Raw genomic sequence first — 57671 nt, 5'->3', positions numbered from 1 at the left:
CCGCAAACACCGGAACTGAAGCAGTTTATCGCCTCGGTAAGATTGTGAGGAGTAGGACGCCTGACCCGGTGCGCCGGTAAGCGCAGCAATCGCGTGTTCCCGCCGGAGGGACGGCGTGTCGGCTATTTCGGGGTCGGCGTCGGGCTATTCCTGTTCTCATTGAACATTCCCCAACGTCGTTGGGAATCTATTTCAGGAGTTAATTTCATGCATAACGAACTGCTGGCGCAAATCAATCCGCCGCACCGCCTGTTGATGGGGCCGGGCCCGATCAACGCCGATCCGCGCGTACTGCGCGCCATGTCCAGCCAATTGATCGGCCAGTACGATCCGGCGATGACCGGCTACATGAATCAGGTGATGGCGCTGTATCGCCAGCTGTTCCGTACCGACAACCGCTGGACCATGCTGGTGGACGGCACTTCCCGCGCCGGGATCGAGGCGATTCTGGTATCGGCGATCCGCCCCGGCGATCGGGTGCTGGTGCCGGTATTCGGCCGCTTCGGCCATCTGTTGTGCGAGATTGCCCGCCGCTGCCGCGCCGATGTGCACACTATCGAAGCGCCGTGGGGCGAGGTGTTCACGCCGGATCAGATCGAAGACGCCATTAAGCGAGTGAAGCCGCGCCTGCTGCTCACCGTGCAGGGCGATACCTCCACCACCATGCTGCAACCGCTGGCGGAGCTGGGGGATATCTGTCGTCGTCATGACGTCCTTTTTTACACCGACGCCACCGCGTCGTTCGGCGGCAACCCGCTGGAAACCGATGCCTGGGGACTGGATGCGGTGTCCGCCGGGTTGCAGAAATGCCTGGGCGGGCCGTCCGGCAGTTCGCCGATCACGCTCAGCCCGCGCATGGAGGCGGTGATTCGTCAGCGTAAGTGCGTGGAGCAGGGCATTCGTACCGCCGACCATCAGGACGGCGACGACGAAATGATTTATTCCAACTATTTCGACCTCGGCATGGTGATGGACTATTGGGGGCCGGAGCGTCTCAACCACCATACCGAGGCCACCAGCATGCTGTTCGCCGCACGGGAATGCGCCTGCGTTATTCTGGAAGAGGGGCTGGACGCCAGTATTGCCCGTCACCAGTTGCACGGTAATGCGCTGCTGGCCGGTATCGAAGGCATGGGGTTGCAAGCTTACGGCGATATCGCCAACAAGATGAACAACGTGCTGGGGGTGGTGATCCCGCAAGGCGTCCACGGCGAACAGGTGCGCAAACTGCTGCTGGAGGATTTCGCCATCGAGATCGGCACCTCGTTCGGGCCGTTGCAGGGCAAGATCTGGCGCATCGGCACCATGGGTTATAACGCCCGAAAAGATTGCGTGATGCAGACGCTGAGTGCATTAGACGCGGTGCTGAATCATCTGGGGTTCGCGACGGTTCAGGGCGCGGCGATGCAAGCGGCGTGGGATGTTTACCGCAACCGCAAGGAGCCGGCATGAGCGACGTGCTGACGGCGGCTGAGGCGCTGAGCGCCGCACGTCGCGTAATGCAGCGTTGCGATGAACTGGCGGCCATCAGCGAGACTGCCGGTCAACTGACGCGAGTTTACCTGTCGCCGGAGCATCTGCTCGCCAATCGGCGAGTCGGCGAATGGATGCAGGAAGCTGGCATGCGCGTCTGGCAGGATAGCGTCGGCAATATCTGCGGGCGTTATGATGGGCACACGCCCGACGCACCAGCACTGCTGCTGGGTTCTCATTTGGATACGGTGCGCAACGCCGGGCGCTACGACGGCATGCTTGGCGTGCTGACCGCCATTGAAACCGTCGCCAGCTTGCATCGTCAGGGGATCCGGCTGCCGCTGGCGGTGGAAATTGTTGGTTTTGGCGACGAAGAAGGCACCCGTTTCGGCATTACCCTGCTGGGAAGCCGGGGGCTGACCGGCAGCTGGCCGTCCGACTGGTTATCGCGCACGGATGCGGACGGTGTCACCGTCGCCAGCGCGTTGCACACCGCCGGGCTGAACGTCGACGCCATTGGCGACGCCGAACGGGCGGCGCGGGAGATTACCGCGTATCTGGAATTGCATATCGAGCAGGGGCCTTGTCTGGAGCAAGCGGAACTGGCGCTGGGGGTGGTGACAGCCATTAACGGCGCGCGGCGGCTGAACTGCGCCTTTACCGGCCATGCCGGTCATGCGGGGACGGTGCCGATGTCGCAGCGGCAGGACGCGCTGGCTGCCGCCGCCGCCTGGATGACGCAGGCAGAGCAGCTTACTCTGGCGAGCGACCCGCATCTGGTGGCGACGTTCGGTACCCTGCAATGTTTGCCGGGGGCGGCGAATGTGATCCCAGGGGAAGTGCGGCTGACGTTGGATATTCGCGGGCCGGCCGATAAACCGCTGGATGCGTTGCTGCAACAGTTGCTGGATCTGGCCCAGACCATAGCGACCACGCGCGGTTGTGCGTTTAACGCCGAAGAGTATTACCGCATCGCCGCAACGCCGTGCGACAGCGCGCTGCAACAGCGGCTTTCCGATGCGGTGATGGCGGTGCAGGGCCGCAATATGCAACTGCCGAGCGGTGCGGGCCATGACGCTATCGCCATCGCTGAGCGCTGGCCTGTGGGGATGCTGTTTGTTCGTTGCAAGGGCGGCGTTAGCCACCATCCGGATGAATCGGTATTGACCGACGATGTGGCGCTGGCATTGCAGGCGCTGCTGCTCACGGTATTGGGATACCGTTGAAATATACCGTGGGCACCGGGTGACAGGCATGTGCTGCTATCGTATATCGGTATTTCAATAACGTGGAATTGATCACCGAGCTAAGGTTTGGCATTAGCGTGCGTTTTTTTCTAAAAATATATTTCCGGGAGCGGTGATATCGGGAGCGGTAATCGCTCCCGTTTTACTTCCTCTGTTGTCATCAGTTACCGTCATAACTTGAATTTTTCATCAGCCCTGTTCTGTGATGAAGGTATGTCGTCATCGCAATACCATCATAATAAGTAATGATGTGTAACATGTAATACCCGCCAGATACTGGCAAAAAAATACCTGAATGAAACGGTAGTCATGGTTGAGTTATTGTCTGTGTGGTTTGGCATTAATATTTCTTCGCTAACAGATGGCGCATCATAAAAAGCGAACGTTGGCCTGATTACCCGACTATGCTCGTGGCTGGCGGATAAAATCAGAAAGTAAGCTGGCATAATCAGGTTTCTTGGCTAAACACGCGGTGTTAATCAGCGACAGTACGCTAGCAAAAGGGGAACATTGCAGGAAATCGACCACATTTTTATTGTCCACCTCATTAAATAATGCACCATGACGAAACTGGACATATTCTAACGCCGCATGGGAATACAATGTGGCAAGGTTTGGCGTCAGGCGGGTATTGACCCCTTCGTCACCTATCTCTTTATTGAGCTGTTTTAGCGCTGCCATCATACCGGCCTGCCCTCTCTGAATAAGCGCGTTATCATTTTCGGTATAGCGTGCTAATACTGCGGTTCGAAATGCAATTTCCATCAGCGTTTTGGCTACCCCTAAGTGTTTAATTTCATGGGCCTGTGCCGAGTCTACCTGACGTAATGCCTGGGGTTGATAGGTTGCAATTAAATACTGGCAAATGCATAAACTTTCGGTAAGGGCCACTCCGTTATCAAGTTCTAACGCGGGGATCAAGCAAAATGGATTGACGCTTTTAAGATTAATGGGGGAGTTCCAGGGGTCAACCCAAATAAATGTGAGTGGTGAGCAGTGTGATAAAAGCGCTGTTGCGACGACCACACGTGAGAAAGGAGATGTTTCATTAAGATACAGTTGCATGAAGAGTCCTTTACTAAACTAAATAGATTGGGAAAAAGGTTTTGAAATTGGGTGCGATGATGTCAACATAATGCACGTCACAGAAAGTAATAGCGCACTGGTACTGATAGCGAACAATAAGTTATATGAGTCCAATTGACTTAAAGAATACGCCATGAAAAAACCAACCACCCCTTGTGATATTGCAAAAGAGAGTGTCATGCCACTCCATGCTTTTGTATGCAGATCATATCCCACACATTCCAATGTATAAGTCGATACCAGCGTCACGGTTCCTGGAGTAAAAATACCAACCAACAATGAAGACAGGAATAATGCGGCGGGATGTGAACTGGCTAGCGGTAATGCGACGCCTAGCGCTTTCAGACTAAATGCGATGCAAAGTGAACGTTTTAGCCCAAATCTATCACCTAGATTACCCGTAATCAGTGGGCCAATAACGGCACCGACACCAAACGTCGCCCAGAAAAAACCACCACTGGAGAATGACATACCTAATTCTCGTACGATGTAATCAACCCAGAATAACGTATGTGGCAGATATCCAATCGCGTTGCAGGTATAAGCCAATAAAATAAGTGCTACGCTCCTTATTTGAAATTTAGAAAGCTGAAAAAAAGAGACGTTAACCCCAATAGGTTGTGAGGATGTGTCAGTAGTTTTCCATGCACGCCATGTCAGAACTGTTGTCACGAATGCTATCGCGCCCATGCCTAGCCAGGCAGACATAATGCTGAAATAAATAAGTAATGGGATTAGCGTGCCTGAGAGCATTGCACCTAGCCCGATACCAGAGAAAACAACTCCACTGACTCTGGCTTTTACACTGGGTTTATATTTACGAACAATGACCGGGGGAGCCACAACCATTAACAACGCACCTGCTATACCGGCCAATGTGCGACAAACATAAAACCAGTTCAGTGGCGCTTCTTTTAGTGCACACCCAAAATAACTAAAACTGCTAATCAACATAGCTGCACGGATTAATTTCCCGGCACTAAAGTAACGTAATAAAATATTGGCTGCTGGCGCGCCTAATATATAGCCCAGAAGTGTTGCCACCCCTAAATATGAGGCTTCACTTTTGCTAAACCAGTCACTTTGGATTAATGCGGGCATCAAGGCAATATAGGCAAATCGACCTATGCCATTGCCTATCAGCGTCGCCCCCATACCCGCTAAACTGTCTCGATTAATGATTTGATTATTCAACATAAGAGGATGCCTTTTCTGTCTCCGCCAGACATGCCAATAATTGACTGACCGCCTTCCCCGCATCAATAATCGCTGTTGAATTGACGCCAGGTCTGGGGACAATAAAGGTGTAGAATTTGTTTCCTTCGGTAGGTAATCCAAGTGCCCACATATTTTTGTGTATTTCACCATTTTTATTCAGCACTTGCATTGTCGTCGTCACATCAATGCCGCCAGGGTGGTAATCGCCGTTGTAGCAAAGTCGAGCATACCCTTTCGCAAGTAGCTGCTTCCACAAGGCGGAGGCATCATCTTTTGGTCTGTGCATAGAGATTTTTGCATTGATAATCAGATCTGCTCGCATAAAATAATCAGGCCATATCGAAGATTTTAATAATATTGCGCCTTGTTGATTTTCCTTCTCCAGCTTGAAATACATACTCGTTCAATACATACCGAGCGTGGATGTTATAATAATGTTAACAAAGAGAGCGAGCATAAATTTTGCTCACTTATTAAGAAGTAATTGTTTTTTGACCTCCGTCACTCTCTCGTTATTCCGACACACCATTTTCAACACACCCTATGTATGACTGGCCTCGTGCCTCCCCGTATGAGGAGACTCACACTATCAGTTAATCGTTTTTGACTAAGAGGAATGTGGCTGGCTACGGCAGTCTCACTGTAATTTAAGGAGTAACCTTTTGTTTATATTATTGATGTTTGCTGAATTCCGATCATCGGAGCGGATGGGGGCAGACCCAACAATAGGCTCGTGTACTTAAGCGAGTGGTATTAAGGGAGATAACAGCGTGGAGGAAGGGGAGTCAGAAAGGCGCTAGTCGCATCTACTATGATGAAAACTGCCGACAGGACATGTGCTGCGCGGTTGCATCGCTGGCAGCGCATGATCCTGTCGGGCGGAGTAATTTACAAACTAAACTTATCGGCGTCGCGCCAGGCGGGGAAGGTTTCGCGGTAGCTTTGCAATGCTTCCAGCGACAGTTCGGCGTCGATGCGCGCCGCCTGATTGTCCGGCGCGCTGGCCAGCAGGTTGCCCTGCGCGTCGATGACTCGGCTGTCGCCCTGATAGCTATGGCCGTTGCCGTCGGTGCCGACGCGGTTACAACCGGCGACGTAAGCCTGATTTTCAATCGCGCGGGCAGTCAGCAACGCTTTCCAGTGTGGCGCCCGCGGCGTCGGCCAGTTGGCGACGTACAGCGCCAGATCGTAATCCTGACGGTTGCGCGACCATACTGGAAAGCGCAAGTCGTAGCAGATCAGCGGCAGAATGCGCCAGCCGCGCCATTCCACAACCTGCCGGCTTTCGCCGGATTGATAATATTCATGTTCGTCCGCCATGCGGAACAGGTGGCGTTTGTCGTACTGGTAGACGTTACCCTGCGGATCCGCTAGCAAGAAACGGTTCGCCGCGCCGTGGTTGGTCTGTACCGCCACGCTACCGCCGACCAGCGCGTTGTTGCGCTGCGCCCACTGACGCAACCAGCTTTCCACCACGCTTTGCTCCAGGCTGCTTTTCGCTGCCTCCATGGCAAAACCGGTGGTGAACATTTCCGGCAATACGATCAGATCGCGGCCGGTGATGTCACCCAGTAGGGTGTCGAAATGGTTGAGGTTAGCCGGGCCGTCCATCCAGGCCAGCGGCTGTTGCAACAGCGTGATTTTTAAAGTCGACATAAGCGCTCCGCAGCGGCGTCAAGTGTGGATTCCTGTTTGGCAAAGCATAACCGAATCAGCGTATGAGGGAAGGGCGCGTCACAGAAAACCGACAGCGGAATGGCGGCGACGCCGACCTGTTCGGTCAGCCAGCGGCAGAAGCTGACGTCGTCCTGCGTCGAGATGGCTCGGTAATCCGCCAGCAGAAAGTAGGTGCCTTCGCAGGGCAGGATTTCCAGCCGGCTGCCGGACAGCGCGTTGACGAAGCGGTCACGTTTAGCGCGGTAGACGTCGGGCAGATCGCGCCAGTGCTGCGGCTGCTGTCGCAGCATATCGGCGATGGCTAACTGGGCCGGCGTATTGACGGAAAACGTCAGATACTGATGAACCTTACGTACTTCGGCGCTCAGCGGCGCCGGCGCCACGCAGTAGCCCACTTTCCAGCCGGTCATATGAAAGGTTTTACCGAACGAAGACACGGCAATTGCGCGCTGTCGCAGTTCCGGGTGCGCCAGCACGCTGGCATGGCCCTCGGCGGCAAAGCAGATGTGTTCGTATACTTCATCGCTCAGCACGTAGATCTCCCGTGCGGCAATCGCCTGCCACAGTTGTTGGAAATCCTCCTGTTGCCAGACCGTGGCGGACGGATTGTGCGGCGTATTGACGATAACCAGCCGGGTACGGTCGCTGAGCAGTGTGTCGAAGGTTGCCCAGTCGACACGGAAGGCAGGCGGTTGCAGCGCCAGCCGTTTCAGCACGCCGCCCGCTAGCTGCACCGCCGGCGCATAGCTGTCGTAACTGGGGTCGAAGCAGATGACTTCATCGCCGGGGCGCACCAGTGCACTGATGGCAGCGAATAATGCCTCGGTGGCACCGGCCGTGACGGTGATTTCAGTCTCCGCATCCGGTTGCCAGCCGTAGAGTTCCGCCGTCTTTTCCGCTATCGCCTGGCGCAACGGGGCGACGCCGGTCATGGGGGCGTACTGGTTGGCGCCCTGGATGACATGGTGGTTCAGCCGTTCTTTCAGGTATGACGGGCCGTCGAAATCCGGGAACCCCTGCGACAGATTGATGGCCTGATGTTGCTGCGCCAAGGCGCTCATCTGCGTGAAGATCGTGGTGCCGAGGGAAGGTAACTTACTGTCGGGAATTAGTGCGGCGCTCATGACGGAAGAAGGACTCCTGCAAGCCTGTATTGCTGCCAATATAACACGATGCTAGTATTTGGCAATCAAGACGCTTGGACGTTTAAACGGCTAAATTCCATAATTCACTAAGCCATAACTAAATAGACTAAGCAGCCTCATTATTTGTGACTGACGCGCTGCCTCTTCACCTGTACAGGATGATTTATGAGTAACAACCCGCAATTGAGCGAGCTGGTGGCCGCCTGCCGCTGGATCGGTCAGAAAGGCTGGTGCCCAGCGACCGGCGGCAACATGTCGGTTCGGCTCGACGAACAATGGTGTCTGATCAGCGAGTCCGGTAAGGATAAAGGCAACGTGCAGGCGCAGGATTTTCTGCAAGTGGATATTGCTTCCAATCATATTCCCAGCGGGCGTACCCCTTCGGCGGAGACCGGCCTGCACACCCTGCTGTATCGTCTGTTGCCGCAGCAGGCCGGCGCGGTGCTGCATACGCATTCGGTGAACGCGACCGTGTTGTCGCGGGTAGAGAAACGTGCGGTGTTGGTGCTGGAAGGCTATGAAATGCAGAAATCCCTGAGCGGCCAGCGGACGCATCTCGATCGGGTGACGATCCCCATTTTCGACAATGATCAGGACATTCCAGCGCTGGCGGCCCGCGTTGCGGCTCTGCACGAGACTGCGCCTTTGCGCTACGGTTTTCTGGTGCGTGGCCATGGCTTGTATTGCTGGGGGCGGGATGTGGGGGAAGCCCGCCGCCACCTCGAAGGACTGGAGTTTCTGTTCCAGTGCGAATTGCAACGGCGTCTGCTGGAGGTTCAATGATCAAGGCGATTGTCACCGATATCGAAGGCACAACCAGCGATATCCGTTTTGTGCATCATGTTCTGTTTCCCTATGCCCGCGAACGGCTAGCGGCAACGCTGGCGCAGGCGGATGAGGTGCCGGAAATCGCCGGAGCGCTGGATGTGTTGCGTCAGGAGATTGGCGAGCCGCAGGCAGACGCCGCGCGACTGCTGGTCGTGCTGAACCAGTTTATGGATCAGGATCGCAAGTCGCCGGCGTTGAAACTGTTGCAGGGCATTATCTGGCGTACCGGCTATCGTAACGGCGATTTTCGCGGCCATGTGTATGACGATGTGGCGCCGCAATTGCGTGCCTGGCACGCACAAGGGCTGGCGCTGTATGTCTATTCTTCCGGTTCGGTGGAAGCGCAGCATCTGCTGTTCGGCCATAGCGAGGCGGGCGACCTGCGTCCATGGTTCAGCGATTACTTTGATACCCGCGTCGGTGCTAAGCGCGACGTGGCATCCTATCAGCATATCGCCCGGTCGATAGGGGTGTCGCCCGATGCATTGCTGTTCCTGTCCGATATTCGGCAGGAGCTGGATGCCGCCGCCGCCGCCGGCTGGCACACTTGCCAACTGATCCGCGACGAGGCGGATACGCACAGCCGCCATCCGCAAGTCAGCCGTTTTGATCACATCGATCTGAGCCGTTTTTCGGTTCCCCAACAACCGCAGGAGAATCGCCCATGAGCGCTTTAACCATTTTCAGTGACGCCGATGCCCACCAGCCGCTGTGGCAGAGCAACGACGCCGCGGCGATCCAAGCGCAACTCGCCGCCATCGGCGTGCATTTCGAGCGCTGGCAGGCGGATCGCCCACTCAGCGATGCCCCCTCCGCCGACGAGGTGCTGGCGGCGTATCAACACGAGATCGACAAACTGGTGGCGGAGAAGGGCTATCAGAGTTGGGATGTGATCAGCATGCGGGCGGATAATCCGCAGAAAGAGGCGCTGCGCGCCAAGTTCCTGTCCGAGCATACTCACGCGGAAGACGAAGTGCGTTTTTTCGTGGCGGGCACCGGGCTGTTCTGTCTGCATGTGGACGGCCGGATTTTCCAGATCCTGTGCGAGAAGAACGATTTGCTGTCGGTGCCTGCCGGCACTCCACACTGGTTCGATATGGGATCGGCGCCGCATTTCACCGCCATCCGCCTGTTCAATAATCCCGACGGCTGGATCGCCCACTTCACCGGCGATGCTATCGCCGATACTTATCCGAAGTTGGCGTAATCCGCTGGCGGTTGCGTGCCCGTGGGCGGGCACGCACTCTCTTGCTTATCCCTGTGTGCGTTGAAATATGCCGTCGTGTACCTGTTGCGGCGTCACCACGCCGTTATCAAGCACCCAACCGCTGATGAGTGCCGCCGGTGTGACGTCGAACGCCGGGTTGTATACCGCGGCATCCGTTGGGGCCCATTGGCACTGACCGAAACTGCCGGCGACGCCGGTGACTTCATTGGCGGCGCGTTGCTCGATGGGGATAGCCTGCCCATTAGGGCAATGCGGGTCATGCGTGGTGTGCGGCGCGGCGACATAAAACGGAATACCGTGATAGTGCGCCAGCACCGCCAGGTTGTAGGTGCCTATCTTGTTGGCGACGTCACCGTTGGCGGCAATGCGGTCGGCGCCTACCCACACCGCGTCGACCAGGCCCTGCGCCATCAGGCTGGCGGCCATAGAATCGCATATCAGGCGATAAGGAATGCCCAACTCACCCAGCTCCCAGGCGGTGAGCCTGCCGCCTTGCAGCAATGGGCGAGTTTCATCCACCCACACGCTTTCCACCCGGCCTTGTTGGTGGGCGCGCAGGATCACCCCGATGGCAGTGCCGACGCCCGCAGTCGCCAATCCGCCGGTATTGCAGTGGGTCAGCAGCCGACTGCCGGGTTTGACCAACCCGGCGCCGTGCCCAGCGATGCGATCGCACAAGGTTTTGTCTTCATCAATCAGCCGCAATGCTTCCTGTGTCATGGTGCCGGTGAAATCCGCTGCGGCCAGCGCCTGTTTCATGCGATCGAGGTTGTTCATCAGGTTGACGGCGGTCGGGCGCGATGCCCGCAGCGTTTCCAGCGCCTGTGATAATGCATCCGGCGGCATCCCTTGTTCCGCCAACAACGCCAGCAGCAGGCTGGCGGACAGCCCGATCAAGGGAGCGCCTCGCACCCGCAGTGTGCGGATGTGGTCGACCAGCGTGGCGACATCGGGGCAGGGGCACCAGATTTTTTGCTGCGGCAGCGCCTGTTGGTCGAGGATCCACAGTTGGTTATCAACGACTTTCAGACTGGTCGTGTTAAAGGTCTGCATGAGTGGTTAAATCCATGTTGCGTTATTGCGTCGGGGAACCTATTCTGCCAATATGCCTTTCGGAAGTATAGACGTCTGAATGTTTTTATGTCTATCCCCTTCATACTTCAAGTTGCGGGTGTGTTGGCTGCGTTACAAGGCTCTAACGAGCCTTGCCCTAAAGGGCCAACGTATGGCGTTGTTCAACACGCGAGCGTGTTGTCCTGCAACTCGAATTATTTTGGGTATAAAGCTCGGTGTTGGTAACAAGCAAACACTACGTAGATAAACGAGGTTGGTTATGTCGCTTTACCGTACCTTTACTGCACAGGATGCCGTGCAGTACGCCCGCCAGTTCGGCGGTGTGGCGGATCCGCAGTCGTTGATTGACGCCGAGGAAGTCGGCGATGGCAATCTGAACCTGGTTTTTAAGATCCGTGATGCTCAGGGCATCAGTCGGGTGATCGTCAAACAAGCGTTGCCTTATGTGCGCTGCGTCGGTGAGTCCTGGCCGTTGACGTTGGATCGCGCCCGCATCGAAGCGGAAACCCTGCTGTTGCACGCGCGTTACTGCCCGCAACATACCGTGACAGTGTTGCACCATGATCCGCAACTGGCGGTGATGGTGCAGGAAGATTTGTCCGACCATGAGATCTGGCGTCGCGGTTTGGTGCAGGGGCGTGATTATCCGCTGGCGGCGGCACAGCTGGGTGAATATCTGGCCCAGACGTTATTTCACTATTCCGATTTCTATCAGCATCCTCATGAGAAGAAAGCGGCGGTGAGCCGTTTCACCAATCCTGAGTTATGTCAGATTACGGAAGATCTGTTTTTTACCGATCCTTATACCGACCATGAGCGTAATCAGTTCGATCCGGCTTTGCGTTCCGAGGTTGAAGCGCTGTGGCGAGATTCGGCGCTGAAATGTGCGGTAGCCGGACTGAAACAGGCATTTCTGACCCGGGCGGAAGCGCTGCTGCACGGCGACGTTCACAGCGGTTCCATCTTCGTGAAGGAAGAGAGCCTCAAAGTGATCGATGCGGAGTTCGGTTTCTATGGTCCGATGGGCTTTGATATCGGCTCGGCGCTGGGCAATCTGTTGCTCAATTATTGCGGCTTGCCGGGGTTGCAGGCGCCGCGTGAAGCGGCTGCGGCGCGGGAACGACGGCTGGAGGATATCGTGATGTTATGGCATACCTTTGCCCGCCGTTTTACGGTGCTCGCCCGGGAAAACAGCCGGGATTCGGCGTTGGCCGTCGAAGGGTATGCGGAGCAATTCCTGCAGCAGGTCTGGCGGGATACCGTCGGCTACTGCGGTACTGAACTGATTCGTCGTACCGTCGGCATGGCGCATGTGGCGGATCTGGAGACGATTGCGGATGTGGACGCCCGCCTGGCCTGCCAGCGCCACGCAATCATATTAGGAAAAACACTGGTGTTGGCCGCACCGCATATTGACAGCCCGGAAGCGTTGCTGGCGCGGGTACGCCAGAGCGGCGCCTGAGAGTACAACGTGACATCTGAGTAACACGTTGAAGCCGGCTGCAACCGGCTTCGCAGGGCGTTTACGCTGTTTCGTTTTGCGTCTGACGTTGCGTCGGTTTACGGCTGGCCAGCCTGTCCGGCGAAAAATCATCCACATTGATGGTTCTTAGCCGACTGGATTCCGCTTTTTGAAGGATGTCGGCTTCTTCCAGAGTGATTGTTCCCTCCGCCAGGCCGTGCTCCGCTAATCGATCCAACTGCATAAACGGCAAGCTGCGGCCAGCAGCCTGACACAGCCGGTGGTGGATGGGCTCTGCGGCCAGTACATCCTGTAACGCATGTTCGATCTGCGCTGCCGCGTGGCGGGCGCCGGATTTCAGATACAGACCTCTCCCCAGACGGCTACGGGATACGGACGGCGTTTGCAGCAACCGCGCCAGTTGGTGATCCAGCGCATCGGACGGCGGCGGGTTGACGGCGCCGAAGGGGAAGACCAGCACGCGCAGCACGCGAGCAAGCAGCCGGTTGGGGTAGTTGGCCAGCAGTGCGTCGATGGCCTGGTCGGCCTGATGCAGCGCATCCTGCACGCCCCAACGCACCAGCGGTAAATCCGCACTCTGGCGGCCTTCTTCGTCGTAGCGTTTGAGCGTAGCGGAGGCCAGGTACAGTTGGCTGAGAATATCGCCGAGCCGCGCCGACAGGCGTTCGCGGCGTTTCAGTCCGCCGCCGAGTACAGCCATGGAGACATCCGCCAGCAGCGCCAGATTGGCGCTGAGCCGGTTCAGCCGTTGGTAATAACGGCGGGTGGCGTCGTTGACCGGGGACGCGCTGGTTCTGCCGTTGGTGACGCCAAGCCACAGGCTGCGAAGCAAGCGGCTGGCGACATGGCCGAGATGCCCGAACAGTGCCTGGTCGAAATCCTTCAGGTTGTTTTCCTGCGCCGCCTGCATCTCCTTCAGAATATAAGGATGGCAGCGGATGGCGCCCTGCCCGAAGATAATCATGCTGCGAGTAAGAATATTGGCGCCCTCCACCGTAATCGCGATGGGGGCCCCCTGATAATTACGAGCAATGAAATTCGAGGGGCCAAGGCAGATGCCTTTGCCACCGGCGATGTCCATGGCGTCGATGATGGCGCGCTGACCCCGATGGGTGCAGTGGTATTTCACGATGGCGGACAGCACAGCGGGACGTGCGCCTTGCATGATCCCGGTGGTGATGAGCGTCGCGGCGGCGTCCATGACGTAGGCATTGCCCGCCATGCGAGCCAGCGGTTCCTCGATCCCTTCCATCTGACCGATAGGCAGCCGGAACTGGCGGCGAATGCGGGCGTAGGCCCCGGTCGCCAGCGCGATGCCTTTCAGGCTGCCGGTCGAATTTGACGGCAGGGTGATCCCGCGCCCGACCGACAGGCATTCCATCAACATGCGCCAGCCATGGCCTGCCATCGACGGCCCGCCGATGATGCAATCCAGCGGGACAAACAGGTTGTTGCCCTGAGTCGGGCCGTTCTGGAACGGCACGTTGAGCGGAAAGTGACGGCGACCGATGCTGACACCTTCCATGTGCGCTGGAATCAGCGCGCAGGTGATGCCGATATCATCTTTGTCCCCCAGCAGGTGGTCGGGATCGTACAGACGGAACGCCAGCCCCAGTACGGTGGCGACCGGCGCCAGCGTGATGTAACGTTTGTTCCAGGTTAGCCGCATTCCCAGCACTTGCTGGCCTTGCCACTGCCCATAACCGACTACGCCGAAATCCGGGATCGCGCCGGCATCGGAGCCGGCTTCCGGGCTGGTGAGTGCGAAACAGGGAATTTCATCGCCGCGCGCCAGCCGGGGAAGGTAGTGATCTTTCTGTTGCTCGGTCCCGTAGTGTTGCAACAGTTCGCCCGGCCCGAGCGAATTCGGCACGCCGACGGTGATGGCAAGAATGCTGGATACGCTCGCCAGTTTTTGCAGCACCATCGCCTGGGCGTAGGCGGAAAATTCAAGACCGCCATACTCTTTGCGGATAATCAGCGCGAAGAAGCGGTGCTGTTTCAGGAAATTCCAGAGCTCCGGCGGCAGGTCTGCCTGTTCATGGGTGATTTCAAAATCGTCGGCCATACGGCAGGCCTCTTCCACCGGCCCTTCCAGGAACGCTTGCTCCTCCAGCGTCAGCGTCGGGCGCGGGTAGGCATGCAACTGACGCCAGTCCGGTGCACCGCGAAACAGTTCGCCTTCCCACCAGGTGGTGCCTGCGTCGATGGCTTCTTTCTCGGTGCTGGACATTGCGGGCATCGCGCGTCGGAACAGTTTCAGCGCCGCGGCGGAAAACAGCCGCTTGCGCAATGGCGGTAGGGTGAGCGGCAACAACAGAAGGATTAACGGCGCCAGCAACCAGTAAGACCAAACGCTAAGCCATGCCAAACCGCCGAACCAGGCAACCAGCAATATCCCGCTGAGCCACAAAGGCACCTGATGGTAGAACAGAACAGCCGTAATGATGAGCAGAAGTAGAATACTGACCGTAACCATATGCGCATTCTCCCGTATCTATGGGTCAGCCTGGCAAAGAGGTCCGACTTGCCGCTATAGTGTCGTTGTAGTCCAGGGTCTGCTTTCGATCAATTCATTTACATCGTAATTACAACTCAACTCACAAAGCGATCGCGGGGCATTCCCGCTGTGTACAATGCTATCGTTTGACGATTGTTTGCTTCTCGCAGTATGGGTGATCCGCTACACTTCTGGTCGAAAAATTCATGATTTCACTGAATAAGAGGGTTTCCATGTATCAGGACTTAATCCGTAATGAGTTGAATGAAGCGGCTGCCACGCTGAACGCATTTTTAAGTGACGACGCCAATATTCAATCTATACAGAATGCTGCGGTATTGCTGGCCGATGCGTTCAAAGCCGGCGGTAAGGTTATTTCTTGTGGCAATGGCGGCTCCCACTGTGACGCCATGCATTTTGCCGAGGAGCTGACCGGCCGCTACCGCGAGAATCGCCCAGGGTATCCGGCCATTGCGATTTCCGATCCGAGCCATCTCTCTTGCGTCAGCAATGACTTCGGTTATGACTTCGTCTTTTCCCGCTATGTGGAGTCTCTCGGGCGTGAAGGCGATGTTTTACTGGGTATTTCTACGTCAGGTAATTCCGGCAACATCATTAAAGCGATCAACGCCGCTCGCGCTAAACGCATGAAAGTGATTACCCTGACCGGCAAGGACGGCGGCAAGATGGCGGGAATGGCGGATGTCGAGATTCGCGTTCCGCATTTTGGCTATGCCGACCGTATTCAGGAAGTGCATATCAAGGCAATTCACATTCTGATTCAACTGGTTGAGAAAGAAATGGCGGGCCACTGATCGCCGCCGGAGAGGGGGCAAGGAATTAACGATGTGTGAACTGCTGGGGATGAGCGCCAATGTTCCAACGGATATCTGTTTCAGCTTTACCGGGTTGATGCAGCGAGGCGGTCGTACCGGGCCGCACCGTGACGGCTGGGGGATTACGTTTTATGAGGGGAACGGCTGCCGAACGTTCAAGGATCCTCTGCCGGGTTGCGACTCTCCTATCGCCCAATTGGTGCAGAATTATCCTATCAAGTCCCGCGCGGTGGTTTCTCATATCCGGCAGGCGAATCGCGGCGAAGTCGCGCTGGAGAATACCCATCCGTTTACCCGTGAACTGTGGGGACGTAACTGGACATTCGCCCACAACGGCCAGTTGAAGGGCTACCGTAGTCTGAAAACCGGCAATTTCCGGCCGGTAGGTCAAACGGACAGCGAATATGCCTTCTGCTGGCTGCTGCATCAATTGTCTCAGCGTTATCCCCGTAAGCCGACGTACTGGCCGTCAGTTTTCCGTTACATTGCTTCGCTGGCGGATCAGCTCAGGGAGAAAGGGGTATTCAACATGCTGCTGTCGGACGGTGATTTCGTGATGGGATACTGTTCGACCCGTTTGCACTGGATTACCCGACGGGCGCCGTTCGGCAAGGCAACGCTGCTTGATGACGATGTGGAAATCGACTTTCAGCAACAAACCACGCCTGACGATGTGGTCACTGTGCTGGCGACATTACCGCTCACCGGCAATGAAACCTGGCATGCGCTCATGCCAGGTGAGTTTGTCTTATTTCGCTTGGGCGAACGCATAGTGTGATGCGGGCGGACTGGCCGGTATGGTTTTGTTGTTGATCACATACTGGCCGTTCGCCACCGATACTGCGGGCGGTTGATGGGTTAGGTTGAAAAAGGCATAACCCGGCTGTAACTGCGACCAGAATTTGTAATCCACCGAACGACTGTGACGCTTCATGTTTTGCTCCGTCATTCGGAACGGATAAATAGCGATATCCACTTTCTGTTGGCCGTTGCGCAGCGCCTTTTCGACATAGGTATAGATTTCGTCGATAGACTTGTTGGTCATTGCGTAGCAACCGATGGACACGCATTCGCCGTGGATCATCAGGTAACGACCGGAATACCCCTGGGCGCGATCGTATTCGTTGGGAAAGCCGACATTGATGGCGCGATAGTAGCGGCTGTCGGGTTTCAACTGACGTAAATCCACCTGATAAAACCCTTCCGGGCTTTTGAAATCGCCTTCGGTTTTCTTCGGCCCCAACCCACCGGAAAATTTGCAGATGGGGTAACTCTGCACCAGACGATAGTCATTCCCTGATTTGCTATACAGTTCCAGTACCCGCTCTTCCTTGAAAATCTGGATATACACGGGTGAACCGATGGCGGACTGCTGCGGCTGTTGCAGGGGCTGTTGTGTCGTATTGGTCGTTGCCGGCGCGGTTTGAGCGGCATGGCTGTTGATGGCAACGGAAGGCAAAAAAAACAACATCGCAAGCGATAGTGCGACTTTTTGCATTATAAATCCTGGATGGCTGGAGCTGTTGTTATATACGGTATGGTCCGTATTTCCCTTACCTACCCGAAAGAGCCGTATTTTCAGTGGAAACTGTGTCGGTTTTATCCGGCGGACGCCGCTCCGGGTGTGTGGCGTTGTCACATTAACATCGCCTCTTGTCTGATTCAAAGCGTAAAAAGCATAAAAAGTCGGTCTGCTTAGCCATCGACGAAGCGGGAGGCGATGCGTGCTGTTTTCCCGACGGTATGTACCGGTTTAGGGCGGTTTTCCGGTACGACTTACCTACGAGTAATAGCGTCTTTCCGACGTTGGTTGTGCCTTGCCGCCTTACTAATAAGGCTGTATATTTATACAGTTTCGGGAGGGGCGATGCGCAAAATCATTCATATCGATATGGATTGCTTTTATGCGGCAATAGAGATGCGGGACAACCCGTGTCTGCGTCATGTTCCTCTGGCGATTGGCGGTCGGGCCGATCGGCGCGGCGTGATTAGCACCGCCAACTATCCGGCACGCCGTTACGGCGTTCACAGCGCGATGGCGACGGCTACCGCGCTGCGGTTGTGCCCTCATCTGATGCTGTTGCCCGGTCGGATGGAAGTGTATAAAGCCGTTTCGTATCAAATTCGTCAGATCTTCGCTCGTTATACCTCGCTGATCGAACCTCTGTCGCTGGACGAAGCCTATCTGGATGTGACCGACAGTACGCAATGCAGTGGTTCCGCTACGTTGATCGCCGAAGAAATCCGTCAAACGATAGCCAATGAATTGCAGTTGACCGCGTCCGCAGGTGTTGCGCCCATCAAGTTCCTGGCCAAAGTGGCGTCGGAGAAAAATAAGCCCGACGGGCTGTTCGTGATAACACCGGCGCAAATGGAGCCGTTTTTGCTGTCGTTGCCGTTAGCGAACATTCCTGGCGTGGGTAAAGTGACCGCAGGGCGTTTGGCCGAGCGGGGGCTGCACAATTGCGCTGATGTGCGGGGTTATGCGTTGGCGGAGTTGCTGAAGGAGTTTGGCAAGTTTGGCCGGATACTGTGGGAACGTTGCCACGGGATTGATGAACGCCGGGTTTCCCCTGATCGCTTACGTAAGTCGGTCGGCGTGGAAACCACGCTGGCCCAGGATATTCATGACTGGCCGGCCTGTGAGGCGTTGATCGAGCGGTTGTACGCTGAACTTGAGGCCCGTCTGCGGCGTGTCCGGCCGGATCTGCATATCGCCCGACAGGGGGTAAAGCTGAAATTCGATGATTTTCGGCAGACGACGCAGGAGCACGCCTGGCCAGAGCTGAACAAATCTGATCTGATCCAGCTGGCGCATCAAACCTGGCAACAGCGTCGGGAATCGCGCGGTGTTCGATTGGTGGGGTTGCACGTTTCGTTACTTGATCCCCAGTTGGAACGCCAGTTGGTTTTTCAATGGGAATAGTGCGAAGGGGAGAGACATCGTGCCTATCAGCCAGGCACGATGTTGCGTTGAGGTGAACGCCGCGTTGATTAACGCCGTTCCGGGATGGCTTTCAACAGTGCGGTGAGCAATTGCCAGTACAGCGCCACACTAGCAATGTTGACCTTTTCATCGGGCGAATGCGGGCCGGTAATCGTCGGGCCGATCGAAACCATATCCATCTCTGGGTACGGCTTCTTGAACAGACCGCATTCCAGCCCGGCATGAATCACCATGATATTCGGGGTGTTGCCGAACAGCGTCTGATATGTTTCGCGTACCAGTTGCATGGCCGGGGAGGCCGCGTCCGGTTTCCAGCCCGGATAACCGCCTTTGGTGGCGGTTTCCGCACCCGCCAGACGGCCCAGCGACGTCAGGATGCCGACGACATACTCTTTGCCGCTGTCGATCAGTGAGCGGATCAGACAGTGAATCTCCGCATGGGTATCATTTAGCGTAACGACACCCACATTCAGCGAAGTTTCGACGACGCCTTTGAAATCATCACTCATACGAATAACGCCGTTCGGCATGCTGTTGAGCAGCGCGATTAATCGGTCACGGCTGTCGATATTCAGCACGGCCGCGCCGTTTTCCGTCGGCTCCAGTTTAATGTCGATATTTTTCTCTACGGCGCCCAGCTCCAGTTTCAGCGTGCTCAGATAATGCTGAACTGCCGCTTGCAGCGCCGCGACGTTGTCGGCCGCAACCGCCAGTGTTGCGGCACCTTCGCGTGGAATGGCGTTGCGCAGGGTTCCGCCGTGCAGATCGACAATGCGCAGATCCAACGCAATGGCTTGTTCGGCGAGAAAACGCGCCAGCAGTTTGTTGACGTTGCCGAGCCCAAGGTGAATATCACAGCCGGAATGGCCGCCTTTTAGCCCCTTAATGGTTAATTTCAGTGTTTGATAACCGGCCGGGAGCGCTTCGCGCGTCAGCGGCAAGCGGGTCTTGAAATCGATACCGCCCGCACAGCCAACATAAACTTCGCCCTCTTCTTCGGAATCGGTATTGATCAGCATTTCACCCTGTAGCCAACCCGGTTGCAGGCCGAAAGCGCCGTCCATACCCGCTTCTTCCGTCATGGTCAACAGCACTTCCAATGGGCCGTGTTCGACGCTGTCGTCAAACAGAACGGCCAGTGCCGATGCCATACCGATACCGTTGTCCGCGCCCAGCGTCGTGCCGCGGGCTTTGACCCATTCACCGTCGATCCAGGGGGTAATGGGGTCAGTGGTAAAATCGTGGACAGTATCGTTATTTTTCTGCGGCACCATATCCAAGTGTGCCTGCAGAACAACCGGTTTGCGGTTCTCCATTCCGGCGGTGGCCGGTTTTCTCAGCAGGATATTACCCACTTGATCACGCTCGGCATGGATACTGCGTTCCTGGGCCTGAGCGAGGATATAGGCGGCGATCTGCTCTTCATGATAGGACGGATGCGGAATCGCGCAGATGCTGGCAAAAATGTCCCACAGTGGCTGTGGGGAGAGTTGGGATAATGCAGACACGAGTTAATCTCTCCAGTTTGGCTACCGCCATATGGCGGGTGCCAGGAAATACGGAACGGCCTGAATGTTCAGGCGAGGTGTCAGAGGATAACACTTTCCAACAGAGGGAGAGAGTGGCGTGACTATATGGATTATCAATTATGTGCGGATTGAAATAAAACCGGGGAGGGGTATCCCCGGGTATGAGGTTCAGCGTGGCGGGGTTTGTTCTGGTGTCTGGGCTGGCGTCCGTTGCTGTATTCGAATGGGGACGAGCCGTCGATAGGCAAGAATGCGGAAACTGATTATCAATTCGGCGCAGAGCAAGATGGCCAGCGCAATGCATAATAAAGGGGCTAACACGTCCAGTTGTGCGAGGAGCATCTGATCGAATGTATTCATAGGTGTTCTCCTGGCTGTTTTTTATTCAGTTGTTTTTTAACCTGACCGTAACATTTGGTCTAATAATTTTTTTACATACATGATGGGGGTTTCATTACCAATTCGCTCTGGTTGCCGGGAAACTCGCATAAGCTCTGGTTTTTGTCCGATCAGGTATCTATAATGCCGCGCAACTTTATTTCCCCCCTCCGACTTCTAGTTAAGTCCAACGTCAGCGTTGGCCGGGATAGATTTTATGAGCGAAAAATACGTCGTCACCTGGGATATGTTGCAAATTCATGCCCGTAAACTGGCTCAGCGTCTGCTGCCGGCCGAACAATGGAAAGGCATTATCGCCGTCAGCCGCGGTGGTTTAGTGCCGGGGTCGTTGTTGGCTCGTGAATTGAGTATTCGTCATGTCGATACCGTGTGTATTTCCAGTTACGATCATGACAATCAGCGAGAACTGAAAGTATTGAAACGCGCTGAAGGTGATGGTGAAGGTTTTATCGTGATTGACGATCTGGTGGATACCGGTGGAACCGCTAAAGCCATTCGCGAGATGTACCCCAAAGCTCATTTTGTAACGATTTTCGCCAAACCGGCCGGTCGGCCGTTAGTCGATGATTACGTTGTTGATATTCCGCAGGATACCTGGATTGAACAGCCGTGGGACATGGGTGTGGTATTTGTACCGCCGTTGTCTGGTCGTTGATTTCCCAATTCTTTTCTGCATTTCCTGTTTACGCCCGGCATTTGCCGGGCGTGTGCGTTTTGTGGCGTTTGTTGCGGCGTCATTTGTCTTCTTCCCAGGCTGTTAGGTAAACTCCCCAGCATATTCTTTTGCGCTATCCACGGAGGCTGTTGTGCAGGCCAACTTGTCCGAAACGCTGTTTAAACCCAGGGTAAAACATCAGGAAACCTCCACGCTTATCCATCGGACTCGTAATGAGGCGGCCTCGGATAAGCAGATACTGTCTGCGCTGGAAGGCCGGCATAATCGCAACTGGTACCGTATGCTTAACCGGCTGATGTGGATTTGGCGCGGCGTGGGGCCTTGGGAGATCGAAGAAGTTCTGTCCCGTATCGCCGCCAGCCCGGCCGAGCGCAGCCACCAACAGCTGCTGGACACAGTGATCGGCTACCGTAGCGGAAACTGGATTTATGAATGGGTGGCTCAGGGAATGCGTCAGCAGCAACAGGCGACCCATGATCAAAATCCGAACGTGGCGGGTCAGCACTGGTTGAATGCCGCCAATTTGTACAGTATCGCTGCGTATCCCCATCTTAAGGGCGATGAGTTAGCGGAGCAGGCCCAGACGTTGTCTAACCGTGCTTATGAAGAAGCCGCTGGGCTGTTGAGCTATGAGCTGAAAAACCTGACTTTCCCGGTGGAAGGGGGCGGCAGTTTGACCGCGTTTTTGCATCTACCGGCACAGGGGCGCGCACCTTATCCCACTGTGCTGATGTGCGGCAGTCTGGACATGCTGCAAAGTGATTATCATCGCCTGTTCTTGGATTATCTGGCGCCGGCGGGGATGGCGATGCTGACGGTGGATATCCCTTCTGTTGGGTTTTCCTCCCGCTGGAAGCTTGATCAGGATTCAAGTTTTCTGCATCAGCAAGTGCTTAAAGCCCTGCCGGACGTGCCTTGGGTCGATCATTCCCGGGTGACGGCATTCGGTTTCCGTTTTGGCGCTAATATCGCTGTTCGACTGGCTTATCTTGAGGCAGGTCGTCTGAAGGGGGTGGCCTGTCTGGGGCCCATCGTTCACCATTTGCTGGCGGACGCCCAACGGCAGAGTCAGGTTCCCGATATGTACATGGATGTAATGGCCAGCCGATTGGGTATGCCGTTTTCAACCGATTCGGCGTTGCTGACGGAAATGGGGCGTTATTCGCTGAAAACTCAGGGATTGCTTGGCCGACGTTGCCCGACGCCGATGCTATCGGCATTCTGGCGAGGCGATGTCATCAGCCCGAAGGAAGAGTCCCTGTTGATAACCGATTCGTCAGCGAATGGGAAACTGCTGTCGCTGGATTTCTCCCCGGTGTATAGAAATTTCGACTCCGCTTTGCAACAAGTCACTGCCTGGTTGCATGAGCGTTCTTAGTAAGAATGTCATGGCATATGATGGCGCTACGCGGTTGTCCTTCCTCATCGCTAATGCTTACTTGTTCTGATAACGGCCTGATACCGACATGATCAAAAAGAGGACGCTCTTTGTTGCACTTATCACGGCGTTAACCCTGAATTTTTCATGGGCGCATACTCCAGACTTGCAAGATGACTTGGCACAGGTGGCCGCGTCGGATGTCCGACGGACGGTATCGGGCATCATCAGCTATTCCCGATGGCCGATATTCCATAATAAAAAACCGTTACTGTGTGTATTTGCCTCCTCCCATTTTTTATCGGCGTTGATCACGCCGCCTTATATGCAGGAAAAAGCGGTATTCGAAGCGATAAAAGTGGAAAATAGCGAGGAGTTTTTATCGTCTGGGTGCGATGTTGTCTACTTTGGCGAAGAGAACGAAGCCCAGCAGATGGCGATTATCAACCGCGTCCAGGGCCAGCCGCTACTGACGATCTCCGAACAATCCCCCAGGTGTCTTGGCGGGAGCTCTTTTTGCCTGATTTTTGCTGATAAACGTGTGAGTTTTTCCATCAATATGGATGCGTTGGTTCGGACTGGAGTTCGTGTAAATCCTGATGTTTTGATTCTCGCTAAGACTCGGGATGAACATTGTGAATAGTTCAGAACCTAACACGCCTCATTGCGCCGGGAATGCAACATTCAGGCAGGCATTGACCCGCATTAATATGCTGGTGGTGATTATCACCATGGTGGTTTCGTGGATGCTGATTACCGCCGCTTCGTTGTTTTCCTTTAAACAGTATGCGGACAAAAATCTGCAACTGCTGGCCTATACCCTGAGCCGTAATGTTGAAGCGGCAGTCGTTTTTCGCGATGGTACTGCGGCGAACGAAATGCTGGCGAGTTTGGGCCAGCAGGAGCAATTCCGTCGCGCTGTGCTGAGCGATGCCAAGGGGAATGTGTTGACTAATTGGCGTGCCGCAGAACAAGAGGAGCCCGGTTGGTTTTCCTTGTTCACCTCGCGCTGGCTGTTTCGCGGTTCGGTAAAACAGCCCATCTATCATCGCGGACAACTGGTGGGGTATCTGGAGATTGCCGGTACTGATACGACGATAAGACAGTTCGTCTCGTTCTCGTTGTTGTCGCTGACGCTGTGCATTTTATTGGCGTCAATATTGGCTATTTTTATTTCCCACCGTCTGCACCGCGGTCTGATCCAGGCTCTACACAATATTGCCGAAGTCGTGCACGACATTCGTAATAATCGTCATTTTTCCCGACGTATACCCAAGGTAAAAATCGCCGAGCTCGACAGTTTTGGGCATGATCTCAATAGTTTGCTGGATGAAATCGAAAGCTGGCAGCAGCAGATGCGCAAGGAGAATGACTCTCTGCTCGAACGTTCGTTGCGCGATCCCTTGACCGGGTTGGCGAATCGCACGGCATTTTTGGGGGCGCTGGGAAACATTCTGGCGGATCGGCACCATCAGACGAGTGCGGCATTGTTGTTTATGGACGGCAACAGTTTTAAGCATATCAACGATACTTATGGACATGCCGCAGGCGATCAGGTGCTGATCGCGGTAGCGAATCGGCTGGCGCGTTATTCCCGCAAGCAGGATTTAGCGGCCCGGCTGGGAGGCGACGAATTCGCCCTGATTCTGGCGGATATCCATGACGTCAGTGACGTAGAACGGGTCGCGGACAGCATCCGTCAAGCCATGCAGGAGCCGATTCCGCTAGATGAATCGCTGAATGTAAGCATATCGCTGAGTATCGGCATTGCGATGACGGAGCCGGAGATGACGCCGGAGGCGTTGATGGCGCAGGCCGATAAAGCGATGTATCTGGACAAGCAGTGTTTTCGATTGGCGACGACGCGGATGCGCCGGTTATCGGAATCTGTACTCTAAAACCCCTTCGTCTGCTGCGACATTTTGTCGTGCTACTCGGGGGATAACGGCAATGTGGGTTGATAAATCATTGATCTTCTACTAATCATTAAGGCGCAATCTGAGGAGATGAGCATATGGGATTAAAAAGCAGACTCATAAAGCGCTTTGCCTCTCTGGGGCCTTATCTGCGCGAAGATCAGTGTGGCGATAACCGGTTTTTCTTTGACTGCCTGGCGGTCTGTGTCAGTATCAAATCAGCGCCGGAAACGCGCGAATTTTGGGGATGGTGGCTGGAACTGGACGCTCAGGAGCAGACCCTGTTTTATTCATACCGTTTTGGCTTGTTTGACAAGGCGGGCAACTGGCTCGATGAGCCTATTAAGGAGCCTGAAGTGCAAACAAAAGTACGTACAACCCAGCAGGATTTCCACATCCGGCTGAAAAATCTGGTACAGGAACTCGAACCTCCCTTTTCCCTTTCAGAACGACCGTGATGCTTGCCGATTAGCGGCCTGATCGTGGTGTTTCGCGTTATGCCTGTTGGCATAGCGCGTCTCTCCTGTTACAACATCCGTTTATCTTATTTTCATACATCAACAACGCAACGGTAGAAAGACTATGAGTGGCAGCCAGACTTTGGTTGTAAAACTGGGCACCAGCGTGCTGACAGGGGGGTCGCGTCGCCTGAACCGTGCCCATATCGTTGAACTGGTGCGTCAGTGCGCCCAGCAGCATGCAGCAGGGCATCGTATTGTCATCGTGACGTCTGGCGCGATTGCGGCTGGGCGTGAACATCTGGGGTATCCGGAGTTGCCGCCTACTATCGCCACCAAACAGTTGCTGGCGGCGGTAGGGCAGAGCCGACTGATTCAATTGTGGGAACAACTGTTTTCCATCTACGGCATTCATGTCGGGCAGATGCTGTTGACGCGCGCAGACCTGGAGGATCGTGAGCGTTTCCTCAATGCCCGCGATACCATGCGTGCTCTGCTTGATAACCATATTGTTCCCATTATTAACGAAAATGACGCGGTCGCTACGGCCGAAATCAAAGTCGGCGATAACGATAATTTGTCCGCATTGGCTGCGATGTTGGCGGATGCCGACAAGCTGCTATTGTTGACGGATCAGGCCGGGTTGTTTACTGCCGATCCGCGATCCAACCCTGATGCGGAGTTGATCCGTGAAGTGCAGGGCATCACGGATGAATTGCGACAAATTGCCGGTGGCAGCGTTTCTGGTTTGGGGACTGGTGGCATGTCTACCAAACTGCAGGCGGCGGATGTCGCCTGTCGAGCCGGGATCGATGTCATTATCGCCGCAGGCAGCCGCCAGGGGGTGATCGGCGATGTGATCAACGATGTGTCGGTCGGAACCCGCTTTCATGCGCTGGAAACGCCGCTGGAAAGCCGCAAGCGTTGGATTTTCGGTGCGCCGCCGGCCGGTGAAATCACTGTGGACGACGGTGCGTCGGCGGCGATTCTGGAGCGAGGCAGTTCCCTGTTGCCGAAAGGCATCCGCCATGTGGACGGCAATTTTTCCCGTGGTGAGGTGATTCGCATTCGTAACTTGGCGGGCCGGGATCTCGCGCATGCAGTCACTCGTTACAATAGCGATGCGCTGCGGATGATCGCCGGGCATCATTCCCAGCAAATCGCCGATATCCTCGGTTATGAATATGGCCCGGTGGCAGTCCATCGGGACGACATGATTATCAATTAAGGAGCAGACGATGCTGGAGCACATGGGGAAAGCAGCAAAGCAGGCGTCTTATCAATTGGCGTCGTTGAGTTCATCGCAGAAAAATCAGGTTCTGATAACCATCGCCGAGCTGCTGGAAACGCAGGGCAGTGTGATTCTGGCCGCGAATGCGCTGGACGTGGCCGATGCCAGAGAAAACGGTATGAGCGCCGCGTTGCTGGATCGCCTGCAACTGACCCCGGCGCGGTTGTCGGCGATTGCCGATGACGTGCGTCAGGTTTGCCGCCTGAACGATCCGGTTGGCGAAGTTATCGATGGCCGCATCTTGGATAATGGCTTGAAACTGGAGCGCCGCCGGGTACCGCTGGGCGTTATTGGCGTCATTTATGAAGCCCGTCCGAACGTGACGGTGGATGTCGCCAGTCTGTGTCTGAAAACCGGCAATGCCGTGATTCTGCGAGGCGGTAAGGAAACCTATCGCACTAATGCGGCAACGGTAAACGTCATTCAACAGGCGCTGGAGCAGCATGGTTTGCCCGCAGAAACTATTCAGGCGATTGAAAGCCCTGACCGTGAGCTGGTAAACCAGTTGCTGAAGCTTGATCGTTATGTGGATATGCTGATCCCCCGCGGCGGCGCAGGCTTGCACAAGCTGTGTCGCGAACAGTCCACCATCCCGGTGATTACCGGTGGAATTGGGGTTTGCCATATCTTTGCCGACGAAAGCATTGATTTTGAAAAGGCGCTGGTCGTTATCGAAAGCGCGAAGGTACAGCGTCCCAGCGCCTGCAATAGTCTGGAAACCCTGCTGGTGCATCGGGCGATTGCCGGGCGTTTTCTACCGCAGCTCAGTGAGAAAATGGCACTGGCGAATGTCACTTTACATGCCAGCGCTTCCGCGATGCCTCATTTGTTTGAGGGGCCGGCGCGGGTCGTGGCGGTAAACGAACAGGATTACGATGACGAATGGTTGTCGAATGACCTTAACGTCACTATTGTGGATGACATGGAGGCTGCGATTGCACATATCCGCCAGCATGGGACGCAACATTCCGATGCGATTTTGACGCACTCTATGACGAACGCAGAGCGCTTCGTCCGAGAAGTGGATTCTTCAGCGGTGTATGTCAATGCCAGCACTCGTTTCACCGATGGCGGCCAGTTCGGGCTCGGTGCGGAAGTCGCCGTTAGTACCCAGAAACTGCATGCGCGCGGCCCGATGGGGTTGGAAGCGCTGACCACCTATAAATGGATTGGCTACGGTAATGATCTGATCCGCGAATAAAACCACCGCCCGGCAGCGCCACAGCGTACCGGGCGGTATTCTCACCGCTTAGAAAATCATCACACGAACATCAAGGTATTGACTTGGAAAACCGATTTCACTAGTTTGTCACCCCGTAGCTTATCGTCATGCACTCGCAGGATGATTCTCTCAAAGCCGGTATAGCTCAGTTGGTAGAGCAGCGCATTCGTAATGCGAAGGTCGTAGGTTCGACTCCTATTACCGGCACCATTTTTCTCCATAAATCATTAAGTTACCATTGCAGTGTTTTGCTTTATTAAACACTATGCCCCTTTCCCGAAGTTTTTACGCCAGTTCAAGCGAACCAGCGACCAGGCCCACTGGATGTACTGCCAGTGATCAGATGCCTACCTCAATGACGCTCAATGCCAGGCAGGCAGACACCGTCAAACCTAAAGACAAGCCCTAAAGCTCTTGGATGACGGCGTCTGCTCACCCGAATCGCGTGCTGGAATAAGCCCATTGGGGTTCGCTCATTTGCTGTCTTCCTGCAACCCGAATTATTTAGGGTATAGACCTCATCGCACCCTGTGTATGTTCCGGTTATCCGCGGCTCAACGAGTTGTACGATATCGCTGTTGGGAACGGCGCTGAACACTGTACATACCGTTACACAGCAATACTCATCATCGAAGATTAGCCTGGTATATAGTGTCGAAAAATACAGTGTTAGGTTTGCTGTGAAGATTAAAAATTAACATATTTTAAACAAATAAAAGTCATGTAGTTTTACTTTATGATGAAAATCAAAAATACTTTCTGCCTACATATCTTGATGGCTATCTTGGCCATTTTGTTCCTTAGCATTCACCCACTGGTGACAAGCTTTGATCCGCCGTTAAAATTCCAACCGTTGATTAAAAGTATTGATGGAACGCCTCGTGAGCAAAAGGAAAAAATAGCGGCCATTTCTCATGCGTTGCAGGGAAATGCGATTTTTTTCATCGGGGCGTCAGAGGTCTCTACGTCAGAGGATGAGCATTACGCGGTATATAATTATTTTAATAACCAACTCAAGCGACCGGTTGTCGCCTATGGCGATGTGTATATCGATAATATCACCCATTTTTTACTGCTCTTACGCTTTAAAAATGATCTCAACGCTAACAGTAAGGTCGTTTTGCAACTGGCGCCCGATAGTTTCTATGGTGATGGTATCCCGCCGACAGTTTTTGCCGATAATTTCCCTGCACCGGTTTTTAACCCCCTGATGGAGGATGCGCAGGCGCGTCCTTTGCTGGTGGATTATTTACAACATATTAATGAAGAAGAGATCAGTCATTTAACTTTCAATCAAATGAAAATCTATGGCTGGCATCCGAAAATTATCTGGCAGGAAGTGAGTTATCAGTTTGCGACTTTCTGCGAAATGATAAAAAACGACTGGCTGGCGATGCTGCGGATTGTTCCTCAGCCAGCGAAACCTTGGCCACATCAGCCAAATGTCGAGCGGGCTCCCGACTGGGATCGCGAATTGGCTAACGCCCATGTGTTGAATAAGTCTCGTCAGCAAAGTGCCGAGACAATGTGGATGGATAAGTCTTTTTTTGATGATGATCCAACGCAGGATGTGTGGGACGACGCACCGGTTTTCCCTGCGCAAATGGAGGCTTTCCAAGCGACAATCAAGTTGCTCAAAGAGCGCCATGTCCAGCTGGTGGTGATTGTCGATGCGGTCAATCCGTGGGCGATTAAGAATAGCGAGAAATTCCAGCCGGTCGATCGCCAAATCCGGGCTCTGCTGGAGCAAAATCAGGTTCCCTACTTTGATATGTATGCGCAGCCTTATCAGAATGGCTGGAACTGGGATCGTCTGCACCCTACCGATCCTGCATGGGTCGCCATGGATCGTTTTATTGCTGAGAGTTTTAAATGATGAAACACGCTATTCGCCTTTTCTTTCTTTATCTCTTGCTGGCGGTAACGATCATCGCGTGGACCTCTGTTGATGACAGCATGAGTTTAAAAGTGCACTTTGAATATCAAAAGTTCTGAAGGATGAATGATGTATAGCTCCGGAACATTTTTTTTCTTTCTGTTTTTATCAGCACTGCTGTTTGCGCTGATTAATCGGGTCTTTAATTATCGGCTAACTTATTTATCCGCTTTTTCCGTGCTGGTGGCTTTAGGCTGGGGATATATTTTCCAGGGTGATTATATTGTATCTGTGGCGGTATTCTTCAGTTTTTATATTCTTGTCACAGTGAAAGAGAAGGGCTGGTTGAAAACCTGGCAGGCGGTTAGCCTGACGTTGCTCCCGCTGTTCCTGGTGAAATTACATCTCAATAACCACTGGGGGATGCTCGGCCTGTCCTTTATGACCTTCCGCGCCGTTGATGTATTACTTTACCGGACTCAAAAAGAGGGGCGGAGTTTTTTACAGTATTTCTGCTATCTCTTCATGCCTTTTATTATTACTGCCGGGCCGATGTATCGTTGGCGGACATGGGTGAATGATATTAATAAGCCAGCCTTCACTATTACCCGTGAGCAGTTTTTACCGGCGATGGAACAAATCTTTGTCGGCATTATCCAAAAGTTCTTATTCGCCACGCTGATCGATAACCTGGTGGTTCAGTCATGGAGCCATCGTCCGTTCACGTTAAGCGTTGGCGTAGTGATGTCGCTGGCCTACAGCGCTTATCTTTATTTTGATTTTGCTGGTTATAGCAATATGGCTATTGGGGCTGGGCGTTTATTTGGCCTGAATATTCCGGCGAACTTTAATATGCCGATTCTGGCTAAAAACCCGCAGGATTTTTGGCGGCGCTTCCATATCAGTCTGTCTGAATGGCTGCGGGATGTGGTCTTTATGCCGATTTATATGAATTTGATGAAGATGGATTTTTTCCGTCAGAACAAAACGCTGGCACAGAATATTGGTATTTTTTGCACCCTGTTTTGTATGGGCGCATGGAACGGGCTCGAACGACACTACATTATAAGCGGCGCGCTGTTTGGCGCCATTTCCGTTACTCACAACATGTTACAGTGGTCAGCCAAACGCAGTCCGACGCTCAGCAACTGGTTACATTATCCAGTTATTGTGTTTTTGGGACGAATTCTGACGCTGGCAAGCGCCGCTGTCTCCCTTTACATCTTTAGCGGAATGTCACCACTATGAACCTTCACTCCGAACTTCTGGAACTGCAAGATTTCTTGCGTGCGGCATTACTTGATCCCGCGCATCCACATCAGCTGGCGATTAGCGGCAGCGACGAAGCCGTAACCTGGCAACAGCTCTCTGTTGCAGTGACGGATTGGGCGCAGCGTTACCAGCATTGTCAGCAACCTGCCGGTGTGCCCGTTGTGTTATATGGGCATCAACAAGCGGAATTTGCCGTCGCTATCTATAGCTGCTTGCTGCATAACATTCCGTACATTCCGGTGGATTGCATCTATCCCCAGGAGCGGCTCAAAGAGATCTGCCAGTTGGCCGGCGCGCCTTACTATTACGACATCGCGGCAAAGCAGTTTGTGGCGACCGGCGAGGTTGGCCGAGTATTGGTTGAGCAGGATCTCGCTTATATCATGTTCACCTCTGGAAGCACCGGTAAGCCGAAAGGGGTACAGATCGGACGTGAAAGCCTGTGGCATTTTATGAAATGGGTGCGTCGGGACTTTTCGCTGCCGGAAACGCCGGTACTGATGAACCATGCGGTATTCAGCTTCGATCTTTCCTTGATCCCCTTGTTGGCTAATCTGGCAACCGGAGGGCATATCGTCCTGAATGCCAAAGAAGATATCGCCGCAGAAAACTGGCTTGAACGCCTGAAAAACAACGGTGTTTCGGTATGGGTTTCAACACCGTCTTTTGCCTACCAGCGACTGCTCTCTTTGCAATTCAATAGTGACTATTTACCCGATCTCGACGTTTTCGTATTCATTGGCGAAGTGTTAAACAAAGCGCTGGTAAAACAGTTACGCCGTCGTTTCCCGCATGCCAAAATTCTCAACTCTTACGGCCCGACGGAAGCGACTATCGCGACTACGGTCATCGAAATTACCGACGATATCCTGCACAGCGAAAACGATCTGTTGCCGGTAGGTACGATGATGCCGGACTCTCACATGGAGGTTACGGCTGAGGGCGAGTTGATTATCTGGGGCAAAAATGTGATGCGCGGCTACCTTGGGCTGCCGCAGGAGAACGCGGAAAAATTGCTGCATCGGGAGAGTGAAGCGTTCCGGGGGTACAAAACCGGCGATCTGGGGTACGAAGAAGACGGGATCCTGTATTGTCAGGGACGTAATGACAGCCAGATCAAATTGAATGGCTATCGTATTGAAATCAACGAGATTGAGAATCGCCTGCTGGCGATGCCGGATATCAGCGAAGCGGTGGTTCTGCCGTTGATGAAATCGGGCGGCGGCGTGCTGCGTATTGCGGCTTTCTGCGTGACCGACTTAGCCCCGGAGGTGATCAAGACATCGCTTTCGAAGGTGATCCCGCACTACATGGTGCCTTCCCAAATTATTGTCAAAGATGCATTGCCGCTGAATCCGAACGGCAAAATCGATCGTAAACTATTAGATACACATGCTCGTACCAATTAATGACGCCAGGAAAAAATGATGGAACAAGAAATACTCGCCCTGTTTGAAAAGGTCTTATCCCGCAAAGTGGGTTTTAACGATGAGTTGATCGAGTCCGATATCCTCGATTCTATTCTGGCGGTGGATCTGGTGCTGGAAGTGCAGGACGTTTACGGTTGCATGATCCCGCCGACTGAAGTCGCTAACGTATTGAAGACCCCGGCGGATCTGGCTCGCTACATCGAAGAGAATCGCAGCTAACCTGCGAACCGCATCTCACCCGTAAACGCCCCCGGATGTCGCCATGCGGGGGCGTTTTTATGCACGGTCAGTACACGACAAACGTGACGGGAATAACGGGGTGGGCGCTTTCGTTACACCGCTCGTCTGGGGGGCGTCGGCACGAGTATCAACCGGGGCCATCGCTGGCGGCAGCCAGAAGCGGTACGATCAGATCACTGATCGGCGTTGGGATCCCATGAGCGCGTCCGTATCTTTGTACCACCCCGTTTCGACAATCCCATTCGAGTGGGTGGCCGGCTTGCCGGTCGGCGAGGATCGATGTGCTCAAGTCAGCCGGGGCGCAATGAAATCTATCGACGATTTCCTGCGGCACATCGTCGCTAAGCGCTGCGCCCTCGGCACGCGCTACGGCAAGACATTCCTGTAGATAGCTCATCGCTAGCCCGGTGATGTCAGCGCGGGAGAACATGCCGGCGCGGCGACCGGCCAAAACCATTAGCCCCCCAACCGCGTTTTGCAGCAGTTTTCGCCATGCGACCGTGGTGAAATCCGTCGCCACGTCGACCGCGCACCGCGTGCCATGCAGCACCGTCTGCACGATACGGGCTTCCGGCGTATCCGGTAACGTGAGCCGTGCGCTTTCGCGTAGCCAGACTGAGGCGTCCGGCTCGCGTTGGGCAGGGAACCACACCACGGAGGGCAGAACCGAACTTGCGGATAAATACGGCGCGAAGAGCGCTTTTTGCTCCACGCCGTTTTGCAGTACGCAAACGACAGTCTTTGCGCTGCATAATCCAGACAACCAGGGTGCCACAGCGGCGATCTGCGTCGACTTGACCGCAATAAAAACCAGATCGAACGTTTTCTTTATCCCGGCCGGATCCGTATGTACGGGCCCAGGTACCACCACCTGACCGCCGTCGAAGCGAAGCTCCAGATGATCATGCGCGGTACGGCCACATATTGTTGGCGTGCGGCCAACCTCATGCAGCGCTGCGGCGATGGTCGTGCCGATAGCTCCCGGGCCCACGAGGGCGACGGTTGGATTTTCAGACATCATCACTATCCTCAATACCCATAGTCATTAACGACCTGTACCAAACGGCACAGGGTTGTCTGCATCATTAACATGCCTTCGTACAATAACAGATTACGGGTCAGTGGCTCAGATGGCGGTTACGTGAAAGGTTCGAGGGTCAGGCAGGCTACCGGATGGTGTGGGAAGGCAACACCCGATTCATGGGGCCCGGCAGAGGGCGTTTCTTCAAGCGGGAATACTGCAATCGGGGAGAGCCGCCAAGCCTGACGGCGGTGCGAGGAGGCCGGACGATCCGTGGTTGGTGCGCGTCCGAACAACCTTATGGGTGTTCGCCGTTATCATCGCACTCAGATTGTTTAAGTTTTTCAATAGCGAAGACATTGTCTGACATCGCCTCGTTCAATACTTCCACCGCGGTATGCGCATCTCTTTTCTTTATCGACATATAAACTTTGATATGCGCCTCAACGCTTTCAAGCGTAATTCCCAACGCCCGGTTCAGCTCTTCGAGATAGTAATAATAACTGTCTTTAATTGAGCTCATGACGTTAAAAAAGATGCTGTTATGCGATGCTTTAACAATCGCAAGGTGAAAATCATAATCGGCTTCAGAGTATTTTTTATAATCTCCTTTATTTATCAGCATCCTGTGCAGTGCCTGTTCGAGGGACTGGATATCTTCCTCGGTCGCGTTGGCGACGGCCAATTCGACACACTTGAACTCAACCGTCTGGCGAAAAATCATCATATCGTGAAATTCTTCACGGCTGAGGTGCATGATGGGTTTGGGTTCATGGCTGAGCATCTGCGGATTAAAATTTTCGCTGACGTAGCTACCGCTGCCCTGACGTGTCACCACGATCCCTAAATCCCGCAACCGTTGGACTGCGCTGCGCACGCTGACCCGGCTGACATTGAAGGAGGCCGTTAGCTCCGCTTCCGACGGAAGACGGCTGCCCGGCGTCCAACTGCCATCAAGTAATTTTTCTTTTATCTGGTCGAAAACCGCATTGACAACGTTTTGTTTTTGTATGGATTTAATGTTCACCGCGACGCTTCATATGATGTCCTACAATAATTCATTATATATCACTTAACTTTGCCGGATTAAAGCGCTCGCGAAGGCATTGACTGGGGTGTTAGTTATCCGAACGGAAGCGCATGCGAGGGCGAAATAAGGGATATTTGGCGGACGGCGATGCTGAATATTACGTCCGATCCACTCAGTGCGTGAGCGGTTGTCGGACGACAGGGTTACGCCCGCCGGATTCGGGGCGCTGGCAGCATGAATCCGGCGAGGCGGGTTAACGCCACCCGCGTGCAGGTGGCTTGTCATCATAGTGATCACTCAAACCGGATCAGCACTTTTGCCGATACATTTTTATCCGCAGCCGTAATCAATGCCTGCTCGATATCGGCAGGTGGGTATTCGCCGCTGATTAACGGACGTGGATCAACACGCCCGTCTTCCAGCCATTTGACCGCAGTGGTGAACTCGTCGATAAAGCGGAATGAGCCGACCCAGTTGATTTCTTTCACCAGCATGGCTGAGACCGGCCAGGATACCGGGCTGGTTCCCATGCCAACCTGCACAATGGTGCCGCAGGGGCGGGTGAAGCCGACTGTTGAAGCAATCGCAGCCGGTGCGCCGGAGGCTTCAAACACGACGTCGAAATAGCCTTTATGCTGCTGGTACGCAGCAATTACGGCATCATCCTGCGGGTCAATAACCGCCGTCGCCCCCATCTGCAACGCCAATTCCCGGCAGCGGGGGCTGAGATCGGAGGCCACCAGCTCGGTGGCGCCCGCGCTTCTGGCCGCCGCCAGAATTAAACAACCGATGGGGCCAGCGCCGATCACCAGGATTTTTTTGCCGGTCAATTGCCCGGCCATTTTTACGGCGTGTATTGATACCGCCAGCGGCTCAGAGAACGCCATCACGTTGGCCGGCACGTTGTTATCGTAAGGAATGCATTGCTCCGGTTTAACGGCGACATACTCGGAGAAACCGCCATTCACATGCGGGTTAAATTGCGCGCTGCCCATAAACCGCATGGTGGCGCAGTGATTCTGGTGCCCCGACAGACACATATCGCAGTGATTACACGGCTGAGAGGGATTGACCGCAACGGCTTGACCTATCAGCAACCCACTGTTCTCCGGCGCTTTTTTCACTACGCCCACAAACTCATGGCCGACTACCATCGGGTGTTTCAGAATCGACATGCCGGCGCGGCCGTGTTGGTAGTAATGAATATCGGAACCGCATATCCCGCCACAGGCCACTTTAACCAACACATCGCTGTCGCTGTATTCAATTTCACGTTGCTCCACACGGACGTCTTTTTCACCATGAGCGAAACAGGCGCTGCATTTAATTTTTTCAGTGCTTTTCATATCAACCTCATTATTTATTAACCGGTGCGGTATTCAGTATTTTTTCATCTGATGCAGGGGCGTTATCTTTTTCCGGCAGAATGACTTCAATTTTTCCAACCAGGAATATGTAAGCCAAAATCCCCATCCCGGCGACGCCTGCGATATACCACATGGCATATTGAAAGTTATGGGTACGTTCAAGAATTACACCGATGACTATCGGGCTGACAATGCCGGAAAGGTTGCCGCAGATATTCAAAAAACCGCCCATAGTGCCGAGGTAATTACGGGGAATAACATCACTCCATACCACCCAGCCCAGATTTGAAAATGCATTGGCAAAAAAGGCGATGGACAGAATGATGATGGCAATAATAGGTTGATCTTCAAAGAAGTTGACCGTGGCAATAATTAATGTCAGACACAGTCCCATCAGTACGGGTAATTTTCTGGCCAGAGTTCGTGATTTGCCTTTTTTCAGCAACATGTCGCTTAATGTGCCGCCACATAATACCCCGAACATCGCCATAATATAGGGAAGCATGGCTCCTATACCGGCCTTGGAAATAGAAAGGTGCAGCCCTTTTTCCAGATAAACGATAAACCAGGTCAGGAAGAAATACAGCGTTGACGAACAGGCGAATTGGGTAATAAAAAGGCCCCAAATGGTTTTACGTTTCAAAAAATATTTAATATCCCGCCAGCTGATTTTTTCGCTCACCGTCGACTGGTTAACGGAGCCGTAACCGCCGCCGGCTTTGATATAGTCGAGTTCGGCCTGGTTAATGTTTTTGCTGTGCTGCGGGTCGCGATAGTAGATCAGCCAATAGACGCCAAACAGGATCCCGGCAGCACCGGATAAATAGAACGACATTTCCCAGCCATATTGCGCCACAATAAAAGAGAGCGCCGGGGTCAGCAATGCCAGCCCGATATATTGCGCGCTGGAATAGATTGCCGTTGCGCGTGCGCGTTCATGGTCGGGGAACCAGGTGGCGATAATCTTGGTATTGGACGGAAATGAAGGTGCTTCCGCAACGCCAATCAGTGCGCGACAAACTAACAGCATAATAAAAGAGGCCGTTGCCGTGGCGAAAAGATGATGAGAAGCAAACCCCATCAGGAAAGTAAAGACGCTCCATAGAATAATCGCGCCGCCATATAAAATACGCGAACCGATACGATCCAGCACATAGCCGACAGGGATCTGGCTCGCGGCATATGCCCATGTAAACATAGAGAACAGCAAACCCAATTGCGTCGGAGTCAGACTAAAATCATTCTGAATATTTGAGCCTGCCACCGCCAGATTGGCGCGATCCATATAATTTATCGCGGTTACAATAAAAAGCAGCGATAAAATAAAGAAGCGATTTTTTGTAGCCTTCATGTGTGTACCTGTGTTGTATAGGGTATATCTGTCGTCGTCATTCGACGGCAGATATACATGCATGTTAAAGGCAAGGTGTAGAGTATTGAGGCTCGGATATTTACAACACGGCCAGCCAGCCACCGTCGACATAAATAATCTGGCCGTTTATATAATCGGAGGCTTTTGATGACAAAAATACCGCCGTACCAATTAATTCTTCCGGGTGGCCCCAGCGTTGCGACGGGTTGCTGCTTTTAACCCAGCTATCGAATTTTTCATCTTCAATCAGGGCGGTATTCATATCCGTCAGAATATATCCGGGGCCAATCGCGTTAGTCTGGATATTGAAGGCCGCCCATTCTGCCGCCATAGAGCAGGTCAGCATCTTAATTCCGCCTTTGGCCGCCGTGTAGGGGGCGACGGTGGGCCTTGCCGCCTGGCTGGTCAGTGAACCGATATTGATGATCTTCCCCCCGGTTCCGCGGGCAATCATGCGCCTGGCTGCAGTACGGGACACGATGAAGGCGCTGGTCAGGTTGGTGTCGATAACCTTCTGCCAGTTTTCCAACTCCAGTTCCACCATAGGTTTACGATACTGGATCCCCGCATTGTTGATGACGATATCAACCTGCACGCCTTGTGCATCCAGCGCGGCGAAGGCTTGCTCCACGGCGTCTTCATCGGTGACGTCAAAGGCGATGCCCTGTGCGTTGTACCCTTTATTACGCAGCTTGCCGACGGATTCTTGCAGCAAGGTGTCGCGGATATCATTGAGAATGACGCTGGCGCCTTCGGCGGCCAATCCCTCTGCATAGGCAAACCCCAAACCCCGTGCGGAGCCGGTGATCAGCGCGGTTTTCCCGGTCAAGTCGAATAAAGCTGTCATGTTGTCCCCCTCGATTTATTAATTTGTATGACGACTATCGTTTTAGGAGAGTGGTTCGGCTCGCGATTAAAAGCAATAAGTGATAATTATTTTTGTAATAACGATCACACTTCCCTGTGTTAAAAAATAACAACCCAATTATTTATTGTTATTTATCAAATAATTATTGATTTTTTATGTGTAATGGTGATGGTGATCACAAAATATTAAGCGTGATATTCCCGTCATCGTTGGTCGTGATATAACAAGCTTAGTTGTAGGACAACTTACAAATTTTCGATGTTTCTGTTACGTCGGGGATGGCCGGGAACTGGCTAACTGACTGAATTAAGGAGTTAAAGTGAGCAAACTCAAGATAACGAATGTGAAAACCATTCTTACCGCCCCCGGCGGTATTGATTTGGCCGTGGTTAAGGTGGAAACCAACGAGCCCGGATTGTATGGCTTGGGATGCGCAACGTTCACCCAGCGCATTTTTGCGGTCAAAAGCGCGATTGATGAATACATGGCACCCTTTCTGATCGGAAAGGATCCCACTCGTATCGAAGATATCTGGCAGTCCGCCGCAGTCAGCGGTTACTGGCGCAACGGCCCGATCATGAACAACGCCCTCTCCGGCGTTGATATGGCGCTGTGGGATATCAAAGGGAAGCTGGCCGGTATGCCGGTTTATGAACTGCTGGGCGGAAAATGTCGCGACGGGATCCCCCTTTACTGCCACACGGATGGCGGCGACGAGGTCGAGGTGGAAGACAATATTCGGGCCCGCATGGAGGAAGGGTATCAGTACGTTCGCTGCCAAATGGGGATGTACGGCGGGGCCGGCACCGATGATTTAAAACTGATCGCCACCCAGCTCGCCAGAGCGAAGAATATTCAACCGAAACGCTCGCCGAGAAGCAAAACGCCGGGGATTTACTTTGACCCGGAAGCCTATGCCAAGAGCGTTCCACGCCTGTTTGAGCATCTGCGTAATAAACTGGGCTTCGGCATTGAATTTATCCACGACGTCCATGAGCGCGTCACTCCCGTCACCGCTATTCATCTAGCGAAAACGTTGGAACCATACCAGCTCTTCTATCTGGAAGACCCCGTCGCACCGGAGAACATCGACTGGCTGAGAATGCTGCGTCAGCAATCCTCCACACCTATTTCCATGGGAGAGCTCTTCGTCAATATCAATGAATGGAAACCATTGATTGATAACAAGCTGATTGACTACATCCGCTGCCACGTCAGCACGATCGGCGGCATTACGCCGGCGAAAAAGCTGGCGGTGTACAGTGAACTGAACGGCGTCCGCACCGCGTGGCACGGCCCGGGCGATATTTCACCGGTTGGCGTATGCGCCAACATGCACCTGGACATGAGCTCGCCTAATTTCGGCATTCAGGAATATACGCCGATGAATGACGCACTGCGCGACGTCTTCCCAGGGTGTCCGGAGATCGACCAAGGCTATGCCTACGTTAACGACAAGCCGGGCTTAGGCATTGATATCAATGAAACCCTGGCGGAGAAATACCCCTGCGAAGGCGGTATCCCTTCCTGGACGATGGCGAGAACGCCTGACGGCACGGCATCCCGCCCCTGACCTGCAAAGCAATGATGAAAGGCCCATGGATGGGCCTTTCATCTGTCTCACGATTGAGGGTTACAAACCCGCATCCCGGCACAGAACACGACGATGAGAGAACTCGACAGTGAGGGGACGGCGGTCAGCGTCCCCCGGTAACGCATCCCGGTGCGGTAAGCCTATAACGACAACAGGGCGCGCGGCAGAGCGCTCAGCCGCTGCCCGCCTTGCGGTGTGACCACCACGCTTTCACTGAACGCCAGCGAACGGGCGGATGCGTACATGTGAAACACCATATTTTCTTCCAGCAGCCAGTCGGCCGCGGGGGTAAAGCTGCAGGAAAAATCGCTGGGACGAGGTGTCCGCGTATAGAGGCCAAGCGCATAGCCGGTGACGTTGCCGTAATGCTCGCGCAGGCCGGCATCCAGCACCGCCTGGCGCAGTAGCGCGTCCACGTCGCTGGCGTTGACGCCGGGTTTCATGGCGGCGATTTGTGCGTCCTGAAACCGGGTCAGCTGCGTGGCGATCTGTTGCTGCTCGGCGCTTGGCGTACCGATCAGAAAAGGGCGCATCAGCCGCGCGCTGTAATGGTTCACCTTCGGTATCAACTCGACATGCAGCATATCGCCGGCGCTCAGACGATGATCGTGACTGCTGGCATGCAGAAAACCGTTATCGCCGTTGGCGCAGACGATCGGCCCGGTTTCGCCGGTATCGGCACCGTTGCGCAGAAAAGTATGCGCCGCCAACGCGGCCACATCGCGCACTCGCCAGCCGGTGGTGACTTCGTCGGCGATGGCGCGCATGGCATCGTCGGCGATGCGCGCCGCCTGACGCAGCGCCGCCAGTTCATCGGCGAACTTAACGCTGCGCAGCCGGTCGCTCAGCCCATCCATCGCTTGCCACTGAACCGCAGGCAGGCGCTGGCACAGTTGCCGCCAGTTATACACCGTCATGCCGTAGGAGTTGAAATCGACGCCGAGCCGGGCATGGCCGAAACCGCGGGCCAGCAGGCTGTCGGCGACCGCCTGAAACGGATCCTGATGGTCGTCATAGACCACAATATCGTTGAGGCTGCTTAATGCGCGGCAGGGCGCTTCGTCCAACTGGCGCAGCACCATCCACGGTTCACCCTCCAGTGGCACCAGACAGGCGCGGTAACAGGTTTCCGACACCGTGTAGCCGGTCAGCCAGGCCAGCAGTTCGCCGTGGTCTACCAGCAACAGTTCGACGTCTGCCTGTTGCATGGCGGCACGGGTGCGCGCCAGCGCGAGTGACGCATGCACGGTCATGACAGCGCGTCCTCCGGCTGGCAGATCTCCAATATCGCCAGCAGATAAATACGCACCGCGTCGAGAAAATCGCTGATGTGGACGCGCTCATCCGGCATGGTGTTGAACTTGCCGCCGGGGCCGCACACGATACCTTCCATACCGGCCAATTGGTAAAAGTGGGCGGCGTCGGTGCCGTAAAACGCGGGCGGTGTGATGGCGCCGCTGGGCTGCGGCTCGCCGCGCACCTGCTGATAGGCGCGGTTAACCGCTTGCACAATCGCCGATTCGCGGGACACTTCGAACGGCAGCATGGTGGGTTTATCCCGTTCGCCGTCGTCAAACAGTTCCGCTTTCAGGCCGGGATAGCGGGCGCAAAGCACATCCAGCAAGGCCTGAATATCCGCCAGCACGCCGGTGACGGTCTGCCCCGGCGCGAAGCGGGCGGAACCCTTGAGGCGGGCGAAATCCGCCACCTGCGGCGGCCGCCACTCTTCAAGCTCGCGCCCCAGCGCACCGTGTACGGTGCCGACATGGCAGCGGTTGATGCTGCGATGTTCATCGCTCTGCGCGCCGCTAAACGTCATGGCATTCAATTGTGGGATCAACTCGACGGCAGCGGCGATGGCATCCACCGCCTGTTCGCGCTTGGAGAGGTGACGAGTATCGCCGGTCAATTCGATGGTGAACATCAGCGAACCGGCGTGCATGGTCAACGCCTGGATATCGGTCGGCTCGGCGTTGATGAAATAGTCGGCGCGGATACCTTGTTCAATCGCGGCGATGGAGCCGATGCCGCCCTGCAACTCCCCGACAACGTAAGTCAGCACCACATCGCCTTTCAGCTTGACGCCGGCGTCGATCAGCGTTTTCAGCGCACAGAAATAGGCGGCATCGCCGGATTTCATATTGGACACGCCGATACCGTAGATGAATTCGTCGTCGATTTTTCCTTCCCAGGGATCCACCGTCCAGCCTTCCGTCACCGGGTTGGTGTCCAGATGTCCGTTGAACAGTAGGCTATGGCCGCCACCGGTGCCGCGCAGGGTGCCGATAGCGTTGAGCCGGCCACCCGGCACCGGTGTGAGCTGGGTTTCCAGCCCGAGTTCGCGCATCCGCTCGGCCATAAATTCCGCCAGTTGACGTTCACCGTCGGTGGCGCTGTAGCTTTTGTGTTGCACCATGTTTGCCAGAAAACGCAGACAAAATTCGGTATCGATGCTCTGTAGTAACTGTTCTTTCGTCATGATGGTTTCATTCAGTGTATGAGGGTAAGGCCGGTGATAAGGCATCGGGCGTCGGAATGGCGGACAGCAACGCACGGGTGTAAGGGTGTTGCGCCTGCTCTGTCATGGCGTGGCCTGGCAGAACCTCCAGCAGATCGCCGCGATACATCACCGCGATGCGGTGGGCGACTTGCTGGATCAGGTTAAGATCGTGGGTAATGAACAGGTAGGCGGTACCGTAGCGTCGCCGCAGTTCCAGCAGCAGTTCAATCACGGTGGCTTGCACCGAGACATCCAGCGCGGCGGTGATCTCGTCGCAAATCACCAGCTCCGGTGGGTGGGCGAAGGCGCGGGCGATCGCCACCCGCTGCTTTTGGCCGCCGGACAGTTCATGGGGATAGCGTGACGCCATCGATGCCGGCAGGCGGACTTCCTCCAGTAGCCGGGCGACGGCCTGCGCTTCGGTTTCGCCGTTGGGCAGGCCGTACAGCCGCAGCGGGCGGGCGATGATGTCGCCGATACGCATCCGCGGATTAAGCGAGGCGTCCGGGTGCTGGAAGATCATCTGCACTCGGCGGCGGTAGTCTTTATCCATCTGCGCCCGACCGAACAGACTGTAACCGCGAAAATCCAGCTCGCCGCTAAAGGGCACCAGGCCGGTGACGGCTTTGGCCAGTGTCGATTTGCCAGAGCCGGATTCGCCGACGATCCCTAAAATCTCGCCTTCGTGTACGGTCAGCGAGACTGCGTTGGCGGCCCGGGTCTGGTTCGGTTGCCGCCTGAGCAACTTATCCAGCAGCCGGTGATGGCCATACTGAATAGTGATGTCGCTCAGAGTGAGTAGCGGTTGCGGCGAGGGCGCGGTTTCGTCCAACAAACGTAACGACGGATTAGGCACCGCGGCGATTAGCCGACGGGTGTACTCGTGCTGTGGCGCGCTAAACAGTTGGCCGGATTGTGCCTGCTCAACGATGCGGCCTTTTTCCAGCACGCAGACACGATCGGTGACGCGGGAAACCAGTGCCAGATCGTGGGAAATGTACAACGCCGCCACACCGGTTTCTTCCCGCAGCCGTTCAAACAGCGCCAGGATCTGCGCTGAGCTGATCACATCCAGCGCGGTGGTGGGCTCGTCGAAAATCAGGCAGTCGGGCTGGCAGGCGAAGGCGGTGGCGATCAGGATGCGCTGTTTTTCGCCGCCGGAGACCTGATGTGGGTAGCGTTGCATCATCTGCGCCGGATGTTTTAGGTCAACATCGCGTAATAGGGTTTCGGCATATTGCTGTGCTTCTTTGGCATTCAGGCGGCGGTGGCGGCGTAGCACCTCGGTGACTTGTTCCCCCAGCGTTAGGGTGGGGTTGAGCGAGGCGCTGGGATCCTGAAAAATCATCCCCAGTTTTCCGCCGCGTAGCGCGTGCAGTTTGTCCATCGCCAGGGTGCGCAGGTTCAACGCGCCGAGGTGAATCTCGCCGGTGCGCTCCACTGCGTTACCGGCGAGCCAGCGCATAATCGCCCAGCCAAGCGTGGTTTTGCCGGAGCCGGATTCGCCCACCAGCCCCATCACTTCGCCGCGGTTTACGTGCAGGGTGATATCCCGCAGCACCGGCAGATACGAGCCGTCCGGCAGTGTGTAGTCCAGGCTGTAATCCCTGACCGCCAGCACCGGTGCGGCGGTTTTCGTCGGCGCCGTTGCGTCAGCGGGTATCGCTGCGTCGTGCTTGTGCATCAGTGGCTCCTCGGATTCAGAACATCGCGCAGCCCGTCGCCGAGCAGGTTGAAACCGATCGCCACGATGGCGATCGCCAGCCCAGGGATCAGCATCATCCAGGGTGCGTTGAAGAAGTAGGCGCGGGCTTCGGACACCATCAGCCCCCATTCCGGCTGCGGCGGTTGCGCCCCCAGCCCCAGGAAGCTCAGGGTAGCGAACAGCATGATGGCGAAGGACACGCGAATGGTGGATTCCACGATGATGGGCGCCACGATATTCGGCAGCATCTCCCGCAGGATGATATAGCCAGCGGATTCGCCGCGGGCGATGGCGGCATTGACGTAATCCTGTTGGCGTGCAGCCAACGCTACGCTGCGGGCGATGCGCACCATGCCCGGCACAAAGGCGATGGTGATGGCCAGCACCGCATTCAGGCTGCTCTGGCCCAACGTACTGACGATCAGCAAGGCAAACAGCAGGCTGGGGATCGACATCACGGCATCCATGGTGCGCATGATGCCTTCGTCCATCCGGCCGCCCAGATAGGCGCTGGCGGTGCCGATGACCGAACCGATGACCATCGCCAGCGTGGTGGCGAGCAGCGAATAAAGAATGGTGGTGCGGGCGCCGACCAGCACCCGGCTGAAGATGTCGCGCCCCAGTTGATCGGTGCCGAACCAGTGCGCGGCGTTGGGCGCCTTATAGCGCGCCAGAATCGAGATAGCCTCCGGGTCGGCAGGCGCCAGATGAACGCCGGCGCAAACGACAAGCAGCGCCAGCAGCAGGACGCTGACCCCGGCGATGCCCTGCGGGGTATGCAGCAGTTTTTTGAGTACGTCAAACATATTGAATCCGCTTGTCTAGCATGGCGTAGGCGAGGTCGGCCAGAAAATTAACGACCGCATAGGTGGAGGCCAGGATCATGACGCCGCCCTGAATCGTCGGCAGGTCACGCGCCTGCACCGCGACGATCAGCTCCCGGCCGATGCCGGGAATGGCGAAAATTTCTTCCACCACCACGATGCCGCCCAGCAAATAGCCCACGTCCAGTGCCACGATGGTGATGGCTGGCAACAGGCCGTTGCGCAGTGCGTGCCGCCACAGGATGCGGCGCCGCGACAGCCCTTTCAGCCAGGCCGCTCGGATGTAGTCGGTATGCAGCACGTCGACCATCTCCGAGCGCACCATGCGTGAGACGTGCGCCACCAGAATCATCGCTACCGTCGCCGACGGCAGCACCAGATGGCGCACGCCGTCAATCAGGTTCTCGCTGAGCGGGACGTAACCGGTCGCCGGCAGCAACTGCCAGATATCGGCGAACAGCAATAGCATCAGCGTGGCAGTGACGAACTCGGGAAAGGAAATACCGATGTAAGACAGCACGCTGACCAACACGTCCGCCAGTTTGCCTTTTCTGACTGCCGCCCAGACGCCGAGCGGCAGCGCCACCAGCAGCATCAACGACAGAGCGCACGCCGCCAGCAGCAGCGAGCGGGATAACGCCGTGAGCAACGTGGGCGCGACCGGCAGATTGGTACGCATGGAGACACCGAAATCGCCGTGCAACGCCGCCGCCAGCCAGTGCCCGTATTGCACCCAGGCGGGCGCGTCCAGCCCGAGACGTTCCCTGACTGCCGCCAGCGCCTCGGGGGTGGCGTGTTGGCCGAGCAGCGTGACCGCCGCATCGGCAGGCAGCAACTGGGTAATGCCGAACACCAGCACGGACACCACCAGTAGGGTGTAGATCACCAACAGCAGGCGTTTTAACAGATAACTCGCGCTCACGGCGGCTCCTCAGCTTAGCTTCGGCGAACCGGCGCCTGCGCCGTCAGCCAGACATGGTCGAGACGGAACACGGCGGCGCGCGGATGCAGGGCATAACCGTGCACATAATCACGGCTGGCGGAGAGCAGGTTGAAGAAGGCCGGGATGACCGACGGTACCTGTTCGTGCATCAGTTGTTGCGCTTTACCATAGAATTCCCGGCGCTTGATGTCGTCGGTGGTGCCGCGGGCGCCGGCGACGGCGGCGTCAAAATCGGCATTGTTCCAGCGGGTTTCGTTCCAGGCGGCATCGGAGGTGTAGAGCAGCGAGAACACCGCATCCGGCGACGGCTGCATATTGTAGAAGCCGACGTAAAAGTTGCCTTTCTTCCACACCTGGTCGAGGTAGGTGCTGTGGGCCATGGTCTGCACGTTGATGCGAAAACCGGCGGGCTTCGCCATTTCACGTACCGCGATCCCCAACTGGGTACGGGAGGCGGGTTTGTCGGAAGCAATCAATGTCAAATCCAGCCCATCCGGGTATCCGGCTTCCGCCAGCAGCGCTTTGGCTTTGGCATAGTCGGGCTGGCGCAGCGGCATATTGCGATACCAGGGGTACGAGGCGTTGATCGGGGTATCGTTGCCGGGGGTGCCGTAGCTGTCGGCGACGAAATCGACCATCGCCTTGCGGTCGATGCACAGCGCCAGCGCCTGGCGTACCCGCACGTCGTTAAAGGGTTTCTGGTCGCAGCCCATATTGATATTGAGGAACTGGCCCGACGGCACGCGCAGCGGCTGGATGCCGGAGGCGGCGGACAGGCGTTTGAACTCGCTCGGCTGCGCGGCCATCATCAAGTCGGTGTCGCCGGCGATCAGCGCGGAGCTTTCGGCGATGGCGTCCGGGTAGACCACGATCTCTATGCCATCCAGATAAGGGCGATTCGGGTCGTAGTAGTGAGGATTGCGTTTCACCACGATTTTGCGCTCGGGCTCATACGACGCCAGCATGAACGGGCCGGCCCCCAATGCTTCTTTGGACAGCCGGGCCAGTTGCCCCTGTGCGATGGCGGCGGGGACGATTTTGGCGTCCGGGTAGGCCAGCATGACCGGCAGGTCGGCATAGGGTGCTTGGGTGACGATCACGACATTATCGGTGCCGTCGGCATGCAGCGCCTTAATCGGGCCGATGTTACGCATCCCCGGCGAGGCGTTTTTCGGATCCAGAATGGCGGAAAGGCTGGCGACGACGTCGTCGGCGGTCAACGGCGTGCCGTCGCTGAATTTCAGGTTGGGGCGCAGCGTAAACGTCCACTGCGTCAGGTCGGCATTGGGCTGCCAGCTGGCGGCCAAATCCGGTTCGGCCTTCATCTCCTGCGTCAGCCGGGTCAGGCCGCTGTAGAGCAGTTCAGCCAGCAGATACTCGGGGTTCACGCGCGCCTGCTGCGGGTTGAGCATATTGATGGCCTGATCGACGCTGATGCGCAGGATGCCGCCTTTCTGCGGCGTGCCTCCCGCCGTCATGACGCTGGCATCGGCCGCGCTGGCATGGAATGACCACGGCAGCATAGCTGCGCCGGTCATCAGCGTGGTGTTGGTAATAAACTGCCGTCGGTTTATTCCTTTCATTGCACACATCGCGGTTTCCTCTGTCTGTTATCTGTCAATTGTTGTTGGTTTTCTGTTACTTAATTACCCTGGGTTGGCGAAAAATCCTCGGCCAGATAGGCCAGAATGGATTGAGATAAGGCGATGACGTCCGGCATGGTGGTGTACTCATTGGCGGCGTGAATGTGGTTGTCCGGCCGCGCCAGACCCCCTAAAAGAATTTCCTGAATGCCTGCCTGTTGCACCCATCCCATATCGGAACTGGTGGAGGAACCCCAGGCGGCGAATTCCTCGGCGCGGAAACCGAACCCTAGGCTGAGCGCGTGCTGCCAGCGCGGCCAGTGCGGCCCGGTCGGGTCGCTGACCGGCGCCAAGTGGCCGATCAGGTGGTATTCGGTACTCAGCGCGGCGGAGGACGACATCGATTGCGTAATGCAGTCGGTCAATTCCTGCCAGACGGCGTCGAACGGCTCTTCGGGGGCATAGCGACGGTTGACCAGCAGTTCAAAACGCTCCGGCAGGGTGGAGCCTTTGCTGCCACCGTGCGCTACCGCCAGCGTCAGGCGGGAGGTCAACGGTTTGCCGGCAAAATGCGGCGGCGACGGCATGGCGGAGGCGCGCTGTTCAACCTGTTGTTTCAGCGCCATCAGCGCGTTCATCAACGGCAGGCTTTCCTCGATGGCGTTGATGCCACCCACCGGGTCGCCGGAATGCGCCGAGCGCCCCGTCACGCGGATCACCACGTCTAGGCTGCCGAAACAACCGGCCCAGATACGCGGCGCCGCGCCGCCGTTGAAACTCAACATATGGCCTTGAAATAACTGTTGTTCTGCCAGATAGCGAATGCCGGGATACAGCCCGCCCTCTTCATCGGTGCACAGCAGTAATACCGGGTTGAAACGCAGTGTGAGGCGAAACTTTTGCGCTGCACGCAGCGCAGCTAAGGTGGCGACAATCGTCCCTTTCATATCGGCGCTGCCGCGGCCAATCAACCGTTCGCCGTCTTGGCTCAGCGCCAGCGGCGGGTAATGCCAGCCATCACCCGGCGGTACGGTATCAACGTGAAAATAGAGGTTACAGTTTTCCGCCGCCTCGCCGGGCAGGGTAGCCAGCAGGTTGACACGCTCGCCGCGTGCGCTGCCGTCCGGCGAACGCCACAGGGATTCGGGCACCGACACCCGCTGAAAGCGAAACCCCATTGGCGCCAGCAGCGACTCCATCAACGCGGCGAACGCGCCATAACCCAGGCCGGGTGGGAAGCTGGTATCCACCGCCAGCATCTGGCTCAGATCCTGTAAAATGGCGTCTGTATCATCAGCAATTGCGCTCAGCGCCTGCTGAAAGGGGGCGGTCACACTCATGTCGTGCTCACTCTGTTGTATTTCTATATAGTTTATAGATAATGCAGGTTGGCGAGCCGGTCAATAGGTAATTATTCATGATAATGAAACGATCTGACGAGCAGGATGCCGTGAGTTTTGGGCGTCTTGAGGAGTTTGAAGGCGCCCCGCGTTATGAGGTGGTGAAGCGCTACATCAGCGAATCGATTCTGGTGGGCGAACTGGCCGCCGGTACGGTACTGCCCAGCGAGAACGCGCTGGCGGCAGATTTCGGCGTGTCGGTGGGCACGGTGCGCAAAGCGCTGGCGGCGCTGACCACTGAAGGGATGCTGATGCGCCGTCGTAAAACCGGCACGGTAGTGACCGGGTGGGCGCCGCTGCATAACCTGAGCCATTTCTTCCGCTATTTTCGCCTGCACGGCAAGGATGGCCGGTTGCTCAATTCGCACACTCTCCTGCTGGATTATCACCGGGCGCTGGCCACCGAGCAGGAGGTGGAAAAGCTGAAGTTGCAGCCGGGCGACAGCGTGATTTACCTCAAGCGGTTACGCAAGATAGACGGCGCGCCCGTGATGCATGAAACCATGGTGCTGCCGGAAGCCCGCTTGCCGGACTTCCCGTCGCAGGATGCGGTGCCGCCGTTGCTGTACCGTTTTTTGATGGATCGCTACGACATTCGGGTGGCGGCGGTGCGGGAGCAGATTACCGCCGAGCTTGCCAGCGAAGAGGACTGCCGGTTGCTGGAACTGCAGGCGCCGCAAGCGATGATGGTGATTGACGAAATCTCGTTCGATCAGAGCGCGATGCCGGTGATCCTGGCCCATCACCGTTTCACCACCGGGAACTTCATGTATGTCAATGAAATCCGCTGATCGCAGCGTCAGCCGGTGTCTCGGTATCACCCTCATCCTGTTTGGTGATGCGGGTTAGGCGGAGAAGGTGTAGAGGATGGCTTGATTGTTGTACGTACTCCGCCGGTGCCGCGTTGCGCATGATGGCCCTGCATGTCGGGATGGGGTGAAACAGCGCGACCGAGCGTAGCCGGGCCGGCGCCAACGGGAACAGCGTGATGTGAATGACGCGATGCCGCGCAAAGCAACGCATCCCCTTTGTGTTAGGGTAGGTTCCCAAGGTATTCTCTGCGTTCTGGCTGCTTCCCCGTTCGGGGTTTTTATCATGTATGAATTCAAACTGGTTTTACTGTTGCTTCAGCAGATGTGCGTTTATCTGGTTATCGCCTATCTGCTCAGTAAAACGCCGCTGTTTATCCCGCTGATGCAGGTCACGGTGCGGTTGCCGCACAAGCTGTTGTGTTATGCGATGTTCTCCATGTTCTGCATCATGGGCACTTACTTCGGCCTGCATATTCAAGACTCTATTGCCAACACGCGCGCCATCGGCGCGGTACTGGGCGGCTTGCTCGGCGGGCCGGGCGTAGGCGCGCTGGTGGGGTTGACCGGCGGGCTGCATCGCTATTCATTAGGCGGGATGACCGCATTCAGTTGCATGGTGTCGACCATCGTCGAAGGATTGCTGGGCGGTATGATGCACCGCCAACTGATGCGGCGGGGGCGGATCGACCGGCTGTTTAACCCGCTCACCGTGGCCGGCGTGACCTTCATCGCCGAAATACTGCAAATGGCGATCATTCTGGCGCTGGCGCGCCCCTACGATGACGCGCTGAAGCTGGTTAAAGATATCGCCGCGCCGATGATCGTCACCAACAGCATCGGCGCCGCCATGTTTATGCGCATCCTGTTGGATCGGCGCGCCATGTTTGAAAAATACACCTCGGCGTTTTCCGCCCGGGCGCTGAAAATTGCCGCCTGTACCGAGGGGATCCTGCATCAGGGGTTCAACGAAGAAAACAGTATGCGGGTGGCGCAGGTGATCTATCAGGAGATGGATATCGGCGCAGTGGCGATTACCGATCGCGAGAAGCTGCTGGCGTTTATCGGCATCGGCGACGACCATCACCTGCCGGGCACGCCGATCGCCTCCAACCATACCCGACGCGCTATCGAAAATAACGAAGTGGTGTACGCCGACGGTAATGAAACCCCGTATCAGTGTTCGTTGCAGCCGACCTGTCGTTTAGGGTCGACGCTGGTGATCCCGCTGTGCGGCGAGAATCATCAGGTGATTGGCACCATTAAATTGTACGAAGCCAAAAACCGCCTGTTCAGCTCCATCAACCGTACTCTGGGGGAAGGGATTGCCCGGCTGCTGGCGGCGCAGATTCTGGCGGGGCAGTACGAGCGCAGTAAGCAGATGTTGACGCAGTCCGAAATCAAACTGCTGCACGCCCAGGTCAACCCGCATTTCCTGTTTAATGCGCTCAACACGCTGCTGGCGGTGATCCGCCGCGACAGCGATCAGGCCGGTCAGTTGGTGCAGTCGCTCTCGACTTTTTTTCGCAAGAACCTCAAACGCTCCGCAGAGGTGGTCACGCTGGCTGACGAACTCGAACATGTGAATGCTTACTTGCAGATTGAAAAGGCGCGTTTTCAGGAGCGGTTGCAGATTCGTTTTGATGTGCCATCGGCGCTGATGAGCATGCGGTTGCCGGCGTTTTCGCTACAACCGCTGGTGGAAAACGCCATCAAGCACGGTACTGCGCATTTGCTGGGCACGGGTATCATCACCATCAGCGCCAGTCAGCAGGGGGATCGCCTGTTGTTGAGCATTGAGGATAATGCCGGCCTATACCAGCCGAGCTCTAACTGTACCGGTTTGGGGATGAATCTGGTGGATAAACGTATCCGCAGCCGCTACGGCAATGAGTATGGCCTGAGCGTGGAGTGCGAGCCCGACTGTTACACCCGCATCCATCTGACCCTGCCTTGTGAGGAAAGCCAGCTATGCTGACCGTACTGATTGTAGATGATGAACCGCTGGCGCGGGACAACCTGCGCTGTTTGCTGGAGCAGGACAGCGAGCTTGAACTGGTGGGCGAGTGCGCCAACGCGGTGGAAGCCATCGGCGCCATCCACCGGTTGCATCCCGATGTGGTGTTCCTGGATATTCAGATGCCGCGCATCAGCGGGCTGGAGATGATCGGCATGATCGACCCGGCCAACATGCCCTATATCGTGTTTATTACCGCGTATGACGAATACGCCATCAAGGCGTTTGAGGAGCAGGCGTTCGACTATCTGCTCAAACCGATCGATCCGCCGCGCCTGGCCAAGACCCTGAACAACCTGCACCGGGAACGCCCGGCGCAGAATATTGACCAATTGGCCGGGCATCAGTGCCACCTGGATTACATACCCTGTACCGGGCACAGCCGTATCTACCTGATGAAAGCCAGCGAAGTACAATTCGCCAGTTCACGGCAGAGCGGGGTTTACGTCACTGGCTTGCAGGGGGAAGAGTGCTTTACCGAGCTGACCCTGAAAACGCTGGAAAGCCGCACGCCGCTGGTGCGTTGCCACCGGCAGTATCTGGTGAATATGGATTTTCTGCGTGAAATCAGGCTGGAGGAGAGCGGCCAGGCCGAAATCGTGCTGAAGGGCGGGCAGATGCTGCCGGTCAGCCGTCGCTATCTAAAAACCCTCAAGCAGTTGCTCGGCCTGAAAGGATAACGCACCAGCGTCGTTCCGCTGTGATGGGCGCCGCTGACGCGGTGGCGGCTGCCTGTCCCGGCGGCCGGTTTTTCTCCTGCGCCGCCATCCGCACGCTTTCTTATCGCCGGAGATTTCTCGTCACTTGCCCTCCCTATCATCGCCACTCATTTCGGTATGCGACCGGTCGTCGGCCTATCCGACCGCTAAGCCAAATTCCGCTGTTACCTGACTGTCAGGCTGATTATTGTCGCGACAGGTTACTAATAAAAAGAGTGAAAGATGATGAAAGATAAACTTCTCAAGCATCTCCCCTGGGCGTTGTTGGGCTTCATTGGAGCCTGCTGCCTTGGTGTCGTCGCGCTGCGTCGCGGCGAACACGTCAGCGCGATGTGGATCGTCGTGGCTTCCGTGGCCGTCTATCTGGTCGCTTACCGTTATTACAGCCTGTATATCGCCCGCCAGGTGATGCAGCTTGACGCCAACCGCGCCACACCGGCGGTGGTCAATAACGATGGGCTCAACTATGTGCCGACCAACCGCAATGTGTTGTTCGGCCACCACTTTGCCGCTATTGCCGGCGCGGGGCCGTTGGTCGGCCCGGTGCTGGCGGCTCAGATGGGCTACCTGCCCGGCACGCTGTGGCTGCTGGCCGGGGTGGTATTAGCCGGCGCGGTACAGGATTTTATGGTGCTGTTCATGTCCACCCGCCGCAACGGTGTGTCGCTCGGTGAAATGATCAAAGAGGAAATGGGGCCGGTGCCCGGCACCATCGCGCTGTTCGGCTGTTTCCTGATCATGATCATCATCCTGGCGGTGCTGGCGTTGATCGTGGTGAAAGCGCTGGCGGAAAGCCCGTGGGGTGTGTTCACCGTCTGCTCCACCGTGCCGATTGCGCTGTTCATGGGCATTTATATGCGCTTCCTGCGTCCGGGACGGGTGGGGGAAGTGTCGGTGATCGGCATCGTGTTGCTGCTGCTGGCGATCTGGTTCGGCGGCGTCATCGCCCACGACCCGTACTGGGGCCCGGCGCTGACCTTCAAAGACACCACCATCACCTTTGCGCTGATCGGCTATGCGTTTGTTTCCGCGCTGCTGCCGGTGTGGCTGATTCTGGCGCCGCGTGATTATCTGGCGACGTTCCTGAAAATCGGGGTAATCGTCGGTCTGGCGATCGGCATCGTGATCATCAACCCTGAGCTGAAAATGCCATCCATGACACAGTTCATTAATGGCACCGGGCCGGTGTGGAAAGGCGCGTTGTTTCCCTACCTGTTTATTACCATCGCTTGCGGCGCGGTATCCGGCTTCCATGCGCTGATCGCCTCCGGCACTACGCCGAAGCTGCTGGCGAATGAAACCGACGCCCGCTTTATCGGCTACGGCGCGATGCTGATGGAATCCTTCGTCGCCGTTATGGCGCTGGTCGCCGCGTCGATCATTGAACCGGGCCTGTACTTCGCCATGAACACCCCGCCGGTGGGGCTCGGCATCACCATGCCTAACCTGCACGAGCTGGGCGGCGCCAACGCGCCGGCGATCATGGCGCAATTGCAGGATGTGACGACGCACGCCGCGGCCACCGTCAGTTCCTGGGGCTTTGTGATTTCGCCGGATCAAATCCTGCAAACCGCGAAGGACATCGGCGAGCCGTCAGTCCTTAACCGTGCGGGTGGCGCACCGACGCTGGCGGTGGGGATCGCTCACGTATTCCACCAGATTATCCCGAGCGCCAACATGGGCTTCTGGTATCACTTCGGTATTCTGTTCGAAGCGCTGTTCATCCTGACCGCGCTGGACGCGGGCACCCGTTCCGGCCGCTTTATGCTGCAGGATTTGTTGGGCAATTTCGTCCCGTTCCTCAAGAAAACCGATTCGCTGGTTGCCGGTATCGTCGGTACTGCCGGTTGTGTCGGCCTGTGGGGCTACCTGCTGTATCAAGGGGTGGTGGATCCGCTGGGCGGCGTCAAGAGCCTGTGGCCGCTGTTCGGCATCTCCAACCAGATGCTGGCGGCAGTGGCGCTGGTGCTGGGCACTGTGGTGCTGATCAAGATGAAGCGCACGCGCTACATTTGGGTGACGATGCTGCCGGCGGTATGGCTGTTGATCTGCACCACCTGGGCGTTGGGGCTGAAGCTGTTCAGCAACGACCCGCAGCTGGAAGGTTTCTTATATCTGGCGCGCGCCTATAAACAGCGTATCGCCGAAGGTACCGATCTGAGTGCGCAGCAAATTGCCAACATGCAGCACATCGTCGTCAACAACTATACTAATGCCGTGTTGAGCGTTTTGTTCCTGATCGTGGTCTATAGCATAATCTTCTATGGTATCCGTACCGCGTTGCAGGGGCGTAGCCAGTCTGATCGCTCCGACCGGGAAACACCCTATGTACCGGTGCCGGAAGGTGGTGTGAAGATATCGTCCCATCATTGATAGCCGTGGGATGATGATGTCGCCGACAGGCGCCTGTAAGGGCCTGTCGGCGTTGATGCAAAGAGGGGGGCGATATGTTCGGAAATCTTGGGCAGGCGGGAAAATATCTGGGGCAGGCCGCCAGAATGCTGGTGGGCATCCCGGATTACGATAACTACGTGCAGCATATGAAAACCAACCACCCGGATCAGGATGTGATGACCTACGAAGCGTTTTTCCGGGAGCGGCAGCAGGCGCGCTACGGCGGCAGCGGTAAAGGCGGTTTCCGCTGCTGCTGATGTGATGCCTGACGGCTCGGCCCATCCTGAGGCGTGACCGCGGTCGGCGGTCGTGCTATCGCCATTCTGTATTGTCCGCCCGTTTCGGGCGGTATTTTTTTATCAGTCGGCCCCGGCAGTGGCGATGTCGCTGCTAAGACTGCATTGAGCGTAAAGGAGTTGTTCCCATGACCACATCCTTGCCCGCGACCATCCTCACCGGTTTTCTCGGCGCCGGAAAAACCACGCTGCTGCGGCATCTGTTGTATGCCGATCACGGTGAAAAAATTGCGGTGATTGAAAACGAATTCGGCGCGGTTGCCATCGACGACAGCTTGCTGGGCGATCGGGCGACCCGCATTACGACCCTCAGCAACGGCTGCATTTGTTGCAGCAGCGCCAATGAGCTATCGGATGCCTTGCATGACCTGCTGGACGGCATCGATCGCGGTGAACTGACGTTTGACCGGCTGGTGATTGAGTGCACCGGCATGGCCGATCCAGGCCCGGTGATTCAGACCTTTTTTTCCGACGAACGTTTAAGCCAGCGCTTTTTGCTGGACGGCGTCATCACGTTGGTGGACGCGGTACATGCCGACGAACAGCTGAGCCGACATACCGTGGCGCAGGCTCAGGTGGGTTATGCCGACCGTCTGTTATTAACCAAGACCGATCTGGCCGGGGAGACGCCGGCGCTGGAAGCGAGGCTGGCGCGCATCAATGCGCGCGCCACGCTCCATCGGGTGGTCAACGGCCTGATTGACCACCGGGCGATCTTCGGGGTGGACGGTTTTATGCTCAATGACCGGCTACCGCTCTCCCTGCCGCGTTTTCGGCCGCTGATTGAGCCGGATAACGCCATCGCCTCGCTGGTGGTGCGGTTGGAACATCCGGTCGATATCGCCGCGGTCTCAGCGGTGATGGAGCAACTGCTGGTGAACTGCGCCGACAACTTGCTGCGTTACAAAGGCGTATTGTCGATTGCGGGCGACGACCGGCGTCTGCTGTTTCAAGGGGTGCAGCGGCTGTACAGCGCCGACTGGGATCGGGCCTGGCGCGAGGATGAACCCCGCGAGAGTGTGATGGTGTTTATCGGCATCCGGTTGCCGGAAGAGGATATTCGCCGCGCCTTCGCCGCGCTGAATGCGTGATCTTACGCTGCCCGGCGCGGCGCGCAGGGCGGCGTCATCCATTCATCCCTCCCCCGCATTTCCCTGCAAAATATCCGGTTCCATCGCGTTATGTTGCCGCCGGATAGGTTAAATTGACGTCCTTTCCTCCTACCCCAGTCAGTTGAGTTGCCGGGCGATAGGCCCGCGTGCCGAGCCACATGGCCAGCGCGCCAGCAATGTGAAGACGCTGGGGGTGTTCAGAACCCTATATTCAGGTCAATGTTTCGTTTGAAAACATGAGTATCATACGGCATCATTAATTTATGTGGTTGTGAAAGAAATACATACAAACTCATATGGAACCATGATGACAACTGAATTATATGATGCACTTTTCAAGGACACTAAAATAGTAGCTTATGCTAGGTTTAATAAAGCCAGACGGCTTTCAAAAAGAACTTGGTGGTCTCTTTTTTCTATATCATCACTTTCTATAGTATTGATATTACTATCGATTTTTGAAAAAACAAGCAATGTTTCAAGTGTTCAACCTTTTTTTATCGAAGACATTTACGTCCCTAATTGGATTTTTACCGTAACAACATCTCTAATTACTTTAGTATTATCAATTACATTATCCTCTGCCAGATTAGATGTTGAGGTTGAAAAACTAAATGACTCAGCCATTCGAATAAATAAAATATCTAGAAGTATCGAGGCCAAAAAAAATTCTCTATCAAAAACAGATTATGAAAAATCACTTCAAGAATATAACGATGTAATATCTGATAACAGAGTAAATCACGATAAAGTTGATTATGTCATCGCAAAAAATAATATAAACAAATCATGTTCATTTGAGTATTTTTATCAAAAAAATATATATCAGCATTTAGAACTAGTTCATTATTATATAATAGCAGCAATGTCTTTAAGTGCAGCCATATCAATTTTACATAAAGTTATCACAACAACATGTTAAGACAAGATTTCACTAAAAAATCCCTTTTAAGGGTGACGACTATAAATGAAATAATTAAGTACTCCTTGGGTAGAGATAGCTCTGAATATGAAAAAATACTTGAATCATACTCAAATAAAATAACAGCCGATGATTTCTGTTTTTCATCCATCGAAAAAAAAGAAATCAATGGTAAAACAGTATACTTCGCCAATGTGCCTGAAGAACACTATGCTCTGAAAAAAATTTCTCACGATATAAAAAGATTATATAAAATAAAAACTCAAATAAGAGATGACATATGTGAGCAGGTGTTAAGACTATTAGAAACCACATCAAGTTATGGTATAATAAAAATAGATATAAAAAGTTTCTATGAATCAATTAGCTATGAAAAAATCTTAGAAAAATTAGAACGAGATAAACTTTTATCATCAAAATCCATTATGCTACTTAAAACACTGTCTAGATTAAACTTTATTGGATTACCAAGGGGGCTATCACTAAGCCCCGTTTTATCTGAAATATTCATGCGAGACATTGATGAAGGAATAAAGGAAATTCCTGGGGTTTACTATTATTCTAGATATGTTGACGACATATTTATATTAACAACAAAAAGACACGAAACCATATTTGAACGGATAAGAGAAATCCTATTTCAAGCGAAAATAAATATAAATAAAAAAACATTTGTCAAAGACATATCTGAAGCAGCATCAAGTCAAAACAATACTATATCCTTTGATTATCTTGGCTACAAATATAATATAACCAATAAATTATA

52 protein-coding genes and 1 tRNA gene (1 of these 53 running past the window's edge) are annotated in these 57671 nt (G+C 55.2%); 31 read left to right on the top strand and 22 right to left on the bottom strand.

Annotation, left to right across the window (positions count from 1 at the left end):
- From HEP82_RS15840 to hpxK, 3 genes are all read left to right on the top strand, one after another.
- Positions 1-48, top strand: partial view of an amino acid ABC transporter ATP-binding protein gene (locus HEP82_RS15840; protein ID WP_192458971.1) — the 3' portion only. The gene continues 684 nt to the left of window position 1, outside the view; 48 of the gene's 732 nt are visible here — the last part of the coding sequence; its start codon lies beyond the left edge, outside the window; it ends in the stop codon at positions 46-48.
- Positions 49-207: 159 nt separating this feature from the next.
- Positions 208-1452: a pyridoxal-phosphate-dependent aminotransferase family protein gene (locus HEP82_RS15835; protein WP_192458970.1), complete on the top strand. Its 1245-nt coding sequence runs from the start codon at positions 208-210 to the stop codon at positions 1450-1452.
- Positions 1449-2699 (top strand): allantoate amidohydrolase, encoded by a 1251-nt coding sequence (hpxK, locus tag HEP82_RS15830; protein ID WP_192458969.1) that lies wholly within the window; start codon positions 1449-1451, stop codon positions 2697-2699. Before HEP82_RS15835 ends, hpxK begins: the two co-directional genes overlap by 4 nt.
- A 423-nt stretch (positions 2700-3122) precedes the next feature.
- Here hpxK and HEP82_RS15825 read toward each other — a convergent pair whose 3' ends face one another.
- The 5 genes from HEP82_RS15825 to HEP82_RS15805 form a co-directional block, all read right to left on the bottom strand.
- Positions 3123-3785: a glutathione S-transferase N-terminal domain-containing protein gene (locus tag HEP82_RS15825; protein WP_192458968.1), complete on the bottom strand. Its 663-nt coding sequence runs from the start codon at positions 3783-3785 to the stop codon at positions 3123-3125.
- Positions 3786-3803: 18 nt separating this feature from the next.
- Positions 3804-5003, bottom strand: coding sequence for a YbfB/YjiJ family MFS transporter (locus HEP82_RS15820; RefSeq protein WP_192458967.1), 1200 nt, complete (start codon positions 5001-5003; stop codon positions 3804-3806).
- Entirely contained in the window at positions 4993-5421 is a 429-nt protein-coding gene (locus HEP82_RS15815) for an FAD/NAD(P)-binding protein (protein ID WP_192458966.1), read from the bottom strand. The genes HEP82_RS15820 and HEP82_RS15815 overlap by 11 nt, the downstream gene beginning before the upstream one ends.
- Before the next feature lie 491 nt (positions 5422-5912).
- Positions 5913-6680, bottom strand: coding sequence for an amidohydrolase (locus HEP82_RS15810; protein WP_192458965.1), 768 nt, complete (start codon positions 6678-6680; stop codon positions 5913-5915).
- Complete coding sequence (locus tag HEP82_RS15805; protein WP_192458964.1) at positions 6668-7825, bottom strand: pyridoxal phosphate-dependent aminotransferase; 1158 nt, start codon at positions 7823-7825, stop codon at positions 6668-6670. The genes HEP82_RS15810 and HEP82_RS15805 overlap by 13 nt, the downstream gene beginning before the upstream one ends.
- 186 nt (positions 7826-8011) lie before the next feature.
- On the opposite strand from HEP82_RS15805, the gene HEP82_RS15800 reads away from it, so the two are divergent.
- The 3 genes from HEP82_RS15800 to HEP82_RS15790 are packed head-to-tail and all read left to right on the top strand — an operon-like array spanning position 8012 to position 9881.
- Positions 8012-8629, top strand: a complete 618-nt coding sequence (locus HEP82_RS15800; RefSeq protein WP_192458963.1) for a methylthioribulose 1-phosphate dehydratase — start codon at positions 8012-8014, stop codon at positions 8627-8629.
- A complete protein-coding gene (gene mtnC, locus HEP82_RS15795) occupies positions 8626-9342 on the top strand; it encodes an acireductone synthase (RefSeq protein WP_192458962.1) in 717 nt (238 codons plus the stop codon). The genes HEP82_RS15800 and mtnC overlap by 4 nt, the downstream gene beginning before the upstream one ends.
- On the top strand, positions 9339-9881 hold the full coding sequence (locus tag HEP82_RS15790; protein ID WP_192458961.1) for a 1,2-dihydroxy-3-keto-5-methylthiopentene dioxygenase: 543 nt from the start codon (positions 9339-9341) through the stop codon (positions 9879-9881). The genes mtnC and HEP82_RS15790 overlap by 4 nt, the downstream gene beginning before the upstream one ends.
- A 45-nt stretch (positions 9882-9926) precedes the next feature.
- Here the strand turns inward: HEP82_RS15790 and mtnA are convergent, their stop codons facing one another.
- The gene (gene mtnA / locus HEP82_RS15785) at positions 9927-10955 is read right to left on the bottom strand and encodes an S-methyl-5-thioribose-1-phosphate isomerase (protein ID WP_192458960.1); all 1029 of its coding nucleotides are present in this window, start codon (positions 10953-10955) and stop codon (positions 9927-9929) included.
- A 280-nt stretch (positions 10956-11235) separates the two neighbouring features.
- On the opposite strand from mtnA, the gene mtnK reads away from it, so the two are divergent.
- On the top strand, positions 11236-12438 hold the full coding sequence (gene mtnK / locus HEP82_RS15780; RefSeq protein WP_192458959.1) for an S-methyl-5-thioribose kinase: 1203 nt from the start codon (positions 11236-11238) through the stop codon (positions 12436-12438).
- Between the two features lie 61 nt (positions 12439-12499).
- Here mtnK and fadE read toward each other — a convergent pair whose 3' ends face one another.
- Complete coding sequence (gene fadE / locus HEP82_RS15775) at positions 12500-14938, bottom strand: acyl-CoA dehydrogenase FadE (RefSeq protein ID WP_192458958.1); 2439 nt, start codon at positions 14936-14938, stop codon at positions 12500-12502.
- A 254-nt stretch (positions 14939-15192) separates the two neighbouring features.
- Between fadE and lpcA the strand changes: the two genes are divergently transcribed.
- On the top strand, positions 15193-15774 hold the full coding sequence (gene lpcA / locus HEP82_RS15770; RefSeq protein WP_012764549.1) for a D-sedoheptulose 7-phosphate isomerase: 582 nt from the start codon (positions 15193-15195) through the stop codon (positions 15772-15774).
- 31 nt (positions 15775-15805) lie between these two features.
- Positions 15806-16573, top strand: coding sequence for a class II glutamine amidotransferase (locus HEP82_RS15765; RefSeq protein WP_192458957.1), 768 nt, complete (start codon positions 15806-15808; stop codon positions 16571-16573).
- Here the strand turns inward: HEP82_RS15765 and dpaA are convergent.
- Positions 16544-17293 carry a peptidoglycan meso-diaminopimelic acid protein amidase gene (dpaA, locus tag HEP82_RS15760; RefSeq protein WP_192458956.1) on the bottom strand — a complete coding sequence of 250 codons (750 nt, stop codon included), beginning with the start codon at positions 17291-17293 and terminating at the stop codon, positions 16544-16546. The genes HEP82_RS15765 and dpaA overlap by 30 nt on opposite strands.
- A 369-nt stretch (positions 17294-17662) precedes the next feature.
- Here dpaA and dinB point away from each other — a divergent pair, with 369 nt between their 5' ends.
- On the top strand, positions 17663-18721 hold the full coding sequence (dinB, locus tag HEP82_RS15755; protein WP_192458955.1) for a DNA polymerase IV: 1059 nt from the start codon (positions 17663-17665) through the stop codon (positions 18719-18721).
- A 68-nt stretch (positions 18722-18789) separates the two neighbouring features.
- Here the strand turns inward: dinB and pepD are convergent, their stop codons facing one another.
- Together pepD and HEP82_RS15745 are read right to left on the bottom strand one after the other, a co-directional pair.
- Positions 18790-20250 carry a beta-Ala-His dipeptidase gene (pepD, locus tag HEP82_RS15750; protein ID WP_192458954.1) on the bottom strand — a complete coding sequence of 487 codons (1461 nt, stop codon included), beginning with the start codon at positions 20248-20250 and terminating at the stop codon, positions 18790-18792.
- A gap of 189 nt (positions 20251-20439) precedes the next feature.
- Positions 20440-20631: a hypothetical protein gene (locus HEP82_RS15745; RefSeq protein ID WP_192458953.1), complete on the bottom strand. Its 192-nt coding sequence runs from the start codon at positions 20629-20631 to the stop codon at positions 20440-20442.
- A 235-nt stretch (positions 20632-20866) separates the two neighbouring features.
- Between HEP82_RS15745 and gpt the strand changes: the two genes are divergently transcribed.
- From gpt to HEP82_RS15685, 12 genes are all read left to right on the top strand, one after another.
- The gene (gene gpt / locus HEP82_RS15740) at positions 20867-21325 is read left to right on the top strand and encodes a xanthine phosphoribosyltransferase (RefSeq protein ID WP_012764555.1); all 459 of its coding nucleotides are present in this window, start codon (positions 20867-20869) and stop codon (positions 21323-21325) included.
- A 151-nt stretch (positions 21326-21476) separates the two neighbouring features.
- Positions 21477-22724, top strand: coding sequence for an esterase FrsA (frsA, locus tag HEP82_RS15735; RefSeq protein ID WP_192458952.1), 1248 nt, complete (start codon positions 21477-21479; stop codon positions 22722-22724).
- A gap of 88 nt (positions 22725-22812) precedes the next feature.
- Positions 22813-23367: a YfiR family protein gene (locus HEP82_RS15730; protein WP_192458951.1), complete on the top strand. Its 555-nt coding sequence runs from the start codon at positions 22813-22815 to the stop codon at positions 23365-23367.
- Entirely contained in the window at positions 23351-24622 is a 1272-nt protein-coding gene (locus tag HEP82_RS15725) for a diguanylate cyclase domain-containing protein (RefSeq protein WP_192458950.1), read from the top strand. The genes HEP82_RS15730 and HEP82_RS15725 overlap by 17 nt, the downstream gene beginning before the upstream one ends.
- A 116-nt stretch (positions 24623-24738) precedes the next feature.
- The gene (gene crl / locus HEP82_RS15720) at positions 24739-25098 is read left to right on the top strand and encodes a sigma factor-binding protein Crl (RefSeq protein ID WP_192458949.1); all 360 of its coding nucleotides are present in this window, start codon (positions 24739-24741) and stop codon (positions 25096-25098) included.
- A 124-nt stretch (positions 25099-25222) separates the two neighbouring features.
- Complete coding sequence (gene proB, locus HEP82_RS15715) at positions 25223-26326, top strand: glutamate 5-kinase (protein WP_192458948.1); 1104 nt, start codon at positions 25223-25225, stop codon at positions 26324-26326.
- 10 nt (positions 26327-26336) lie between these two features.
- A complete protein-coding gene (proA, locus tag HEP82_RS15710) occupies positions 26337-27590 on the top strand; it encodes a glutamate-5-semialdehyde dehydrogenase (protein ID WP_192458947.1) in 1254 nt (417 codons plus the stop codon).
- A gap of 155 nt (positions 27591-27745) precedes the next feature.
- Positions 27746-27821 (top strand) — tRNA-Thr (locus HEP82_RS15705).
- A 529-nt stretch (positions 27822-28350) separates the two neighbouring features.
- Entirely contained in the window at positions 28351-29487 is a 1137-nt protein-coding gene (locus HEP82_RS15700) for a D-alanyl-lipoteichoic acid biosynthesis protein DltD (protein ID WP_192458996.1), read from the top strand.
- A gap of 129 nt (positions 29488-29616) precedes the next feature.
- Entirely contained in the window at positions 29617-30735 is a 1119-nt protein-coding gene (locus HEP82_RS15695; protein WP_192458995.1) for a membrane-bound O-acyltransferase family protein, read from the top strand.
- Positions 30732-32168 carry an AMP-binding protein gene (locus HEP82_RS15690; protein ID WP_192458946.1) on the top strand — a complete coding sequence of 479 codons (1437 nt, stop codon included), beginning with the start codon at positions 30732-30734 and terminating at the stop codon, positions 32166-32168. Before HEP82_RS15695 ends, HEP82_RS15690 begins: the two co-directional genes overlap by 4 nt.
- 18 nt (positions 32169-32186) lie before the next feature.
- Positions 32187-32408, top strand: a complete 222-nt coding sequence (locus HEP82_RS15685; protein ID WP_012764566.1) for an acyl carrier protein — start codon at positions 32187-32189, stop codon at positions 32406-32408.
- 148 nt (positions 32409-32556) lie between these two features.
- Here the strand turns inward: HEP82_RS15685 and HEP82_RS15680 are convergent, their stop codons facing one another.
- The 5 genes from HEP82_RS15680 to HEP82_RS15660 form a co-directional block, all read right to left on the bottom strand.
- The gene (locus HEP82_RS15680; RefSeq protein WP_225622503.1) at positions 32557-33450 is read right to left on the bottom strand and encodes an oxidoreductase; all 894 of its coding nucleotides are present in this window, start codon (positions 33448-33450) and stop codon (positions 32557-32559) included.
- 298 nt (positions 33451-33748) lie between these two features.
- Positions 33749-34477: a FadR/GntR family transcriptional regulator gene (locus tag HEP82_RS15675; RefSeq protein WP_192458944.1), complete on the bottom strand. Its 729-nt coding sequence runs from the start codon at positions 34475-34477 to the stop codon at positions 33749-33751.
- Between the two features lie 296 nt (positions 34478-34773).
- Positions 34774-35826 (bottom strand): L-idonate 5-dehydrogenase, encoded by a 1053-nt coding sequence (gene idnD / locus HEP82_RS15670; RefSeq protein WP_192458943.1) that lies wholly within the window; start codon positions 35824-35826, stop codon positions 34774-34776.
- Between the two features lie 10 nt (positions 35827-35836).
- Positions 35837-37198: an MFS transporter gene (locus HEP82_RS15665; protein ID WP_192458942.1), complete on the bottom strand. Its 1362-nt coding sequence runs from the start codon at positions 37196-37198 to the stop codon at positions 35837-35839.
- Positions 37199-37298: 100 nt separating this feature from the next.
- A complete protein-coding gene (locus HEP82_RS15660) occupies positions 37299-38066 on the bottom strand; it encodes an SDR family oxidoreductase (protein WP_012764571.1) in 768 nt (255 codons plus the stop codon).
- 340 nt (positions 38067-38406) lie between these two features.
- Between HEP82_RS15660 and HEP82_RS15655 the strand changes: the two genes are divergently transcribed.
- Positions 38407-39660 (top strand): enolase C-terminal domain-like protein, encoded by a 1254-nt coding sequence (locus HEP82_RS15655; protein ID WP_192458941.1) that lies wholly within the window; start codon positions 38407-38409, stop codon positions 39658-39660.
- A gap of 161 nt (positions 39661-39821) precedes the next feature.
- Here the strand turns inward: HEP82_RS15655 and HEP82_RS15650 are convergent, their stop codons facing one another.
- From HEP82_RS15650 to HEP82_RS15620, 7 genes are read right to left on the bottom strand one after another with little or no spacing between them, the layout of a single operon-like run.
- Complete coding sequence (locus tag HEP82_RS15650) at positions 39822-40934, bottom strand: M24 family metallopeptidase (protein ID WP_192458940.1); 1113 nt, start codon at positions 40932-40934, stop codon at positions 39822-39824.
- On the bottom strand, positions 40931-42160 hold the full coding sequence (locus HEP82_RS15645) for a M20 family metallopeptidase (RefSeq protein ID WP_192458939.1): 1230 nt from the start codon (positions 42158-42160) through the stop codon (positions 40931-40933). Before HEP82_RS15645 ends, HEP82_RS15650 begins: the two co-directional genes overlap by 4 nt.
- Before the next feature lie 7 nt (positions 42161-42167).
- Positions 42168-43865, bottom strand: coding sequence for a dipeptide ABC transporter ATP-binding protein (locus HEP82_RS15640; protein WP_192458938.1), 1698 nt, complete (start codon positions 43863-43865; stop codon positions 42168-42170).
- On the bottom strand, positions 43865-44692 hold the full coding sequence (locus tag HEP82_RS15635) for an ABC transporter permease (protein ID WP_192458937.1): 828 nt from the start codon (positions 44690-44692) through the stop codon (positions 43865-43867). Before HEP82_RS15635 ends, HEP82_RS15640 begins: the two co-directional genes overlap by 1 nt.
- Positions 44685-45632 (bottom strand): ABC transporter permease, encoded by a 948-nt coding sequence (locus HEP82_RS15630; RefSeq protein WP_192458936.1) that lies wholly within the window; start codon positions 45630-45632, stop codon positions 44685-44687. Before HEP82_RS15630 ends, HEP82_RS15635 begins: the two co-directional genes overlap by 8 nt.
- A 14-nt stretch (positions 45633-45646) precedes the next feature.
- Positions 45647-47245 (bottom strand): ABC transporter substrate-binding protein, encoded by a 1599-nt coding sequence (locus tag HEP82_RS15625; protein ID WP_192458935.1) that lies wholly within the window; start codon positions 47243-47245, stop codon positions 45647-45649.
- 50 nt (positions 47246-47295) lie between these two features.
- The gene (locus HEP82_RS15620; RefSeq protein ID WP_192458934.1) at positions 47296-48576 is read right to left on the bottom strand and encodes a M20 family metallopeptidase; all 1281 of its coding nucleotides are present in this window, start codon (positions 48574-48576) and stop codon (positions 47296-47298) included.
- Between the two features lie 77 nt (positions 48577-48653).
- Between HEP82_RS15620 and HEP82_RS15615 the strand changes: the two genes are divergently transcribed.
- The 8 genes from HEP82_RS15615 to drt3a all read left to right on the top strand — a co-directional run.
- A complete protein-coding gene (locus HEP82_RS15615; RefSeq protein WP_192458933.1) occupies positions 48654-49427 on the top strand; it encodes a GntR family transcriptional regulator in 774 nt (257 codons plus the stop codon).
- Positions 49428-49731: 304 nt separating this feature from the next.
- Positions 49732-51423, top strand: coding sequence for a sensor histidine kinase (locus HEP82_RS15610; RefSeq protein ID WP_192458932.1), 1692 nt, complete (start codon positions 49732-49734; stop codon positions 51421-51423).
- Positions 51417-52142, top strand: a complete 726-nt coding sequence (btsR, locus tag HEP82_RS15605; protein ID WP_192458931.1) for a two-component system response regulator BtsR — start codon at positions 51417-51419, stop codon at positions 52140-52142. Before HEP82_RS15610 ends, btsR begins: the two co-directional genes overlap by 7 nt.
- A 261-nt stretch (positions 52143-52403) precedes the next feature.
- The gene (locus HEP82_RS15600) at positions 52404-54554 is read left to right on the top strand and encodes a carbon starvation CstA family protein (protein WP_192458930.1); all 2151 of its coding nucleotides are present in this window, start codon (positions 52404-52406) and stop codon (positions 54552-54554) included.
- A 74-nt stretch (positions 54555-54628) separates the two neighbouring features.
- Positions 54629-54832, top strand: a complete 204-nt coding sequence (locus tag HEP82_RS15595; RefSeq protein ID WP_012764584.1) for a YbdD/YjiX family protein — start codon at positions 54629-54631, stop codon at positions 54830-54832.
- A 167-nt stretch (positions 54833-54999) separates the two neighbouring features.
- Positions 55000-55962 (top strand): GTPase, encoded by a 963-nt coding sequence (gene yjiA, locus HEP82_RS15590; protein WP_192458929.1) that lies wholly within the window; start codon positions 55000-55002, stop codon positions 55960-55962.
- Positions 55963-56287: 325 nt separating this feature from the next.
- Positions 56288-56905 carry an SLATT domain-containing protein gene (locus HEP82_RS15585; protein ID WP_192458928.1) on the top strand — a complete coding sequence of 206 codons (618 nt, stop codon included), beginning with the start codon at positions 56288-56290 and terminating at the stop codon, positions 56903-56905.
- The coding region (gene drt3a / locus HEP82_RS15580; protein WP_192458927.1) for an antiviral reverse transcriptase Drt3a at positions 56899-57671 on the top strand (773 nt) is incomplete at its 3' end. The genes HEP82_RS15585 and drt3a, both read left to right, overlap by 7 nt.

Source organism: Musicola keenii, assembly GCF_014855505.1.
GTDB lineage: Bacteria > Pseudomonadota > Gammaproteobacteria > Enterobacterales > Enterobacteriaceae > Musicola > Musicola paradisiaca.
This window is presented reverse-complemented; position numbering and strand designations above follow the sequence as displayed.

Coding starts and splice junctions, on each gene's coding strand:
- HEP82_RS15835 (WP_192458970.1), top strand. CDS start 208: ATGCATAACGAACTGCTGGCGCAAATCAATCCGCCGCACCGCCTGTTG.
- hpxK (WP_192458969.1), top strand. CDS start 1,449: ATGAGCGACGTGCTGACGGCGGCTGAGGCGCTGAGCGCCGCACGTCGC.
- HEP82_RS15825 (WP_192458968.1), bottom strand. CDS start 3,785: ATGCAACTGTATCTTAATGAAACATCTCCTTTCTCACGTGTGGTCGTC.
- HEP82_RS15820 (WP_192458967.1), bottom strand. CDS start 5,003: ATGTTGAATAATCAAATCATTAATCGAGACAGTTTAGCGGGTATGGGG.
- HEP82_RS15815 (WP_192458966.1), bottom strand. CDS start 5,421: ATGTATTTCAAGCTGGAGAAGGAAAATCAACAAGGCGCAATATTATTA.
- HEP82_RS15810 (WP_192458965.1), bottom strand. CDS start 6,680: ATGTCGACTTTAAAAATCACGCTGTTGCAACAGCCGCTGGCCTGGATG.
- HEP82_RS15805 (WP_192458964.1), bottom strand. CDS start 7,825: ATGAGCGCCGCACTAATTCCCGACAGTAAGTTACCTTCCCTCGGCACC.
- HEP82_RS15800 (WP_192458963.1), top strand. CDS start 8,012: ATGAGTAACAACCCGCAATTGAGCGAGCTGGTGGCCGCCTGCCGCTGG.
- mtnC (WP_192458962.1), top strand. CDS start 8,626: ATGATCAAGGCGATTGTCACCGATATCGAAGGCACAACCAGCGATATC.
- HEP82_RS15790 (WP_192458961.1), top strand. CDS start 9,339: ATGAGCGCTTTAACCATTTTCAGTGACGCCGATGCCCACCAGCCGCTG.
- mtnA (WP_192458960.1), bottom strand. CDS start 10,955: ATGCAGACCTTTAACACGACCAGTCTGAAAGTCGTTGATAACCAACTG.
- mtnK (WP_192458959.1), top strand. CDS start 11,236: ATGTCGCTTTACCGTACCTTTACTGCACAGGATGCCGTGCAGTACGCC.
- fadE (WP_192458958.1), bottom strand. CDS start 14,938: ATGGTTACGGTCAGTATTCTACTTCTGCTCATCATTACGGCTGTTCTG.
- lpcA (WP_012764549.1), top strand. CDS start 15,193: ATGTATCAGGACTTAATCCGTAATGAGTTGAATGAAGCGGCTGCCACG.
- HEP82_RS15765 (WP_192458957.1), top strand. CDS start 15,806: ATGTGTGAACTGCTGGGGATGAGCGCCAATGTTCCAACGGATATCTGT.
- dpaA (WP_192458956.1), bottom strand. CDS start 17,293: ATGCAAAAAGTCGCACTATCGCTTGCGATGTTGTTTTTTTTGCCTTCC.
- dinB (WP_192458955.1), top strand. CDS start 17,663: ATGCGCAAAATCATTCATATCGATATGGATTGCTTTTATGCGGCAATA.
- HEP82_RS15745 (WP_192458953.1), bottom strand. CDS start 20,631: ATGAATACATTCGATCAGATGCTCCTCGCACAACTGGACGTGTTAGCC.
- gpt (WP_012764555.1), top strand. CDS start 20,867: ATGAGCGAAAAATACGTCGTCACCTGGGATATGTTGCAAATTCATGCC.
- HEP82_RS15730 (WP_192458951.1), top strand. CDS start 22,813: ATGATCAAAAAGAGGACGCTCTTTGTTGCACTTATCACGGCGTTAACC.
- HEP82_RS15725 (WP_192458950.1), top strand. CDS start 23,351: ATGAACATTGTGAATAGTTCAGAACCTAACACGCCTCATTGCGCCGGG.
- crl (WP_192458949.1), top strand. CDS start 24,739: ATGGGATTAAAAAGCAGACTCATAAAGCGCTTTGCCTCTCTGGGGCCT.
- proB (WP_192458948.1), top strand. CDS start 25,223: ATGAGTGGCAGCCAGACTTTGGTTGTAAAACTGGGCACCAGCGTGCTG.
- proA (WP_192458947.1), top strand. CDS start 26,337: ATGCTGGAGCACATGGGGAAAGCAGCAAAGCAGGCGTCTTATCAATTG.
- HEP82_RS15700 (WP_192458996.1), top strand. CDS start 28,351: ATGAAAATCAAAAATACTTTCTGCCTACATATCTTGATGGCTATCTTG.
- HEP82_RS15695 (WP_192458995.1), top strand. CDS start 29,617: ATGTATAGCTCCGGAACATTTTTTTTCTTTCTGTTTTTATCAGCACTG.
- HEP82_RS15690 (WP_192458946.1), top strand. CDS start 30,732: ATGAACCTTCACTCCGAACTTCTGGAACTGCAAGATTTCTTGCGTGCG.
- HEP82_RS15685 (WP_012764566.1), top strand. CDS start 32,187: ATGGAACAAGAAATACTCGCCCTGTTTGAAAAGGTCTTATCCCGCAAA.
- HEP82_RS15680 (WP_225622503.1), bottom strand. CDS start 33,450: ATGATGTCTGAAAATCCAACCGTCGCCCTCGTGGGCCCGGGAGCTATC.
- idnD (WP_192458943.1), bottom strand. CDS start 35,826: ATGAAAAGCACTGAAAAAATTAAATGCAGCGCCTGTTTCGCTCATGGT.
- HEP82_RS15665 (WP_192458942.1), bottom strand. CDS start 37,198: ATGAAGGCTACAAAAAATCGCTTCTTTATTTTATCGCTGCTTTTTATT.
- HEP82_RS15660 (WP_012764571.1), bottom strand. CDS start 38,066: ATGACAGCTTTATTCGACTTGACCGGGAAAACCGCGCTGATCACCGGC.
- HEP82_RS15650 (WP_192458940.1), bottom strand. CDS start 40,934: ATGACCGTGCATGCGTCACTCGCGCTGGCGCGCACCCGTGCCGCCATG.
- HEP82_RS15645 (WP_192458939.1), bottom strand. CDS start 42,160: ATGACGAAAGAACAGTTACTACAGAGCATCGATACCGAATTTTGTCTG.
- HEP82_RS15640 (WP_192458938.1), bottom strand. CDS start 43,865: ATGCACAAGCACGACGCAGCGATACCCGCTGACGCAACGGCGCCGACG.
- HEP82_RS15635 (WP_192458937.1), bottom strand. CDS start 44,692: ATGTTTGACGTACTCAAAAAACTGCTGCATACCCCGCAGGGCATCGCC.
- HEP82_RS15625 (WP_192458935.1), bottom strand. CDS start 47,245: ATGTGTGCAATGAAAGGAATAAACCGACGGCAGTTTATTACCAACACC.
- HEP82_RS15620 (WP_192458934.1), bottom strand. CDS start 48,576: ATGAGTGTGACCGCCCCCTTTCAGCAGGCGCTGAGCGCAATTGCTGAT.
- HEP82_RS15615 (WP_192458933.1), top strand. CDS start 48,654: ATGATAATGAAACGATCTGACGAGCAGGATGCCGTGAGTTTTGGGCGT.
- HEP82_RS15610 (WP_192458932.1), top strand. CDS start 49,732: ATGTATGAATTCAAACTGGTTTTACTGTTGCTTCAGCAGATGTGCGTT.
- btsR (WP_192458931.1), top strand. CDS start 51,417: ATGCTGACCGTACTGATTGTAGATGATGAACCGCTGGCGCGGGACAAC.
- HEP82_RS15600 (WP_192458930.1), top strand. CDS start 52,404: ATGATGAAAGATAAACTTCTCAAGCATCTCCCCTGGGCGTTGTTGGGC.
- HEP82_RS15595 (WP_012764584.1), top strand. CDS start 54,629: ATGTTCGGAAATCTTGGGCAGGCGGGAAAATATCTGGGGCAGGCCGCC.
- yjiA (WP_192458929.1), top strand. CDS start 55,000: ATGACCACATCCTTGCCCGCGACCATCCTCACCGGTTTTCTCGGCGCC.
- HEP82_RS15585 (WP_192458928.1), top strand. CDS start 56,288: ATGATGACAACTGAATTATATGATGCACTTTTCAAGGACACTAAAATA.